At 66.4% G+C, this 55,934-nt stretch carries 53 protein-coding genes, 2 tRNA genes and 1 pseudogene (1 of these 56 running past the window's edge); 35 read left to right on the top strand and 21 right to left on the bottom strand.

Going from position 1 to position 55,934, the window contains the following annotated elements; translation table 11 throughout:
- The 4 genes in view from ACSHSS_RS19375 to ACSHSS_RS19360 are tightly spaced (at most 15 nt apart) and all read right to left on the bottom strand, a layout consistent with a single transcriptional unit that may run on beyond the window.
- Window positions 1-459: the 5' portion of an efflux RND transporter periplasmic adaptor subunit gene (locus ACSHSS_RS19375; RefSeq protein ID WP_445545392.1), read on the bottom strand. It extends 420 nt beyond the left edge of the window; only the first 459 of its 879 coding nucleotides appear in the window; it begins with the start codon at window positions 457-459; its stop codon lies off the left edge, out of view.
- Window positions 460-471: 12 nt separating this feature from the next.
- Entirely contained in the window at window positions 472-675 is a 204-nt protein-coding gene (locus tag ACSHSS_RS19370) for a DUF1656 domain-containing protein (RefSeq protein WP_006402107.1), read from the bottom strand.
- Window positions 672-2,873 carry an FUSC family protein gene (locus ACSHSS_RS19365; protein ID WP_105757047.1) on the bottom strand — a complete coding sequence of 734 codons (2,202 nt, stop codon included), beginning with the start codon at window positions 2,871-2,873 and terminating at the stop codon, window positions 672-674. The genes ACSHSS_RS19370 and ACSHSS_RS19365 overlap by 4 nt, the downstream gene beginning before the upstream one ends.
- A 15-nt stretch (window positions 2,874-2,888) precedes the next feature.
- Entirely contained in the window at window positions 2,889-4,538 is a 1,650-nt protein-coding gene (locus tag ACSHSS_RS19360; protein WP_445545391.1) for an efflux transporter outer membrane subunit, read from the bottom strand.
- 158 nt (window positions 4,539-4,696) lie between these two features.
- On the opposite strand from ACSHSS_RS19360, the gene ACSHSS_RS19355 reads away from it, so the two are divergent.
- On the top strand, window positions 4,697-5,638 hold the full coding sequence (locus tag ACSHSS_RS19355) for a LysR family transcriptional regulator (RefSeq protein WP_012213559.1): 942 nt from the start codon (window positions 4,697-4,699) through the stop codon (window positions 5,636-5,638).
- A gap of 116 nt (window positions 5,639-5,754) precedes the next feature.
- Entirely contained in the window at window positions 5,755-5,916 is a 162-nt protein-coding gene (locus ACSHSS_RS19350) for a hypothetical protein (RefSeq protein WP_445545390.1), read from the top strand.
- 61 nt (window positions 5,917-5,977) lie between these two features.
- Here ACSHSS_RS19350 and ACSHSS_RS19345 read toward each other — a convergent pair whose 3' ends face one another.
- From ACSHSS_RS19345 to wrbA, 4 genes are read right to left on the bottom strand one after another with little or no spacing between them, the layout of a single operon-like run.
- Window positions 5,978-6,808 carry a metallophosphoesterase gene (locus tag ACSHSS_RS19345; RefSeq protein WP_445545389.1) on the bottom strand — a complete coding sequence of 277 codons (831 nt, stop codon included), beginning with the start codon at window positions 6,806-6,808 and terminating at the stop codon, window positions 5,978-5,980.
- 25 nt (window positions 6,809-6,833) lie between these two features.
- Complete coding sequence (locus ACSHSS_RS19340) at window positions 6,834-8,255, bottom strand: FAD-binding oxidoreductase (RefSeq protein ID WP_012467582.1); 1,422 nt, start codon at window positions 8,253-8,255, stop codon at window positions 6,834-6,836.
- A gap of 18 nt (window positions 8,256-8,273) precedes the next feature.
- Window positions 8,274-8,669 carry a DUF2069 domain-containing protein gene (locus tag ACSHSS_RS19335; RefSeq protein WP_006404970.1) on the bottom strand — a complete coding sequence of 132 codons (396 nt, stop codon included), beginning with the start codon at window positions 8,667-8,669 and terminating at the stop codon, window positions 8,274-8,276.
- Entirely contained in the window at window positions 8,666-9,277 is a 612-nt protein-coding gene (wrbA, locus tag ACSHSS_RS19330; RefSeq protein ID WP_445545388.1) for an NAD(P)H:quinone oxidoreductase, read from the bottom strand. The genes ACSHSS_RS19335 and wrbA overlap by 4 nt, the downstream gene beginning before the upstream one ends.
- Window positions 9,278-9,421: 144 nt before the next feature.
- Here wrbA and ACSHSS_RS19325 point away from each other — a divergent pair, with 144 nt between their 5' ends.
- Window positions 9,422-10,750 (top strand): YihY family inner membrane protein, encoded by a 1,329-nt coding sequence (locus ACSHSS_RS19325; RefSeq protein ID WP_217060699.1) that lies wholly within the window; start codon window positions 9,422-9,424, stop codon window positions 10,748-10,750.
- Window positions 10,751-10,916: 166 nt separating this feature from the next.
- On the opposite strand, the gene ACSHSS_RS19320 is transcribed toward ACSHSS_RS19325, so the two are convergent.
- From ACSHSS_RS19320 to ACSHSS_RS19305, 4 genes are all read right to left on the bottom strand, one after another.
- Window positions 10,917-11,132, bottom strand: coding sequence for a hypothetical protein (locus tag ACSHSS_RS19320; RefSeq protein ID WP_249177819.1), 216 nt, complete (start codon window positions 11,130-11,132; stop codon window positions 10,917-10,919).
- A gap of 56 nt (window positions 11,133-11,188) precedes the next feature.
- Window positions 11,189-11,473 carry an addiction module antidote protein gene (locus ACSHSS_RS19315; protein ID WP_006409266.1) on the bottom strand — a complete coding sequence of 95 codons (285 nt, stop codon included), beginning with the start codon at window positions 11,471-11,473 and terminating at the stop codon, window positions 11,189-11,191.
- 3 nt (window positions 11,474-11,476) lie between these two features.
- Window positions 11,477-11,773 (bottom strand): type II toxin-antitoxin system RelE/ParE family toxin, encoded by a 297-nt coding sequence (locus ACSHSS_RS19310; RefSeq protein ID WP_035950265.1) that lies wholly within the window; start codon window positions 11,771-11,773, stop codon window positions 11,477-11,479.
- Window positions 11,774-11,975: 202 nt separating this feature from the next.
- The gene (locus tag ACSHSS_RS19305) at window positions 11,976-12,293 is read right to left on the bottom strand and encodes an Mpo1-like protein (protein ID WP_006402097.1); all 318 of its coding nucleotides are present in this window, start codon (window positions 12,291-12,293) and stop codon (window positions 11,976-11,978) included.
- A gap of 160 nt (window positions 12,294-12,453) precedes the next feature.
- Between ACSHSS_RS19305 and ACSHSS_RS19300 the strand changes: the two genes are divergently transcribed.
- From ACSHSS_RS19300 to aroC, 3 genes are all read left to right on the top strand, one after another.
- Window positions 12,454-12,909: a CBS domain-containing protein gene (locus tag ACSHSS_RS19300; protein ID WP_006402096.1), complete on the top strand. Its 456-nt coding sequence runs from the start codon at window positions 12,454-12,456 to the stop codon at window positions 12,907-12,909.
- A gap of 148 nt (window positions 12,910-13,057) precedes the next feature.
- Window positions 13,058-14,992 carry an MFS transporter gene (locus tag ACSHSS_RS19295; protein ID WP_445545387.1) on the top strand — a complete coding sequence of 645 codons (1,935 nt, stop codon included), beginning with the start codon at window positions 13,058-13,060 and terminating at the stop codon, window positions 14,990-14,992.
- 168 nt (window positions 14,993-15,160) lie between these two features.
- Window positions 15,161-16,261, top strand: a complete 1,101-nt coding sequence (aroC, locus tag ACSHSS_RS19290; RefSeq protein ID WP_105840317.1) for a chorismate synthase — start codon at window positions 15,161-15,163, stop codon at window positions 16,259-16,261.
- Window positions 16,262-16,382: 121 nt separating this feature from the next.
- On the opposite strand, the gene ACSHSS_RS19285 is transcribed toward aroC, so the two are convergent.
- A complete protein-coding gene (locus ACSHSS_RS19285; RefSeq protein ID WP_006402093.1) occupies window positions 16,383-18,056 on the bottom strand; it encodes an electron transfer flavoprotein-ubiquinone oxidoreductase in 1,674 nt (557 codons plus the stop codon).
- A 178-nt stretch (window positions 18,057-18,234) separates the two neighbouring features.
- On the opposite strand from ACSHSS_RS19285, the gene ACSHSS_RS19280 reads away from it, so the two are divergent.
- A complete protein-coding gene (locus ACSHSS_RS19280) occupies window positions 18,235-19,011 on the top strand; it encodes an SDR family oxidoreductase (protein ID WP_445545386.1) in 777 nt (258 codons plus the stop codon).
- A gap of 29 nt (window positions 19,012-19,040) precedes the next feature.
- Window positions 19,041-19,472 (top strand): acyl-CoA thioesterase, encoded by a 432-nt coding sequence (locus ACSHSS_RS19275; RefSeq protein ID WP_006402091.1) that lies wholly within the window; start codon window positions 19,041-19,043, stop codon window positions 19,470-19,472.
- A 111-nt stretch (window positions 19,473-19,583) separates the two neighbouring features.
- Here the strand turns inward: ACSHSS_RS19275 and ACSHSS_RS19270 are convergent, their stop codons facing one another.
- Entirely contained in the window at window positions 19,584-20,129 is a 546-nt protein-coding gene (locus tag ACSHSS_RS19270) for a PAS and helix-turn-helix domain-containing protein (protein WP_006413753.1), read from the bottom strand.
- A gap of 224 nt (window positions 20,130-20,353) precedes the next feature.
- Here ACSHSS_RS19270 and ACSHSS_RS19265 point away from each other — a divergent pair, with 224 nt between their 5' ends.
- The 14 genes from ACSHSS_RS19265 to ACSHSS_RS19200 all read left to right on the top strand — a co-directional run bounded on the left by ACSHSS_RS19265 (window position 20,354) and on the right by ACSHSS_RS19200 (window position 33,967).
- Window positions 20,354-21,058 (top strand): CoA transferase subunit A, encoded by a 705-nt coding sequence (locus ACSHSS_RS19265; protein WP_006402089.1) that lies wholly within the window; start codon window positions 20,354-20,356, stop codon window positions 21,056-21,058.
- A gap of 1 nt (window position 21,059) precedes the next feature.
- Window positions 21,060-21,701, top strand: coding sequence for a CoA transferase subunit B (locus tag ACSHSS_RS19260; RefSeq protein ID WP_006402088.1), 642 nt, complete (start codon window positions 21,060-21,062; stop codon window positions 21,699-21,701).
- Window positions 21,702-21,895: 194 nt separating this feature from the next.
- Window positions 21,896-22,792 (top strand): alpha/beta fold hydrolase, encoded by an 897-nt coding sequence (locus ACSHSS_RS19255; RefSeq protein WP_445545385.1) that lies wholly within the window; start codon window positions 21,896-21,898, stop codon window positions 22,790-22,792.
- 81 nt (window positions 22,793-22,873) lie between these two features.
- Window positions 22,874-23,227 carry a RidA family protein gene (locus tag ACSHSS_RS19250; protein ID WP_012467599.1) on the top strand — a complete coding sequence of 118 codons (354 nt, stop codon included), beginning with the start codon at window positions 22,874-22,876 and terminating at the stop codon, window positions 23,225-23,227.
- Between the two features lie 37 nt (window positions 23,228-23,264).
- Entirely contained in the window at window positions 23,265-25,499 is a 2,235-nt protein-coding gene (locus tag ACSHSS_RS19245) for a RelA/SpoT family protein (RefSeq protein ID WP_217262587.1), read from the top strand.
- 173 nt (window positions 25,500-25,672) lie between these two features.
- Window positions 25,673-25,749 (top strand) — tRNA-Val (locus ACSHSS_RS19240).
- Window positions 25,750-26,020: 271 nt separating this feature from the next.
- Window positions 26,021-27,928, top strand: a complete 1,908-nt coding sequence (gene thrS / locus ACSHSS_RS19235; RefSeq protein WP_369716785.1) for a threonine--tRNA ligase — start codon at window positions 26,021-26,023, stop codon at window positions 27,926-27,928.
- Window positions 27,929-27,977: 49 nt separating this feature from the next.
- Window positions 27,978-28,502 (top strand): translation initiation factor IF-3, encoded by a 525-nt coding sequence (gene infC / locus ACSHSS_RS19230; protein ID WP_080512257.1) that lies wholly within the window; start codon window positions 27,978-27,980, stop codon window positions 28,500-28,502.
- A 188-nt stretch (window positions 28,503-28,690) separates the two neighbouring features.
- Complete coding sequence (gene rpmI, locus ACSHSS_RS19225; protein ID WP_004191477.1) at window positions 28,691-28,888, top strand: 50S ribosomal protein L35; 198 nt, start codon at window positions 28,691-28,693, stop codon at window positions 28,886-28,888.
- 30 nt (window positions 28,889-28,918) lie between these two features.
- Entirely contained in the window at window positions 28,919-29,278 is a 360-nt protein-coding gene (gene rplT / locus ACSHSS_RS19220) for a 50S ribosomal protein L20 (protein ID WP_004192938.1), read from the top strand.
- Between the two features lie 229 nt (window positions 29,279-29,507).
- Window positions 29,508-30,521, top strand: coding sequence for a phenylalanine--tRNA ligase subunit alpha (gene pheS, locus ACSHSS_RS19215; protein ID WP_006408513.1), 1,014 nt, complete (start codon window positions 29,508-29,510; stop codon window positions 30,519-30,521).
- Window positions 30,522-30,605: 84 nt separating this feature from the next.
- Window positions 30,606-33,035, top strand: a complete 2,430-nt coding sequence (gene pheT, locus ACSHSS_RS19210; RefSeq protein ID WP_175686868.1) for a phenylalanine--tRNA ligase subunit beta — start codon at window positions 30,606-30,608, stop codon at window positions 33,033-33,035.
- Window positions 33,036-33,107: 72 nt separating this feature from the next.
- Entirely contained in the window at window positions 33,108-33,509 is a 402-nt protein-coding gene (locus ACSHSS_RS19205; RefSeq protein ID WP_012467600.1) for an integration host factor subunit alpha, read from the top strand.
- A gap of 47 nt (window positions 33,510-33,556) precedes the next feature.
- On the top strand, window positions 33,557-33,967 hold the full coding sequence (locus tag ACSHSS_RS19200) for a MerR family transcriptional regulator (RefSeq protein WP_035950287.1): 411 nt from the start codon (window positions 33,557-33,559) through the stop codon (window positions 33,965-33,967).
- Between the two features lie 73 nt (window positions 33,968-34,040).
- Here the strand turns inward: ACSHSS_RS19200 and ACSHSS_RS19195 are convergent, their stop codons facing one another.
- Window positions 34,041-36,245 carry a hypothetical protein gene (locus ACSHSS_RS19195; RefSeq protein WP_445545384.1) on the bottom strand — a complete coding sequence of 735 codons (2,205 nt, stop codon included), beginning with the start codon at window positions 36,243-36,245 and terminating at the stop codon, window positions 34,041-34,043.
- Between the two features lie 460 nt (window positions 36,246-36,705).
- On the opposite strand from ACSHSS_RS19195, the gene ACSHSS_RS19190 reads away from it, so the two are divergent.
- From ACSHSS_RS19190 to ACSHSS_RS19180, 3 genes are all read left to right on the top strand, one after another.
- Window positions 36,706-36,782 (top strand) — tRNA-Pro (locus ACSHSS_RS19190).
- Between the two features lie 138 nt (window positions 36,783-36,920).
- Window positions 36,921-38,126 (top strand): outer membrane protein assembly factor BamC, encoded by a 1,206-nt coding sequence (bamC, locus tag ACSHSS_RS19185; protein ID WP_105825553.1) that lies wholly within the window; start codon window positions 36,921-36,923, stop codon window positions 38,124-38,126.
- Window positions 38,127-38,648: 522 nt separating this feature from the next.
- Complete coding sequence (locus ACSHSS_RS19180; protein WP_006402075.1) at window positions 38,649-38,939, top strand: putative quinol monooxygenase; 291 nt, start codon at window positions 38,649-38,651, stop codon at window positions 38,937-38,939.
- A 39-nt stretch (window positions 38,940-38,978) separates the two neighbouring features.
- On the opposite strand, the gene ACSHSS_RS19175 is transcribed toward ACSHSS_RS19180, so the two are convergent.
- The 3 genes from ACSHSS_RS19175 to ACSHSS_RS19165 all read right to left on the bottom strand — a co-directional run bounded on the left by ACSHSS_RS19175 (window position 38,979) and on the right by ACSHSS_RS19165 (window position 40,573).
- On the bottom strand, window positions 38,979-39,236 hold the full coding sequence (locus tag ACSHSS_RS19175) for a hypothetical protein (RefSeq protein WP_004191628.1): 258 nt from the start codon (window positions 39,234-39,236) through the stop codon (window positions 38,979-38,981).
- 136 nt (window positions 39,237-39,372) lie between these two features.
- Window positions 39,373-39,645, bottom strand: a complete 273-nt coding sequence (locus ACSHSS_RS19170) for a hypothetical protein (protein ID WP_006402074.1) — start codon at window positions 39,643-39,645, stop codon at window positions 39,373-39,375.
- Between the two features lie 211 nt (window positions 39,646-39,856).
- On the bottom strand, window positions 39,857-40,573 hold the full coding sequence (locus ACSHSS_RS19165) for a YdcF family protein (protein ID WP_105846072.1): 717 nt from the start codon (window positions 40,571-40,573) through the stop codon (window positions 39,857-39,859).
- Between the two features lie 157 nt (window positions 40,574-40,730).
- On the opposite strand from ACSHSS_RS19165, the gene ACSHSS_RS19160 reads away from it, so the two are divergent.
- Window positions 40,731-41,048 (top strand): hypothetical protein, encoded by a 318-nt coding sequence (locus ACSHSS_RS19160; RefSeq protein ID WP_006404957.1) that lies wholly within the window; start codon window positions 40,731-40,733, stop codon window positions 41,046-41,048.
- Window positions 41,049-41,233: 185 nt separating this feature from the next.
- On the opposite strand, the gene ACSHSS_RS19155 is transcribed toward ACSHSS_RS19160, so the two are convergent.
- Both ACSHSS_RS19155 and ACSHSS_RS19150 read right to left on the bottom strand, forming a co-directional pair.
- Window positions 41,234-41,485: a hypothetical protein gene (locus tag ACSHSS_RS19155; protein ID WP_012213476.1), complete on the bottom strand. Its 252-nt coding sequence runs from the start codon at window positions 41,483-41,485 to the stop codon at window positions 41,234-41,236.
- Between the two features lie 200 nt (window positions 41,486-41,685).
- A pseudogene (locus ACSHSS_RS19150) lies at window positions 41,686-42,081 on the bottom strand (transposase); the annotation flags it as partial.
- Between the two features lie 428 nt (window positions 42,082-42,509).
- Here ACSHSS_RS19150 and ACSHSS_RS19145 point away from each other — a divergent pair.
- The 9 genes from ACSHSS_RS19145 (at window position 42,510) to truB (ending at window position 54,498) form a co-directional block, all read left to right on the top strand.
- A complete protein-coding gene (locus ACSHSS_RS19145; protein ID WP_006402069.1) occupies window positions 42,510-43,412 on the top strand; it encodes a LysR family transcriptional regulator in 903 nt (300 codons plus the stop codon).
- Between the two features lie 63 nt (window positions 43,413-43,475).
- Complete coding sequence (locus ACSHSS_RS19140) at window positions 43,476-44,684, top strand: pyridoxal phosphate-dependent aminotransferase (protein WP_445545383.1); 1,209 nt, start codon at window positions 43,476-43,478, stop codon at window positions 44,682-44,684.
- 261 nt (window positions 44,685-44,945) lie between these two features.
- Window positions 44,946-45,986: an SMC-Scp complex subunit ScpB gene (scpB, locus tag ACSHSS_RS19135; protein WP_445545382.1), complete on the top strand. Its 1,041-nt coding sequence runs from the start codon at window positions 44,946-44,948 to the stop codon at window positions 45,984-45,986.
- Window positions 45,987-46,046: 60 nt separating this feature from the next.
- Entirely contained in the window at window positions 46,047-47,711 is a 1,665-nt protein-coding gene (rluB, locus tag ACSHSS_RS19130; RefSeq protein ID WP_445545381.1) for a 23S rRNA pseudouridine(2605) synthase RluB, read from the top strand.
- Window positions 47,712-48,097: 386 nt separating this feature from the next.
- Window positions 48,098-48,556, top strand: a complete 459-nt coding sequence (gene rimP / locus ACSHSS_RS19125; RefSeq protein WP_006402064.1) for a ribosome maturation factor RimP — start codon at window positions 48,098-48,100, stop codon at window positions 48,554-48,556.
- A complete protein-coding gene (gene nusA, locus ACSHSS_RS19120; RefSeq protein ID WP_006404951.1) occupies window positions 48,556-50,031 on the top strand; it encodes a transcription termination factor NusA in 1,476 nt (491 codons plus the stop codon). Before rimP ends, nusA begins: the two co-directional genes overlap by 1 nt.
- A gap of 91 nt (window positions 50,032-50,122) precedes the next feature.
- Window positions 50,123-53,032 carry a translation initiation factor IF-2 gene (gene infB, locus ACSHSS_RS19115; RefSeq protein ID WP_445545380.1) on the top strand — a complete coding sequence of 970 codons (2,910 nt, stop codon included), beginning with the start codon at window positions 50,123-50,125 and terminating at the stop codon, window positions 53,030-53,032.
- Window positions 53,033-53,153: 121 nt separating this feature from the next.
- Window positions 53,154-53,552 carry a 30S ribosome-binding factor RbfA gene (rbfA, locus tag ACSHSS_RS19110; protein ID WP_012213472.1) on the top strand — a complete coding sequence of 133 codons (399 nt, stop codon included), beginning with the start codon at window positions 53,154-53,156 and terminating at the stop codon, window positions 53,550-53,552.
- Window positions 53,553-53,565: 13 nt separating this feature from the next.
- The gene (truB, locus tag ACSHSS_RS19105) at window positions 53,566-54,498 is read left to right on the top strand and encodes a tRNA pseudouridine(55) synthase TruB (protein WP_105808216.1); all 933 of its coding nucleotides are present in this window, start codon (window positions 53,566-53,568) and stop codon (window positions 54,496-54,498) included.
- Between the two features lie 85 nt (window positions 54,499-54,583).
- Here truB and ACSHSS_RS19100 read toward each other — a convergent pair.
- The coding region (locus ACSHSS_RS19100) for a DHA2 family efflux MFS transporter permease subunit (protein WP_445545379.1) at window positions 54,584-55,934 on the bottom strand (1,351 nt) is incomplete at its 5' end.

Raw genomic sequence — 55,934 nt, 5'->3', positions numbered from 1 at the left:
CGTGCGCTCGAGATTCAGCTTCGCGGCGTCGAGCGCGGCGAGTGCCTGCTGGTACTGCGCCTTGGCGCTCGACGCGCTGTGCGCGGCGTTCTCGCGGTTTTCCTTCGACACGACGAGCGCGTCGAGATCGGCGCGGCGGGCCGCATCGTCGCGGCGCATCTGCAGTTCCGCGCGGCGGGCGGCGACGGCCGCCTGCGCCTGTTCGACCGCGATCTGATAGTGCGACGGATCAATCTGCATGATCAGGTCGCCCTTCTTGACGAGCTGGTTGTCATGCACGGGCAGCTCGACGATCGCGCCCGACACGTCCGGCGCGACGTTGACGATTTCCGCGCGTACGCGCCCGTCGCGCGTCCACGGATCTTCCATGTAGTGCACCCACAGCGAGCGCCCGATCAGGATCGCGACGAGAAGGATGACGGCCGTCGCGACGAAGCCGAAGAGTTTTCTGAGCATCATGGTGGTGGTGGATCAACGGTAAACGGCGAGACTGAGTCCGCCGCATATGCAGACGAGCAGGCAGGCCCGGAACAGCGACGGGTGCCAGACGACACGGTAGAGGCCCGTATAGGCGAGCAGGCGGTCGACGGCCCAGGTCGCGAGCGCGCCGACGACGAACATCAGCACGACCGTGGGCATGTACGCATCGAGAATCGCGATTTCGCGCGGGATCATGACGAGGCTCCTGGTTGGGGGCGTGCGGGGCGGTTGCGGTTGAGCGGCGCAAGCGGCGACTCCGGATCGAGCAGCGCGCTGCGCACGAAATGCAGATGGCTCAGGATGCGCTGCAGGCGGTGCCGCTCTTCGCGCGACGCATGCAGCGTGTCGAGTAGCGGGCGCGTCGTCTCGATCGCGTCGTTGGCCGCGGCGAGCGCGGCATCGAAGCGCGCGGCATCCGGCTTCGCGAACAGCGCGGAGAGCGCGTTGCGCATCGTCTCGATCGCACGTCGCCACGGCATCGTCGGCGCGTAGCGCGGATCGGCCGGCAGCGTCGCGAGTTCCGCACGCAGGTCGATCGCCGCGTTGCCCGTTTCGAGCACCGCGAACATCCAGCGCAGCGCGTCGCGCTGTACGGTCGGCTGATCGGCCGACAGCGTGTGCGCCTGATACATCAGATCGCGCGCGCCGCTCTCGAACCGCGTACGCAGCCCGGCGAGCCGCGCGTGGCAGGCGGCGACGACCTGATGACGCAGATCGGCGAGCAGCCGCTTCTTGAGCCACGGCGCGGTCGGCGGGAACAGCACCGCGAACGCGATCGCCGACACGAGCATCGACAGCACGAGCGCGAGCGCGTCGTTCATGAAGCCGGTCGGATCGTAGTGCGTGATGTTGTCGGGGCCGGCGAGGAAGCTGAAGAAGATCAGATAGCCCATCCCGTAGCCCGCGAGCTTCGGCTTCAGCGTCAGGAAGATGCCGATCGCGAGCATCGGCGCGAGTCCGACGCAGAGCAGCACGAAGCCGTCGATGCGCGGATAGATGCCGAACATCGTGATCATGCCGGTGCACACCGCGAGTGCGGTGCCCATCCCCATCTGCGCGGCCATCGCGGTCGGACGCGGCGTCGACGACGCGAGCGCGCAGGTCGCGGCCGCCGTGAGCGTCAGCGTGACGCCGCTCGGCCATGCGGTTTCGATCCAGAACCAGCCGAGCACGAGAATCACGGCCGCCGTGCGGATGCCCGCGATGACGGCCGCGGTCAGGTTCGTGCGCGGCTCGTAGCGCTCGATCCAGCGTTCGCGCTCGTGCGTCGCGCTCGACAGCGACGCGTAGGTCGCCGCATATTCGCGCAGGTCGGTGATGAAGCGGTACAGCAGCTCGGCGGCCGTATCGAAGTCGAGCAGCGGAAAGTCGGGCTGCGTTTCGAGTTCGGCGCGCGTCGCGCGGATGCGGCGCGGCAGCGCGTCGCGCCACGCGAGCAGCTGCTCGGCCGCGTGCGCGGCGTCGGCCGACGTGCGCACCGGCTCGCCGTTGCGCGTGAGCAGCGGCGCGATCTCGCGGAAATACGGTTCGAGCGCGTCGATCGCGGCCTGCGCGCCGGCCGCGCGCAGCCGGTTCATCAGCTGATGCAGCGCGTGGAAGCGGCTCGATGCGCTCATGAATTCGCTGTTGAGCCGCGCGAGACGGCCGCTGCGCATCCGCGTGTCCGGGTTCTCGAACACGGCCATGCTGCGCGCGGCCTCGAAGCCGACGACATCGGCGACGAAGCGCGTGTGCACGCTTTCGATGTGCGCGCGTTCGAGCTGGCCGGATAGCGCGGCCGCGACGTAATCGACGAAGCTGCCGAAGCGCTTGCGCACCGTCGTGCGCATCTGCTCGCCCGTGTACTGCGGGAACACGAGCGCGCTGACGACGCCGGCCGACACGATGCCGACGACGATTTCGGCGACGCGCGTCATCGCGCTCATGAACGCGCCGTCCGGGTGCTGCGACGCGGGCAGGCCGATCAGCGCGGCCGTGTAGCCGGCCAGCAGGAAGCCGTAGCTGCGGAAGTTGCGGTTGCGCGCGGCGCCGGCCGTGCAGAGCGCGACCCACAGCGCGACCGCGAGCAGGAACAGTTGCGGCTGCTGCGGAAACAGCCCGACGAAGGTGAGCGTCGCGATGAGCCCGAAGATCGTGCCCGCGACGCGATAGAAGCTTTTCGCGAGCACGGCGCCGCTTTGCGGCTGCATCACGATGAATACCGTCGTCATCGCGGTCTTCGGCGCCGGCAGGTCCAGCCGCATCGACACGGCGAGCGAGAGGAAGGCCGCGAGCAGCGCCTTCGCGAGATAGAGCCAGGCGACGCCGTCGGTGCGGGCCCAGTCGCCGAATGCGGCGAAGCGGGCCGACAGCGCGCTGCCGGCGTGCGGGGAGGCGGGGGAGGAGGCTGACATGGCGTGCGCTCCGCGTTACCGGGCGGCCGTTGCGGGCGCGGCGCCCGCGTTGGCATTGGCGTTCGCCGCGAGCGCGCCTCGCGTGCCGGCGGCGGCCGATGCTGCGGCCGGTGCCGGGACACCCGATGCCGGGACACCCGATGCCGCCGGCGCATGCCCGGCCGTATGCGGCGCGCTCGCCGCCACCGCGCCGGCTGCCGCCGCGCGCTCGTCACGCACATCGGCGCCCGTCTCGACACCGCCGCCGAGCGCCGCCATCAGCGCCGCGTGCGCGGCGAGACGTTCGGCATCGATGCGCGCTGCCGTTTCCTGCGCGCGCAGCAGCTGCTGCTGCGCGACCAGCACGTTCACGTAGTCGGTCAGCCCGCGGCGGAAGCCTTCGCGCGACAGCCGGTAGCTGCGCTCGTTCGCGGCGACCGAGCGCGCGGCGTCCTTCTTCTGCGTATCGAGCGAGCGGATGCGCACGACCTGGTCGGCGATGTCCTTCAGCGCGCCGACGATCGTCTGGTTGTAATGCTCGACCGCGCGATCGTAGCCGGCATTCGCGGCGCCGAGCTGCGCACGCAGGCGGCCGCCTTCGAAGATCGGCAGCGACAGCGCGGGGCCGGCCGTCCAGCCGCCGTTCATCGCGCGCAGGAAGTCGGTAAACGGCGCCGTCACGCCGAACCCGCCGACGGTCGCGAGCAGATCGATGTTCGGATAGAACGCGGCCTTCGCGACGTCGATCCCGCGCGCCTGCGCGTCGACCATCCAGCGCGCCGCGACGACGTCGGGCCGGCGGCCGAGCAGGTCGGCAGGCATCGCGGACGGCAGGCCGGCCGGCGCGTCGAGCGACAGCTTCGGCCGCCGGATCGCGTCGCCGGCGCCCGGCCCCTTGCCGGCGAGCGCGGCAAGCTGGTGGCGCGCGAGCTGGATCGCTTCTTCATAGGTGTCGATCTGGCGCTCGTAGTCGGGCAGCGTCGATTCCGCCTGGCTCACTTCGAGCTGCGTGCCGATGCCGGCCTGCAACCGCTTGTGCGCGAGATCGGCGAGCGCGCGCTGGCGCTCGAAGGTTTCGCGCGCGAGATCGAGCAGCGCGTAGTTCATCGACATGCCGACGTACGCGCGCACGACGTTCGCTTCGAGTTCGAGCTTCGCGGCGCGTGCGTCGGCGGCCGTCGCATGCGCGGTGTCGAGCGCGCGCTCGGTCGCGTTCTTGTCCTTGCCCCACAGGTCGAGGTGATACGACAGCCCGAGCGTGCCGGTGTTGTTCCAGGTGTCGGTGTCCGCGAGCGGGCCCGGGCCGTAGTACACGTTGTCGGGCCAGTGCTGGCGCATCAGCGACAGGTTGCCGTTGATCTGCGGCAATTCGGCCGAGCGAGCGACGCGCGCCATCGCCTGCGCTTCGCGCACGCGGGCTTGCGCTGCCGCGAGCGTCGGGTTGCCGGCCTGCGCGGCGGCGATCCACGCGTCGAGCTGCGGGTCGCCGTACGCGCGCCACCAGTCCGACGCGGGCCAGCCCGCATCGCGGTCGGCCGCGCGGATCGCGGCGCCGGCGTCGAGCGCGTTTGCGTCGATTTGCGTCGACTGAGGCTTGTTGTCGCCCATGCTCGCGCAGCCGGCCATTATTAATGAGACTGCAAGAACCGCCAGTGCCAGCGTCCCTTTTGTTGCCGGAGACTGCACGATTTTCTCCCTTTTCGGATATAGATGAGTCGGAGGCGATTATATTTTTCAGTGATTCCTGAATAAATGGACAACGGTGCAAGGGATTTTTACGAATATTGAGACAATATTGGTTGGTCTCTGTGCAACAATCCGTCCGGATTCAAACGGGAAACGGGATGGATACGTTACAAAACATGCGGGTATTCGTTCGCGTGGTCGACGCCGGTAGCTTCACCGCCGCCGCCCAGCAGATGAATTCGACGACCGCCTACGCGTCGCGCGCGGTGTCCGATCTGGAGGCGCATCTGCGCACGCGGCTGCTGAACCGCACGACGCGCCGGATCGCGCTGACCGAAGCCGGCGAGCGCTATCTGCAGCGTTGCGAGCAGATCCTCGCGTATGTCGACCAGGCGGAAGCGGAGGCGGGCGACGCGCATGCGCGCCCGTCCGGCAAGCTGAAGGTTCACTGCTTCACGAGCCTCGGTCAGCACTACCTGGTGCCGGCCGTCGCGCGCTATCGCGAGCGCTATCCCGACGTGCACGTCGAGCTGACGCTCGCGCAGCGGATGCCCGATCTGCTCGACGAGGGATACGACGTCGCAATCGTCGTCGGCCGCGATCTGCCCGATTCGGGGCTCGTGTCGCAGCGGCTCGGCGAGAGCTACAGCGTCGTGTGCGCGTCGACCGCCTACGTCGCCGCGCATGGCGCGCCGCAGTGTCCGGCCGACCTCGCGCAGCACGTATGCCTCGGGATGGTCGCGCCCGGTTTCCACTACGACGAATGGACGCTGACCGGCCCCGACGGCGACGAGTCGGTGCCCGTCACCGCGCCGCCGTTTCGCGTGAACGTCGCCGAGGCGCTGGCCGTCGCCGTGCGGGAAGGGATGGGGATCGGCGGGCTGCCGCTGTATTCGGCGATCGGCGGGTTGCGCAGCGGGCAGATCGTGCGCGTGATGCCCGAATACCGGTCGCACGTGATGAACATCTACGCGTTGTATGCGTCGCGCCAATATCTCGACGCAAAAATCCGCACCTGGGTCGATTTCCTGCGCGATGCATTGCCGACGACACTCGCCGCCGACGAAGCGGCCCTCGAACAGTGCATGCGCGCGACATGACGACGCAGGGACGCGCGATCTGACCGGATTTGTCGTTCGCGCAACATTTTTTTACGATCGATCGCCGGACAGTTTGATACTGTTTCAGTCATCGAGGTCTGTTACCCGGAGCTGCAATGGATACGTCGCTGATGATCGGATATGGCCTGCTGTTCGGTGCGCTCGCCGCTGTCGCTGCTCGCGACGTGCTGCGCGCGATGGCGACGAACGCGCGGATGCAGCCGGTGCCGGTCCGCGTGCGCGCGCGCGACGACGCCGCGCGCCGCGCCGGCCGCTGAGCGCCCGCCGTCCGACCCCCGTAGCACCATCGCCGGCCGCCTGTGGCCGGTTTCCGCACGCTCAGTCGAGCGTGATTACCTTGTCCCACGCGAACGCAGCGTTTTCCCGTTCGCCGGTGCGTCGATGAATGTAGCCGCGCGGATTGCAGACGACGCGCGTGCCGCCCTCCACGACATAGTCGAATGACGTGTGCGTATGGCCGTGCACCCACAGCGAGACGGGCGGCCGCACGAGTTCCGTCATCTGCGTGACGAATCCCGCCGAAGCCGGATCTTGCGCATAGCGTTGCGCCAGCGACAGCCGGTGCGGCGCATGGTGCGTGACGACGACCGTGCGGCCCGCGAACGGCTGCGCGAGCTGCGCCGCGAGCCACGCGCGACTGCGCCGATGCAGCGCGATCGCATCGGCCGGCGCGAAGTCGCGCTCCGGCGCAGGCGCGTCGCCGTGCAGCGCCGCATCGTGCGGCCACGTCACCTGGATCAATCCCTTGAAGTCGAGCATCACGCGCTGCGCGGCGTCGATCGCGCGCGCGACGCTGTCGTCGTCCGCGCCGAACAGCGAGAAATCGGCCCACAGCGTCGTGCCGAGCACGCGAAAGCGCCGTTGCGGATCGACGTAGACGTCGTTGTTCAGGTAATGCACGTTGTCGAGCGCGCGCGCGGCGTCGCGCATCGCCGTTTCGAGCGCGCCGAATTCCCCGTCGTAGTACTCGTGATTGCCCGGCACATAGACGACCGGCACGTGCGGGTCGAACGTTTCCGCGGCCCAGCGCAGGCCTTCCGCGTGATTGTGGATGTCGCCGGCCAGCACGACGAGATCGGCGTCCGCATGCGCGATCGTATCGGGCTGGTGGCTTTCGAGATGCAGGTCGGACAGCACACGGATTTTCACGAACGTCGCTCCCGAATGGACGGCTTCAGCGCAGGACCTTGCCCGGATTCATGAGCCCGCGCGGATCGAGCGCGGTCTTCAGCGTGCGCATCAGCGCCGTTTCGACCGGCGACTTGTAGCGCTGCGCGTCGTCGATCTTCAGTTGCCCGATGCCGTGCTCCGCGCTGATCGTGCCGTGATGGCGATGCACGTTGTCGTACACGATGCGGTTGATCGGCGCCTGGAACTGCGCGAGGAACGCCTTCGGATCGCCGCCTTCGGGCGTCTGCACGTTGTAGTGCAGGTTGCCGTCGCCGAGATGGCCGAACGTGACCATCCGCGCGCCGGGCGCGGCCTGCTGGATCGCCGCGTCCGTTTCGTCGATGAAGCGCGCGATCGACGAGATCGGCACCGCGATGTCGTGCTTGATGTTGAGCCCTTCGTCGGCCTGCGCGAGCGGGATGTGCTCGCGCAAGTCCCAGAACGCGCGCGACTGCGCGAGGTTTTCCGCGACCACCGCATCGACCACGAGCCCCGCGTCGAATGCTTCTTCCATCAGCTTTTCGAACAGCGCGCGCGCATGCGTTTCGCTTTCGTTGTCGGACAGTTCGAGCAGCACCGTCTGCGCGTGCGTCTGTGCGAACGGATAGCGCAATTGCGGATAGTGCTTGCCGACGAGCTGCATGCAGAAATCGGACATCAGCTCGAAGCCCGTCAGCAGCGGGCCGGCCGCGCGCTGCGCGAGCGACAGGAAGTCGAGCGCCGCGTGCGGCGATTCGAGCGCGGCCAGCGCCGTGACCTGCGCGGCCGGCAGCGGATGCAGCTTCATCACGGCGGCTGTGATGATGCCGAGCGTGCCTTCCGCGCCGATGAACAGATCGCGCAGGTCGTAGCCGGTGTTGTCCTTGCGCAGTCCGCGCAGGCCGTCCCAGATCTCGCCCTGCGGCGTCACGACCTCGAGGCCGAGACAGAGCTCGCGCGCGTTGCCGTAGCGCAGCACCGCGGTGCCGCCCGCGTTCGTCGACAGATTGCCGCCGATCGTGCAGCTGCCTTCCGCCGCGAGGCTGAGCGCGAACAGGCGGCCGCCTTCGCGCGCACGTGCCTGCACGTCGGCGAGGATCACGCCCGCTTCGACGGTGATCGTGTTGTTGTGCGGATCGAGCGCGCGCACGCGATTGAGCCGCGCCAGGCTCAGCACGGCCTGCGTGCCGGACGTGTCCGGCGTCGCGCCGCCGGCGAGGCCCGTGTTGCCGCCTTGCGGCACGAGCGCGACGCCGTGCTGGTTCGCGATGCGCACGAGCGCCGCGACTTCGGCCGTGCTGCCGGGCCGCAGCACGGCGCAGGCGGCACCCTTGTAGCGGCGGCGCCAGTCGGTCAGGAACGGTTCGGTATCGTGCGCGTCGGTCAGCACGTGCGCGGCGCCGATCGCGTCGCGGCATGCGGAAACGAAAGTGTCGATGGACATCATCATCCTGTCGCGTAAGGGTCAGGACGCGGCGCGCTGCTTTTTCGCCGCGCGTTTGAACGGCGCGACGTAGGCGAGTGCAGCCGCGAAGAAGCCGAGGGCGAGCGCGGTCTCGCACCAGCCGAGCGTCGCGGACAGCCCGCGATCGGACATGCCGCGCACGATGCCTTCGGCGAAATAGACGAGGACCAGCATGCTCGCCCACTGCATCGTATAGATGTTACGCCGCCAGACGCCCGGCAGCGCGAGCGCGAGCGGCACGGCCTTCAGCATCAGCGCGGAGCCGCCGGGGCGCAGCGGCGCGAGCCACACTTCCCAGGCGATGCACAGCGCGATCAGCGCGACGAGGCACGCGGCCGCGGCCAGCGCGTAACGCGGCCGCGCGGCGACGGCGGCGGGAGCGGGGCGCGTGCTCATGCGGCTTCGGCCGCGCAGAGCGCGGCGGCGGCGCGCGCGAGCCGCACGCCGAGCGCGGCGGCCAGCGTCTTCTCGTCGGCCGAGAGGCCGGCCGGTGCCGCGCGATCGTGCTGCGCGACGTGCGAGGCGCCGTACGGCGTGCCGCCGGTGCGCGTCGTGGTCAGCGCGGATTCGGTGTACGGAATGCCGACGATCATCATCCCGTGATGCAGCAGCGGCAGCATCATCGACAGCAGCGTCGACTCCTGGCCGCCGTGCAGGCTGCCGGTCGACGTGAACACGCTCGCGGGCTTGCTGCTCAGCGCGCCGGACAGCCATTGCGGCGTCGTGCCGTCGAGGAAATACTTGAGCGGCGCGGCCATGTTGCCGAAGCGCGTCGGCGAGCCGAGCGCGAGGCCCGCGCACTCCTCGAGGTCGCGCAGTTCCGCGTAGGGCGGGCCGTCGGCGGGAATGTCGGGGGCGGTGGCTTCGCAGACCGTCGAGACGGGCGGCACCGTGCGGATGCGCGCCTGCATGCCCGGCACGCTGTCGATGCCGTTGGCGATCGCCAGCGCGAGATCGCGCGTCGCGCCGTGGCGGCTGTAGTAGAGGACGAGAATGTCTTTCATGGACGACGGAGCCGCCCGCGGCCGCGCGCGTGCCCGGTGCAGTCGGCCCCTGCTGGATCGAGCGGCTATTATAGGGGCTGAAGCCGTCGCGCAGCGCGGCGGCGGCGCGCCGTCGGGCGCGCGGCATCGACAAGGAGAAGCCGTTTGCCGAAGTTGAGCGTCGATCTCGACACCATCAAGCGTCTCGCGCAGTTCGCCGCGCGGCGCAGCGCCGAAGACCGCATCCCGCAGGTGGCGGGCAGCCTCACGTTCACGACGATGCTGGCGCTCGTGCCGCTCGTGACGGTGGCGTTCGCGCTGTTCACCGCGTTTCCGATGTTCGCATCGTTCCAGATCTCGCTGCAGGGCTTCCTCGCCGATCACCTGATGCCCGCGCAGTTCAACATCCAGATCTTCAAGTATCTGAACCAGTTCGCGGCGAAGGCGAAGGGACTGACGACGGCCGGCCTGATCGTGCTCGTCGTCACGTCGGTGATGACGATGATGACGATCGAGTCCGCCTTCAACCTGATCTGGCGCGTGCGCAAGCCGCGCCCGTTCGCGCAGCGCGTGCTCGCGTACTGGGCGCTGATCACGCTCGGGCCGCTGCTGTTCGGCGTGAGTCTGTCGCTGTCGTCGTACTTGTTTACGCAGTCGCTCGCGTTTACGGGCGCGGCGCCGTCGACGTCGATCGTCGAATGGCTGCTCACGCTCGCGTCGCTGCCGCTGACGGTGCTCGCGTTCACGCTGCTGTACGTCTATCTCCCGAACTGCACGGTCGCGTGGCGCGACGCGGTGATCGGCGGGCTGTTCGCGGCCGTCGCGTTCGAGCTGGCAAAGCGCGGCTTCGGCTACTACGTGCGGCGCATTCCGACGTATACGGCCGTCTACGGCGCGTTCGCCGCGCTGCCCGTGTTCCTGTTGTGGATGTATCTGAGCTGGTTCATCGCGCTGCTTGGCGCGATGGTCACGTCCGCGCTGCCGGCGATCCGGATCGGCCAGTTCCACCGCGTCGACTATCCGGGCAGCGACCTGCTCGACGCGCTCGAACTGCTCGCGCGGCTCGCCGAAGCGCGCGCGGCCGGCAAGCCGGGCCGCAGCGCGATCCGGCTTGCGACGATGCTGCGCTGCGACATGCAGACGGCGCAGCGCCTCCTGACCTTGCTCGAAGAACGGGAATGGGTCGCGCGCCTCGAAGGCGGCGAGGACTCGCCGCGCTACATCCTGCTTGCGAATCCCGAGCGCCTGACGCTCGCGCAGCTGTTCGACGTGCTCGTGATCGACCGCGCGGAGCTCACGTATCAGCTGCAGCGGCGGCGCAGCCATATCGACGGCGGCGCCTTGCTCGCGGTGCTGTCGAGCGAGCGCTTCGACGTGACGCTCGCGTCGCTGATCGCCACGCACCGGCTGTCCGGCACGCAGCCGGCCGCGGCATCCGAGCCGGCGCCCGACGACGCGCCGGAGCCGCACGCGCATCCGCCGCGCACCGCGTGAGCGCGGTGGTGGCGATGGCGCTGCTCCCCGATCTGCCGCCGCTCGCGGGGACAGGTATCGGGGCTTTTTTCGGGATTCTCGGGCAGCAGCGCTCGAACTGTTCGAGATGCGGGCGGTGAACCGGCGGCGCTCGCCCGCTCGCACCGATGACGGTGCGTGACGGACGTTATGCCGTGCGTGCTCGCCAGTGCGTCGGTTCGATAATTTGCGCAACGATAGGAGCGTCGGCGTTCATGTTGAGCAGGTCGATCTTGCGACCGAGCATCACGAAGCACGACGCATCGCACGTGTTGTAGCCGGATTTGATCGCAGCATCGCGCACCGGATCGGCGCGGACGAGGCGCTCGTGTTCCAGAGCGATCTCGTGCAGATGCAACGACAACCGCTGTACTTCGTCCCAAGGGACAGCGTCATTAGAGCGCATCATTTCTACCGCAGTTAGTGCGCGACCGTGAAGCTCATGCGCAGGCCGAGCGACCGGATGATTTTCTGCACGGTTTCGTAGCGCGGGTGCGCGCCGGGCGTCAGTGCCTTGTGAAGCGCGACGCGGCCGACGCCGGCTGCTGCTGCAACCTTCGTCATACCGCGCGCCCGCGCGACCGCAGCGACGGCCGCGAGGAACACGTCGGGATTCGGGTCCTCTGCCGCGACGGCGAGGAATTCCGCGACCGCCTCATCGTTGTCGAGGTAATCGGCCGCATCGAACTCGGTGTAGTTGGTCATCGGTTACTCCTTCAGTTCGCGCGCCATCTGCGCGGCGCGCTTGATGTCCTTCCGTTGCGTTGACTTGTCGCCGCCGCACAGAAGGAGGTAGACCACTTCGCCGCGTCGAACGTAATACACGCGGTAACCCGGCCCGAAATCGATCTTCAGTTCGCAGACCCCTTCGTCGAGCACACGGTACTCGCCGAAGTTGCCGAGCTGCGCGCTGATCAGGCGGGCTGCGATTCGGGCCTTGCCGCGCTGATCGCGCAGGTTGGCAAGCCAATCGTTGAACTCCGTGGATCGCAGCAAAGTAACCATGCCAGAACTGTACCCAATTGGGTACATTTCAGCAAGGTGAAACATAAGGTCTTTTGACGGAGGCGCCGAGCACCGAAGATCAGGCGGGCGTTTCCTGCCTGCTCAAAACCACGCCGTACGTGCTTAATTGTTCGTGAGCCCGAAGGTCTGTTTTCGCCTTTTTTGCGTGGGCGAAGACCGCCGGAAACCTTTGTCAGACGGACTAGAGCGGGATCTTTCCGGTACAGATGTCCCTGAACATCACCCAGTCGCCCATCAGGCTGTAGACGGGGTGGCGGAACGTCGCGGGGCGGTTCTTTTCGAAGAAGAAATGGCCGACCCACGCGAATCCGTAGCCGCAGACGACGGCGGCCGGCAGCCACGCCCAGTCACCGGTCGCGATCGCCATCGCGACGCAGCCGATCACGCCGAGCGAGCCGATGAAATGCAGCCGCCGCGACGTGCGGTTCTGGTGTTCGTTCAGATAGTACGGATAGAAATCAGCGAAGCTGGCGAATTGCTCCGTATGCGTATGCGCCATGGCCGTCTCCTCGGGCCGCCGTCCACCCGGACATTGTGCGGCGGCCGGCGAACCTCCGCAAGCGGGCGCCGGTGCGCCCGGCGGGGCCGCGCGCTTTCCTTTTGACAGGCTTTCCGATAGGATCGAAAACGGTTTTGCATTCAAGCATGAGGGGACTACGATGCGCGTCAGCGATATTCTGAAAGTGAAGGGCAACACGCTGTTTACGGTGACGCCCGATAAGCCGCTGCGCGAAGCGGTCGACACGATGGCCGAACACGATATCGGTTCGCTCGTCGTGATGGAGTACGGCGATCTCGTCGGGATTCTGACGTTCCGCGAAATCATTCTGCGGCTGCGCGAAAACGGCGGCGCGATCGGCGACGTGCAGGTCCGCAAGGTAATGGACGAGCCGCTCACGTGCACGCCGGAAACCGACGTCAACGAAGTGCGCCGGATGATGCTCGAGCGCCATGCGCGCTACATGCCGGTGCTCGACAAGAAGGTGCTGATGGGCGTGATTTCGTTCTACGACGTCGCGAAGACGGTCGTCGAGGCGCAGAGCTTCGAGAACCGCATGCTGAAGGCCTACATCCGCGACTGGCCGGAACCGGAAGCCGAAGCGCACAAGCCCTGAACCGAAGGCAGCCCGCCGTCGCGATGACGACGTGCGGGCGCAGCCGGCCCGCATGCGGCGGCACAGGCAGCGCCTGCGCCGCCGCTTTTTCGACAACCACACGACAAGGCCCGCGCAGCTTCGCCGAGACGACGCGCGCGTATTCCGAATGAGCGATCAATCGCATGTTTCGTCGGGGCGGCGCAGCGAGCGGCGCGCCCATGCGTCCCAGTTCGACCTGTTGCGCGAACACCGTTTCGCGCCGTTCTTCACGACCCAATTCCTCGGTGCGCTGAACGACAACGTTTTCAAGATCGGTTTCACGTCGCTCGTCACCTATCACACCGCGCGGTTCTCGGGCGTCGACGCGAAAACCGCCGCATTCCTGATTTCCGCGATCTTCATCCTGCCGTTCGTGCTGTTCTCGGCCACGTCCGGCCAGATCGCCGACAAATACGACAAGGCGACGCTCACGCGCTTCGTGAAGACGTTCGAGATCGTGCTGATGCTGATCGGCGCGGCCGGCTTCGTCACGCACAGCGCGGCACTGCTGTATCTGTGCACGTTCATGATGGGGATGCACTCGACGCTGTTCGGCCCCGTCAAGTATTCGTACCTGCCGCAGCATCTCGGCGAGCACGAGCTCGTCGGCGGCAACGGGCTCGTCGAGATGGGCACCTTCATCGCGATCCTGATCGGGACGATCGTCGGCGGCGCCGCGGCCGGCATCGAAGGCAGCGGCGAGCGCGTGCTCGCGGTCAGCGTCGTCGCGATCGCGCTCGCCGGGCGGCTCGCCGCGCAGCGCGTGCCGCCGACGCCCGCGCCGCAGCCCGATCTCGTGATCAACTGGAATCCGGTCAGCGAAACGTGGCGCAATCTCGCGCTCGCGCGGCAGAACCGCACGGTGTTCCTGAGCCTGCTCGGCATCTCGTGGCTCTGGTTCGTCGGCGCGACCTTCCTCACGTCGTTCTTCAATTTCGCGAAGGACGTGCTGTCCGCGAGCCCCGACGTCGTCACGGTGCTGCTCGCGACGTTCTCGGTCGGCATCGGCCTCGGCTCGCTGCTGTGCGAGCGGCTGTCGCAGCGGCGCGTCGAGATCGGCCTCGTGCCGCTCGGCTCGATCGGCATCAGCGTGTTCGCGATCGATCTGTATTTCGCGAGCCATGCGCTGCCGGCGCCCACGCATCTGCTGTCGGTCGGCGAATTCCTCGCCGGCCTGCGTCACTGGCGCATTCTCGCCGACCTGTTCCTGCTCGCGATGTTCGGCGGCTTCTACAGCGTGCCGCTGTATGCGCTGATCCAGAGCCGCAGTGCGCCGACGCACCGCGCGCGCATCATCGCCGCGAACAATATCCTCAACGCGTTCTTCATGATCGTGTCGGCCGTGATGGCGATGGCGCTGACGAAGGCCGGCGTCGACATTCCGGGGCTGTTTCTCGTCACCGCGCTGCTGAACGTCGCGGTGGCCGCGTATATCTATCTGCTGGTGCCGGAGTTCCTGCTGCGCTTCGTCGCGTGGGTGCTCGTGCATACGTTCTACCGGATCCGGATCGTGCATGCGGAGCGGATTCCGGAAGACGGCGCGGCCGTGCTCGTCTGCAATCACGTGAGCTATGTCGACGCACTCGTGCTGGCGGCCGCGAGCCCGCGCCCGATCCGCTTCGTGATGGATCACCGGATCTTCAAGACGCGTTTCGCGAGCTGGGTGTTCCGCCATGCGAAGGCGATCCCGATTGCGCCGCGCCACGAGGATCCCGGCATGCTCGCGCGCGCGTACGACGCATGCGAGGCCGCGCTGAAGGACGGCGAGATCGTCTGCATCTTCCCCGAAGGCAAGCTGACCAAGACGGGCGACATCAACACGTTCCACCACGGCATTACCGAGATTCTGACGCGCGTGCCGGTGCCGGTCGTGCCGATGGCGCTGCGCGGGCTGTGGGGCAGCGTGTTCTCGCGGCATACGGATGCACGGCTGCCGCGGCCCGTGAAGCGCGGCGTGATGAGCCGGCTGACCCTGGCGGTCGGCGAGCCGATGCCGGCGGCGCTCGCGACGCCGGCCGCGCTGCAGGCCGCCGTGGCCGAACTGCGCGGCGCGCGCAAATAACGGTGCGTCGGCGCTGCGCGCCGGCGCACGATCGCATCGCGCGGCCCGGACGGCCGGCACGGCTGGCATAATGTCGGTTTACCTATTTTTCGATCGGCGAACCGGCGGCGTGCCTGTTGGACGACAGGCCGCGTTCGGGTTTGCGCATTTTCTTTGGGCGGTTCCACCATGTCCGGCAATACCCTCGGCACGCTTTTCACTGTCACGACCTTCGGCGAGTCGCACGGCCCCGCGATCGGCTGCGTGATCGACGGCTGCCCGCCGGGCATGGCGCTCACCGAGGCGGACATCCAGGCCGAGCTCGACCGCCGCAAGCCGGGCACGTCGCGGCACGTCACGCAGCGGCAGGAGGCCGACGAGGTCGAGATCCTGTCCGGCGTGTTCGAAGGCGTGACGACCGGCACGCCGATCGCGCTGCTGATCCGCAACACCGACCAGCGCAGCAAGGACTACGGCAACATCGTCGAGACGTTCCGGCCCGGCCATGCGGACTACACGTACTGGCAGAAATACGGCGTGCGCGACTATCGCGGCGGCGGCCGCTCGTCCGCGCGCCTGACCGCGCCGATCGTCGGCGCGGGCGCGGTCGCGAAAAAGTGGCTGCGCGAGCGCTTCGGCGTCGAGGTGCGCGGCTACATGAGCGCGCTGGGCGAGATCGACGTGCCGTTCGTCGACTGGTCGCACGTGCGCGAGAATCCGTTTTTCGCGCCGAATGCGGCGATCGTCCCGGAACTCGAGGCGTACATGGACGCGCTGCGCAAGGACGGCGATTCGATCGGCGCGCGCATCGACGTCGTCGCGTCCGGCGTGCCGGTCGGGTGGGGCGAGCCGGTGTTCGACCGGCTCGATGCCGACATCGCGAAGGCGATGATGAGCATCAACGCGGTGAAGGGCGTCGAGATCGGCGCGGGCTTCGACAGCGTCGCGCAGCGCGGTTCGGTGCACGGCGACGAGCTGACGCCGGCCGGTTTCGTCGGCAATCACGCGGGCGGCGTGCTCGGCGGGATTTCGACGGGGCAGGACATCACGGTGTCGATCGCGATCAAGCCGACGTCGAGCATCCGTACGCCGCGCCGCTCGATCACGAAGGACGGCCAGCCGGCGACGGTCGAAACGTTCGGCCGCCACGATCCGTGCGTCGGCATCCGTGCGACGCCGATCGCCGAATCGATGCTCGCGCTGGTGCTGATCGACCATGCGCTGCGCCACCGCGCGCAGTGCGGCGACGTCGACACGCAGACGCCGAAGATCGCCGGCAGCGCGACGTGATGCGGTACGCGCGCCGTCGCTGAGCGCTTCGACGCAGAAGGAAACGGGGCACGGCAATGAGCCGCGCCCCGTTTCTTTTTGCACGAAAAAAACGCCGCGTCGCGCGGCGTTGATGGGTGCGTCACATGTTCGGATAATTCGGCCCGCCGCCGCCTTCGGGCGTGACCCACACGATGTTCTGCGTCGGGTCCTTGATGTCGCACGTCTTGCAGTGCACGCAGTTCTGCGCGTTGATCACCAGACGATCGCTGCCGTCGTCGTTCTTCACGAACTCGTACACGGCCGCCGGACAGAAGCGGCCCTCCGGCCCCGCGTACGTGCGCAGGTTCACGTTCACCGGCACGCTCGGATCCTTCAGCGTCAGATGCGCCGGCTGGTTCTCTTCGTGGTTCGTGTTCGAAATGAACACCGACGAGAGGCGGTCGAACGTCAGCTTGCCGTCCGGCTTCGGGTAGACGATCGGCTCGCACTGCGACGCCGGCTTCAGCATCTCGTGATCCGCATGCTTGTGGTGCAGCGTCCACGGCACGTTGCCGCCCATCAGCTTCTGCTCGATGCCGACCATCAGCGTGCCGAGATACAGCCCCTTGGCCATCCACTGCTTGAAGTTGCGCGCGCGGTACAACTCCGTGTACAGCCACGACTGCCGGAACGCATCCGGATACGCATTGAGCTCGTCGCTCTGACGGCCGGCCTGCACCGCGTCGAACGCCGCGTCGGCCGCGAGCATGCCGGTCTTGATCGCCGCATGGCTGCCCTTGATTCGCGAGGCGTTCAGGAAGCCCGCATCGTCCCCGATCAGCGCGCCGCCCGGAAACACTGTCTTGGGCAGCGACATCAGCCCGCCGGCAGTAATCGCGCGCGCGCCGTACGACACGCGCTTGCCGCCTTCGAGGAACGCGCGGATCGACGGATGCGTCTTGTAGCGCTGGAACTCCTCGAACGGCGACAGGTACGGGTTCGTATAGCCGAGGCCGACCACGAAGCCGACCACGACCTGGTTGTTGTCCATGTGATACAGGAACGAGCCGCCGTAGGTGTCCGGCTTCAGCGGCCAGCCCGCCGTGTGGATGACGAGGCCCGGCTTGTGTTTGGCCGGATCGATTTCCCACAGCTCCTTGATGCCGATGCCGTACGCTTGCGGATCGGCGTTCGCGTCGAGCTTGAACTTCGCGATCAGCTGGCGCCCGAGATGGCCGCGACAGCCTTCGGCGAACAGTGTGTACTTCGCATGCAGCTCCATGCCGAGCTGGAAGTTCTCGGTCGGCTCGCCGTCCTTGCCCACGCCCATGTTGCCGGTGGCGACGCCTTTGACCGAGCCGTCGTCGTTGTAGAGAATCTCCGCGGCCGGAAAGCCGGGAAAAATTTCGACGCCGAGCGCTTCGGCCTGCTGGCCCAGCCAGCGCGTGACGTTGCCGAGCGAGATCACGTAGTTGCCGTGATTCTTGAAGTTGTCGGGCAGCGCCCAGTTCGGCGTTTGCACCGCGCTCTTCTCGGACAGGAACAGAAAGCGGTCTTCCGTCACCTCGACGTTCAAGGGCGCGCCGCGTTCCTTCCAGTCCGGGAACAGCTCGGTGAGCGCGCGCGGGTCCATCACCGCGCCCGACAGGATGTGCGCGCCGATCTCGGAACCCTTCTCGAGCACGCACACGCCGATCTCGGTGCCTTTCTCGGCAGCCAGCTGCTTGAGCCGGATCGCGGCCGACAGCCCGGCCGGGCCGCCGCCGACGATCACGACGTCGTATTCCATCGATTCGCGCGGGCCGTATTGCTCGATGAGGCTTGCGGGGGTCATTGGCGTTCCTCTAACCGTTAGAATGCTTTTATTCGGGAGCGTATTGTCTGCGAAACAAAACGCTTGCCGCAACAGCATCCGGCTAGATTAGCACGACCGTTCTATTTATGTGCTAGCGTTATGCCGTCCGTGCCGCGCCGTTCGAGGCGGCGAAACGAGACATCGAAAGGGGTGGGCAATGGGTCGATCGATCAATCTGGAAGGCAAGGTTGCGCTGGTGACGGGCGCGTCGAGCGGCCTCGGGCAACGCTTCGCGCAAGTGCTGTCGCAGGCCGGCGCGAAGGTCGTGCTCGCGAGCCGGCGCGTCGAGCGCCTGAAGGAGCTGCGCGCGGAAATCGAAGCGGAGGGCGCCGCCGCGCACGTCGTGTCGCTCGACGTCACCGACGTGCAGAGCATCAAGGCGGCCGTCGCGCACGCGGAAACCGAAGCCGGTACGATCGACATCCTCGTGAACAATTCGGGCGTGTCGACGATGCAGAAGCTCGTCGACGTGACGCCGGCCGATTTCGAGTTCGTGTTCGACACGAACACGCGCGGCGCGTTTTTCGTCGCGCAGGAAGTCGCGAAGCGGATGATCATGCGCGCGAACGGCAACGGCAAGCCACCGTACCGGATCATCAACATCGCGTCGGTGGCCGGGCTGCGCGCGTTTCCGCAGATCGGCCTGTACGCGATGAGCAAGGCCGCGGTCGTGCAGATGACGCGCGCGATGGCGCTCGAATGGGGCCGTCACGGGATCAACGTGAACGCGATCTGCCCGGGCTACATCGATACCGAAATCAACCATTACCTGTGGGAAACCGAGCAGGGCCAGAAGCTGCAGTCGATGCTGCCGCGCCGGCGCGTCGGCAAGCCGCAGGATCTAGACGGGCTGTTGTTGCTGCTCGCGGCCGACGAGTCGCAGTTCATCAACGGCTCGATCATTTCCGCGGACGACGGCTTCGGCGTCGCCTGAGCGGAGCCTCCGCAACGAAGAAGACTGCAATGAGCGATTACTTTCCCGTATTTGAAATGTCGATGCCGATCCGCTGGGGCGACATGGACGCATTCGGCCATGTGAACAACACGGTCTATTTCCGTTACATGGAGCAGGCGCGGATCTCGTGGTTCGAGCAGCTCGGCATCGCGGGCGGCAACGGCGAAGGGCATGGGCCCGTGATCGTCACCGCGTCGATGGAATTCCTGAAGCAGCTGCACTATCCGGGCGACGTGATCGCGAAGATGACGGCCGCGCGGCCGGGCCGCAGCAGCTTCGACACCGGTTTCGAACTCACGCGCGCCGACGATCCGCATCACGTCTATGCGCGCGGCAACGCGCGCTGCGTGTGGGTCGACTATGCGCTCGGCAAATCGGTGCCGCTGCCGCAAGTGCTGCGCGACGCGATCGAATCCGCGCTCGGCGCGAAGGTCGACTGAGCGCCGGCACGGCGGCTGGTCGCCGCTGCGCGCCGCCGGCGCCTTTGCTTTTTCGTTCCCGATCTTGCGCGCATCGACGGTGTCGGCCGCGCCGGCCGCGACGCCGGCCCGTCACTGCCCGAGCAGGCGCTGCAGCAGCTCCGCCGTATTGCTCGTGCCGTATTTGCGCATCAGCCGCGCGCGATAGATGTCGACCGTGCGCGAGCTGATGTCGAGCACGCGTCCGATCTGCTTGCTGGTCTTGCCGGTCGCGAGCTGCGCGGCGATCTCGCGCTCGCGCGGCGTCAGTTCGACCGCGACGCGGCGCGTCGCACTCAGATCCTCGAACGTCCACACGCCGGCCGCGAGCGGCGCGGTGCGATCGAGCGCGCGGCCCGTGACGTGGCACCAGAACAGTTCGCCGTCCGCCCGTTTCATGATCCGGTCGTCCGCGTAAATGCCGTTCGCGGCCATCACGCGCGAGATGCGCTCGCCGATCCGCTGGAATTCGTCCGGCGACGGGTACAGCACTTCGTACGATTGGCCGAGCAGGTCGGCGCGCGTGCAGCGGAAGATCGCGGCGACCGCGTCGTTGCAGTCCTCGATCACGCGGTCGCGCGACATGACGAGGCCGAGCGGTGCGAGATGGAAGGCGGTCTGGTAATCGAGAGCGGGCATGGACGCGGGCAGCCGGTGGCAAACGCTTATGTATTTTTGCGTATTGTGCCGTATCCGCGGCGCATCGTACCCTTTCGGACATCTCGCGGCGCATGCCGCGGTATAAAAACGGCGCGCTTCGACCCATACGGCGTCGAGCATGCATAGAATGATGCGGCGGGCTTGCGGGCCACGTCGGCGCGTAAACCGGTTTCGCTGGTTTCCATAGAGGAAGGGACATACAGATGAACAAAGTCTATCCAAGCGCGGCTGCGGCGCTGGAAGGGATCGTCCGCGACGGACAGACCTTCGCGGTCGGCGGCTTCGGCCTGTGCGGGATTCCGGAAGCCCTGATCGCCGCCTTGCGCGATTCGGGCGTCAAGGGCATCACCTGCATCAGCAACAACGCGGGCGTCGACGGTTTCGGCCTGGGCCTGCTGCTGGAAACGCGCCAGATCAAGAAGATGATCTCGTCGTACGTCGGCGAGAACAAGGAGTTCGAGCGCCAGTACCTCGCCGGCGAACTCGAGCTCGAATTCACGCCGCAGGGCACGCTGGCCGAGAAGCTGCGCGCCGGCGGCGCGGGCATCCCCGCATTCTTCACGAACACCGGCTACGGCACCGTGATCGCCGAAGGCAAGGAAACGCGCCAGTTCGGCGATCGCCATTACGTGCTCGAACCGTCGCTGACGGCCGACGTCGCGCTCGTGAAGGCCTGGAAGGCCGACAAATCGGGCAACCTGATCTATCGCCGCACGGCGCGCAACTTCAACCCGATGTGCGCGATGGCCGGCAAGATCACGGTCGCCGAGGTCGAGGAGATCGTCGAGAACGGCGAACTCGATCCGGACCACATCCACACGCCGGGGATTTTCGTGCAGCGCCTCGTGCTGAACGCGACGCCGGAAAAACGTATCGAACAACGCGTCGTGCGCGCGAAAGGAGACTGACATGGCCTGGAATCGTGACCAGATGGCCGCGCGCGCGGCGAAGGAACTGCAGGACGGCTTCTACGTGAACCTCGGCATCGGCCTGCCGACGCTCGTCGCGAATCACGTGCCGGAAGGCGTCGAAGTGTGGCTGCAGTCGGAGAACGGGTTGCTCGGCATCGGCCCGTCGCCGACCGAGGAGGAAGTCGACGCGGACCTGATCAATGCCGGCAAGCAGACCGTCACGACGCTGCCGGGCTCGTCGATCTTCTCGTCGGCCGATTCGTTCGCGATGATCCGCGGCGGTCACATCAATCTCGCGATCCTCGGCGCGATGCAGGTCAGCAAGAACGGCGACCTCGCGAACTGGATGATCCCCGGCAAGATGATCAAGGGGATGGGCGGCGCGATGGATCTTGTCGCGGGCGTGAAGCGTGTCGTCGTGCTGATGGAGCATGTCGCGAAGGGCGACCAGCACAAGATTCTCGACGAATGCACGTTGCCGCTGACGGGCGTCGGCGTGGTCGATCTGATCATCACCGATCTCGGCGTGATCGAAGTCACGCCGAACGGCCTGAAAGTTCTCGAACTCGCGGACGGCGTGAGCGTCGACGAGATCCAGGCGAAGACGGGCGCGCCGCTCGACGTGAGCGCGGTCGCCTGACGCCCGACGCGCGCCCGCGCGGCGCGCCGTGTTTCCGACGCCCCGCATGCCTGGCCGGCATGCGGGGCGTTCGTCTTGATGGGCCGGCGCGCCGCGCGAGCCGACCTGCGCAACGGAAGCGGTTTACAATCGATCGCATCGGACCCCGCGCCTGCGAGGCCCGCTGCGCCGCTCCCGTTCGACAGGATGCCACGATGCCCACGACTTCAGCGAATCCTCCGGTTCCCCGCCAGCGACGCGTGCAGTGCGCGAGCGCCGCGGGCCTTCATCACGTCGCGTATACCGAGTGGGGCGATCCCGCGAACCCGCGCGTGCTCGTGTGCGTGCACGGGCTCACGCGCTCGGGGCGCGATTTCGACCGGCTCGCGGCGGCGCTGTCCGACGTGTATCGCGTCGTCTGTCCCGACGTCGTCGGACGCGGGCGGTCCGACTGGCTCGCCGATCCGCGACACTATGCGATCCCGCAATACGTGGCCGACATGGTGACGCTGATCGCGCGCGCCGACGTCGAAACGGTCGACTGGTTCGGCACGTCGATGGGCGGGCTGATCGGCATCGCGCTGGCCGGGCTGCCCGGCTCGCCGATCCGCCGGATGATCGTCAACGACGTCGGTCCGCACATCGAGCCCGAATCGCTGACGCGCATCGGCGAATATCTCGGCGTGCAGCCGCGCTTTGCGACCGAGCAGGAGGGGATCGACTACCTGACGTCGCTGTCGCTGCCGTTCGGCGCGCTGACCGACGACGAATGGCGCGCGCTGAACGCGCCGCTGCTGCGCGAGCTGCCCGAAGGCGGCTGGACGATTCGCTACGATCCGCGCATCGCCGAGCCGTTCAAGGCGACGACGCCCGAGCTGGCCGCGCTCGGCGAAGCCGCGTTGTGGCGCGCGATCGAGACCACCGACGCGACGCTGCTCGTCGTGCGCGGCGCCGCATCGGACCTGCTGTCGCGCGAGACCGTCGCCGACATGGTGCGGCGCGGCCGGCATGTGATGCACGCGGAAATCCCCGGCGTCGGGCATGCGCCCGCGTTCGTCGACGCCGAGCAGATCGCGCTTGCGCGACGGTTTTTCGTCGAAACGGGCGCATAAACGCGTCATAATATGCGGTTCGGCGGCACGCGCAGCGTGGCCGCGACAACCTTCACCCATCATTTACGACCGGAACATTTCATGGCAGTCATTCGTCACCACGTCGGGCCGCGCCTGTCCGAAACCGCGATCCACAACGGTACCGTGTACCTGTCCGGCCAGATCGCCGAAGACACCACGCAGGACATCCGCGGCCAGACGCGCGAAGTGCTCGGCCATATCGATCGCCTGCTCGCCGAAGCGAACAGCGACAAGGCTCATCTGCTGTCCGTGCAGATCTACCTGTCCGATCTCGCGAACTTCGAGGGCATGAACGCCGAATGGGACGCATGGGTCGCGCCGGGCAACACGCCGCCGCGTGCAACGGTCGAGGCGAAGCTCGCCGATCCGGCGCTGCTCGTCGAGATCGTCGTCGTCGCCGCGCAGCGGAGCTGATCCGCGTCGAGATGACCGTATTCCGTCAGGCCGTGCGATGACCGAGTCCGTATCCGCTTCCTCCGTCGCGGCGCCGTCGTTCGACGACGTGCTTGCGTTCGTGCGCGAGCGGGCCGGCGACGCGTGTCTGGCGTCGGGCGAGCGGCTCGCCGATCACGCGGCCGGCACCGCGGCGATCATGCGCACGCTGAATGTCGATCCGCCCGCGATGCAGGCGGCCGCGCTGTTCGCGCTGACGCCGCATCTGAGCGACCCCGAACGCGAACTAACGGAGCGTTTCGGCGACGAAGTCGCGCGGCTCGTGGCCGACGTGCGCAAGCTGTTGCGGCTCGGCACGGTCAGCCTGCGCGCGGCGCAGCACACGGCGCCCGAGGCGGGCCGCGATGCGGCCCAGCAGCGGCGCGCGCAGATCGAGGCGCTGCGCAAGATGCTGCTCGCGTTCGCGCAGGACATCCGCGTCGTGCTGATCCGGCTCGCGTCGCGGCTGCAGTCGCTGCGCTACTACGCGGCGGCGAAGCTCGAGCCGCCGCCGGAAGTCGCGCGCGAGACGCTCGAGATCTATGCGCCGCTCGCGAACCGCCTCGGCATCTGGCAACTGAAGTGGGAGCTCGAGGATCTCGCGTTCCGCTTCGAGGATCCGATCACCTACAAGCGCATCGCCAAGCTGCTCGACGAGAAGCGTGCGGAGCGCGAGGCCTATGTCGCGCAGGCGATCGAGCGGCTGCAGCAGGAACTCGCCGCCGCGAACGTGCAGGCCGACGTCAGCGGCCGGCCGAAGCACATCTACAGCATCTGGCGCAAGATGCGCGGCAAGGAGCTCGATTTTTCCGAGCTGTACGACGTGCGCGCGTTCCGCGTGATCGTGCCGGACATCAAGGATTGCTACGCGGTGCTCGGCATCGTGCACCATCTGTGGCAGCCGGTGCCGAAGGAATTCGACGACTACATTTCGCGACCGAAGCCGAACGGTTACAAGTCGCTGCATACGGTCGTGATCGGCGACGACGGCCGCGCCTTCGAGGTGCAGATCCGCACGCAGGAAATGCATCGCTTCGCCGAATACGGCGTGGCCGCGCACTGGCGCTACAAGGAGGCCGGCACGCGCGGCTACGGCGGCCAGTTCTCGGCGAGCGACAAGTACGACGAGAAGATCGCATGGCTGCGTCAGCTGCTCGCGTGGAAGGACGACGTCGAGGACGGCGCCGAACATGCGGGCGACAAGGCGTGGGCGCAACTGCGCGAGACCTCGCTCGACGACGACCACATCTACGTCCTGACGCCGCAGGCGCGCGTGATCGCGTTGCCGCAGGGTGCGACGCCGGTCGACTTCGCGTATCACTTGCACAGCGAACTCGGGCATCGCTGCCGCGGCGCGCGCGTCGACGGCGCGATGGTGCCGTTGAATACGCCGCTTGCGAACGGTCAGACGGTCGAGATCGTCGCGGTGAAGGAGGGCGGCCCGTCGCGCGACTGGCTGAACCCGCAGCTCGGCTATCTGAAGAGCCCGCGTGCACGCCAGAAGGTGCGCGCGTGGTTCAACGCGATCGAGCAGGAAGAGAACATCGCGCACGGCCGTGCGCTCGTCGAAAAGACGCTGCAGCGCGAAGGCAAGACGTCGGTGAGTCTCGACAGCCTTGCCGCGAAGCTCGGCTTCAAGTCGCCCGAAGAGCTGTTCTCGGTCGTCGGCAAGGAAGAGTTCAGCCTGCGCAACATCGAGCAGGCGTTGTCCGACGCACCGCCCGCCGAGCCGGCGCCCGAGGCGCCCGCCGATTTCGAGAAGCGCAGCAGCGGCGCAAGCGTCGCGCACGGTGCCTCGACGGGCGTGCTGGTGGTCGGCGTCGATGCGCTGCTCACGCAGCTCGCGCGCTGTTGCCGGCCCGCGCCGCCGGATCCGATCAGCGGTTTCGTCACGCGCGGCAAGGGCATGTCGATTCACCGCAGCGACTGTGCGACGTTCCGCCGGATGGCCGAGCGCGCGCCCGAACGCGTGCTGCATACCACCTGGTCGGCCGACGTGCTCGGCGGCCGCGGCGCGTCCGTCTATCCGGTCGACCTGATGATCGAGGCGACCGATCGGCAGGGCCTGTTGCGCGACATTTCCGAAGTCTTCGCGCGCGAGAAGATGAACGTGGTCGGCGTGAAGACGCAGAGCCGCCGCAATACGGCCTTCATGCAGTTCACGGTCGAGGTGTCGAATTCGGCGCAGGTGCAGCGCGCCTGCACGCTGCTCGGCGAAGTGCAGGGCGTCGTGCGGGCGGGGCGCAAGGCGTAAGGCAGCGGTCTCGCAAAACGGGGCGCGATCGCTTGCTGTTTCGGTTTACCGCTACGGCTTGCCGCTACGGTTCACTGCTACGGCTTGCCGCTCCGGGCGCCGCCGCGGTTTTCCTGCGGTTACATAAAACGCTTGCCAAACCGATAGCGGCTCTCTATAATCTCAGCTTCTCTAGGCTCGTAGCTCAGCTGGTTAGAGCACCACCTTGACATGGTGGGGGTCGTTGGTTCGAGTCCAATCGAGCCTACCAACGAATTGAGAGCGCCCGGTTTCCGGGTGTTCGATGCAGTAAGTAACTCAACGCATACAAGGCGAATACGGTTATGACACCGCGAACGTTGACCGAAACCTTTTCGGAGCGACGCTAGTCGAGGAACGTTTTCGCCCTTGCGGTTTGAGTAAAGTATCGAATGCGGCCCCTCGAAAGCGGGGCCGCATTTTTTTTGTCGCGAAATTTTCGCGTACGACGTGCGTCGTGCGCCTTTGGTCTGCCGCCCACGGTCGGCATCACGGAGAGTGCTATGGTTTCGATACGCTTGCCTGACGGGTCAGTTCGACAATACGAGCATCCGGTGACGGTCGCCGAAGTGGCGGCGTCGATCGGTCCCGGCCTTGCGAAGGCTGCGCTCGGCGGCAAGCTGGACGGCGAACTCGTGGATACGTCCGCCGTCATCGATCACGACGCCTCGCTCGCGATCGTTACCGACAAGGATCCGGACGGTCTCGACATCATCCGTCACTCGACCGCGCACTTGCTGGCCTATGCGGTGAAGGAGCTCTATCCGGACGCGCAGGTCACGATCGGCCCGGTCATCGACAACGGCTTCTACTACGATTTCGCGTACCACCGCCCGTTCACGCCCGAAGATCTGGAAAAGATCGAGAAGCGGATGCAGGAGCTCGCGAAGAAGGACGAGCCCGTCACGCGCCGTGTCGTGTCGCGCGACGAGGCGGCCGGCTACTTCCGCAGCATCGGCGAAAAGTACAAGGCCGAGATCATCGAGTCGATTCCCGAGAGCGACGAAATCAAGCTGTACTCGCACGGCGGTTTTACCGACCTGTGCCGCGGCCCGCACGTGCCGTCGACGGGCAAGCTGAAGGTCTTCAAGCTGATGAAGGTGGCCGGCGCGTACTGGCGCGGCGACTCGAAGAACGAGCAGCTGCAGCGCATTTACGGCACCGCCTGGACCAAGAGGGAAGATCAGGACCAGTACCTGCATATGCTCGAGGAAGCCGAGAAGCGCGATCACCGCAAGCTCGGCAAGCAGCTCGACCTGTTCCACATGCAGGAAGAGTCGCCGGGCATGGTGTTCTGGCACCCGAAGGGCTGGGCGCTGTGGCAGCAGGTCGAGCAGTACATGCGCCGCCGCGTGAACGAGGCCGGCTATCTCGAGATCAAGACGCCGATGATCATGGACCGCTCGCTCTGGGAAGCGTCCGGTCACTGGCAGAACTATCGCGAGAACATGTTCACGACCGAGTCGGAGAAGCGCGACTACGCGATCAAGCCGATGAACTGCCCCGGTCACGTGCAGGTGTTCAAGCACGGCCTGCGCTCGTATCGCGACCTGCCGCTGCGCTACGCGGAATTCGGCTCCTGCCACCGCAACGAGGCATCGGGCGCGCTGCACGGGCTGATGCGCGTGCGCGGCTTCGTGCAGGACGATGCGCACATCTTCTGTACGGAAGAGCAGTTCATCGCCGAGTCGATCGCGTTCAACACGCTGGCGATGAGCGTGTACAAGGATTTCGGGTTCGAGCATATCGACATCAAGCTGTCGCTGCGCCCCGAACAGCGCGCCGGCACGGACGAGACCTGGGACCGCGCGGAGCAGGGCCTGCGCGACGCGCTGACGGCGTGCGGCCTGTCGTGGGAGGAGCTGCCGGGCGAGGGCGCGTTCTACGGCCCGAAGATCGAGTACCACATCAAGGATGCGCTCGGCCGTTCGTGGCAGTGCGGCACGCTGCAGCTCGACATGGTGCTGCCGGAGCGCCTCGGCGCCGAGTACGTCGCGGAAGACAACAGCCGTCGCCGGCCCGTGATGCTGCACCGTGCGATCGTCGGCTCGATGGAGCGATTCCTCGGCATTCTGATCGAGCACCATGCGGGCGCGATGCCGGTCTGGCTCGCGCCGGTGCAGGCGGTTGTGCTCAATATCGCCGAAAGTCAGGTCGAATATGCGCAGTCTCTGGCCCAAACGTTGCAAAAACAAGGGGTTAGAGTGACGGCCGATTTGCGCAACGAGAAGATTAGCTATAAAATACGCGAGCACACGCTGGAAAAGGTGCCTTATCTGCTCGTCGTGGGCGACAAGGAGCGTGATGCACAAACGGTAGCCGTGCGTGCCCGTGGCGGCGTCGATCTTGGCGTTATGCCGGTCGAAGCCTTCGTTGAGCGTCTGCAGGAAGACCTGCGCTCGTTCAAGTAACCACCCTGGCAGCGCGGCTCGTTTTTTTAATTTTTAGAGGAAACGTAACATCGCTACTGATAAGTCGTCGCATCGCATCAACGGTGAAATCACTGCGCCGGAAGTGCGTCTGGTCGGAATCGAGAACGAACCGCTCGGTATCGTAAAGCTCGCTGATGCTTTCCGTAAATCGGAAGAACTGGATGTTGACCTGGTGGAAATCGCGCCGCAGGCGTCTCCGCCGGTTTGCCGTCTGATGGATTACGGCAAGTTCAAGTACCAGGAAGCCAAGAAGCAGCATGAAGCGAAGCTGAAGCAGAAGGTCATCCAGGTCAAGGAAGTCAAGTTCCGGCCGGGTACCGATGACGGGGATTACAACGTCAAGCTTCGCAATCTCGTGCGCTTCCTTGAGGAAGGCGACAAGACGAAGATCACGTTGCGTTTCCGCGGCCGCGAAATGGCTCACCAGGAAATCGGCATGCGGATGCTCGAGCGTCTGCGCACCGATCTCGAGGAAGTCGGCCAGGTCGAGCAGATGCCGAAGATGGAAGGGCGCCAGATGATCATGGTGCTCTCGCCGAAAAAGAAGAAGTAACGGGCCGGCGCGCAGTGGCGCGCGGGTTTCGCAGTGGTTCGGCGCGTCGCCCTGTCGGGCGGCGCGCCAGAAACGACGGCGGCTGCATGCAGCGCGCCGTACACAAGTGGACTGGGTTTCGAAGGGCGGGTCAGGGGCGCAAGCCAACCGCACACCCATCGCCATCTAATAAACTGGAGTTGTTCGTCATGCCTAAGATGAAGACCAAGAAGAGCGCCGCAAAGCGCTTCGTGGTGCGTCCGGGCGGTACCGTCAAGCGCGGTCAAGCCTTCAAGCGCCACATCCTCACCAAGAAAACCACGAAGAACAAGCGTCACCTGCGCGGCGCCACGGCAGTTCATGATTCCGATCTGAACTCCGTCCGCGCGATGCTCCCGTTCGCGTAACCCCTCAACCGATACTCTAAGGAGAGAAACATGCCTCGAGTCAAACGTGGGGTAACCGCACGGGCCCGTCACAAGAAGATCATCAACCTGGCCAAGGGTTATCGCGGCCGCCGCAATAACGTCTACCGCATCGCCAAGCAGGCGGTGATGCGCGCTGGTCAGTACGCGTACCGCGATCGCCGCAACAAGAAGCGTGTGTTCCGCGCACTGTGGATCACGCGTATCAACGCGGCAGTTCGCCAGCACGACATGACCTACAGCGTGTTCATCAACGGCCTGAAGAAGGCGTCGATCGAACTCGACCGTAAGGTGCTGGCCGACATGGCGGTGTTCGACAAGGCTGCTTTTGCTGCGATCGTCAAGCAGGTGAAAGCCGCCGTTGCAGCCTAATTGCAAAATTAGCACTGCGTGGTGAGTTGCAGCGATGTTCCGGTAGTCTCGGCCGCTGCAGCGAAAACGGGGGCTCTTCCGAGCCCCTTTTTTTATCGGCCCTCGCTGGGCCGCCCGAAGCGGGCCGCGCGCCCGGCGGGCAGCGAACGAAGCGTGCGTGAGGGCCGTTTTCTGTTGGCCGGACGAATTCGCCGGTCAAGACCGAATGACGTTGGAAATGATGGGATCTATGGATCTGGACCAGATTGTCGCCGACGCGCAGCAGTCCTTCGAACGGGCTGCCGACATCACCACGCTCGAAAACGAGAAAGCACGATTTCTCGGCAAGTCGGGCGCGCTGACCGAGTTGCTGAAGGGCCTCGGCAAGCTCGATCCCGAAGCACGCAAGACCGAAGGCGCACGCATCAACGTCGCGAAGCAGCAGGTTGAAGCCGCGCTGACCGCACGCCGTCAGGCGCTTGCCGACGCGCTGCTGAACCAGCGCCTCGCCGCCGAAGCGATCGACGTCACGCTGCCCGGCCGCGGCGCGGGCACCGGCACGCTGCACCCCGTGATGCGCACGTGGGAGCGCGTCGAACAGATTTTCCGCTCGATCGGTTTCGACGTGGCCGACGGGCCCGAGATCGAGACCGACTGGTACAACTTCACGTCGCTGAACAGCCCGGAGAACCATCCGGCGCGCTCGATGCAGGACACCTTCTACGTCGAAGGCAAGGACGCCGACGGCCGCCCGCTGCTGCTGCGCACGCACACGAGCCCGATGCAGGTGCGCTACGCGCGGATGAACCGTCCGCCGATCAAGGTGATCGCGCCGGGCCGCACGTATCGCGTCGACAGCGACGCGACGCATTCGCCGATGTTCAACCAGGTCGAAGGGCTGTGGATCGACGAGAACATCAGCTTTGCCGACCTCAAGGGCGTCTATACCGACTTCCTGAAAAAATTCTTCGAGCGCGACGACATCCTCGTGCGCTTCCGTCCGTCGTACTTCCCGTTCACGGAACCGTCGGCCGAGATCGACATGATGTTCGAGCACGGCAAGAACGCCGGCAAGTGGCTCGAGATCTCCGGCTCGGGGCAGGTGCATCCGACCGTGATCCGCAACATGGGCCTCGATCCCGAGCGCTACATCGGCTTCGCGTTCGGCAGCGGCCTCGAGCGTCTGACGATGCTGCGCTACGGCGTGCAGGATCTGCGCCTGTTCTTCGAGAACGATCTGCGCTTCCTGCGCCAGTTCGCGTAACGCGCGCCGCGCCGACATGTGCCCGCGCCGCTCCGACGACGGAGCGCCGGGCGTCGATCTAACCCGTTTCGAACGTAGACATCCATGCAATTCCCTGAATCCTGGTTGAGAACCTTCGTCGACCCGCAGATGACGACGGACGAGCTGTCGCACGCGCTGACGATGGCGGGGCTCGAAGTCGAGTCGCTGAGCAAGGCCGCGCCGCCGACGTCGAAAATCGTCGTCGGCCGCGTGCTCGAAGTCGTCAAGCATCCGGATGCCGACAAGCTCAATGTCTGCCAGGTCGACGCCGGCACGGGCGCGACGCTGAACATCGTCTGCGGCGCGCCGAACGTGGCGCCCGGCATCAAGGTGCCGGTCGCGCTGGTCGGCGCGGAGCTGCCGCCGGCCGAAGAGGGCGGCAAGCCGTTCGCGATCAAGCTGTCGAAGCTGCGCGGCGTCGAAAGCCAGGGGATGCTCTGCTCGGCGCGCGAACTGAAGCTGTCGGAAGACCACAGCGGCCTGCTGATCCTGCCGGAAGACACGCCGGTCGGTCAGGACATCCGCGATGCGCTGAACCTCGACGACACGATCTTCGAGATCAAGCTGACGCCGAACAAGGCCGACTGCCTGTCGGTGTTCGGCATCGCGCGCGAAACCGCCGCGATCACCGGCGCGCCGCTGACGCCCGTCGAGATTCGCCCGGCGCCCGTCGAACTCGACGAGACGCTGCCGGTGCGCATTTCGGCGCCCGATCTGTGCGGCCGCTTCTCGGGCCGCGTGATTCGCGGCGTGAACGCGCGTGCGAAGACGCCGCAGTGGATGGTCGAGCGCCTCGAGCGCGCGGGCCAGCGCAGCGTGTCGGCGCTCGTCGACATCTCGAACTACGTGATGTTCGAACTCGGCCGGCCGTCGCACGTGTTCGATCTGGACAAGATCCACGGCGGCATCGAAGTGCGCTGGGGCAAGCGCGGCGAGTCGCTGAAGCTGCTGAACGGCAACACGGTCGAGCTCGACGAGACGGTCGGCGTGATCGCCGACGATCGTCAGGTCGAAAGCCTCGCGGGCATCATGGGCGGCGACAGCACGGCCGTCACGCTCGACACGACGAACATTTATCTGGAAGCCGCGTTCTGGTGGCCGGACAGCATCCGCGGCCGCGCACGCAAGTACAACTTCTCGACCGATGCCGCACATCGTTTCGAGCGCGGCGTCGACTATGCGACGACCGTCGAGCACGTCGAACGCATCACGCAGCTGATCCTGGAAATCTGCGGCGGCAAGGCGGGCCCGGTCGACGATCAGGCCGTGAATCTGCCGCAGCGCACGCCGGTGAAGATGCGCGTGTCGCGCGCGAACCGCATCATCGGCGTGCAGATCGACGCGGATGAAATCGCGAACATCTTCACGCGCCTCGGTCTGCCGTTCGAGCGCGACGGCGACGTGTTCTCCGTCACGCCGCCGTCGCACCGCTTCGATATCGAGATCGAGGAAGATCTGATCGAGGAAGTCGCGCGCATCTACGGTTTCGAGAAGATTCCCGCGCGTCCGCCGGTCGCGACGAGCGAGATGCGCGCGACGAACGAAACGCGCCGCTCGATCCACGACATTCGTCATGCGCTGGCCGCGCGCGACTACGCGGAAACGGTCAACTTCAGCTTCGTCGATGCGGAATGGGAACGCGATTTCGCGGGCAACGACAACCCGATTCGCCTGCTGAATCCGATCGCGAGCCAGCTGTCGGTCATGCGCACGACGCTGTTCGGCAGCCTGATCGCGGTGCTGCGCCATAACCTGAACCGCCGCGCGGACCGCGTGCGCGTGTTCGAGACCGGCCGCGTGTTCATCGCCGATCCGTCGGTGAAGGCGGGCGAGCTGACGGTCGAAGGCTATGCGCAGCCGAAGCGCGTCGGCGCGCTGGCCTACGGCCCGGCGTTCGACGAGCAATGGGGCATCGCGACGCGCGCGGTCGATTTCTTCGACGTGAAGGGCGATCTCGAGGCGCTGCTCGCGCCGGCATCCGCGCGCTTCGTCAAGGCCGAGCATCCGGCACTCCATCCGGGCCGCAGCGCGCGCATCGAGGTGGACGGCCGCGCGGTCGGCTGGATCGGCGAACTGCACCCGCGCCTGATGCAAAAGTACGAGCTGCCGCACGCGCCGGTGATGTTCGAAATCGACGCGGATGCGCTGATCGCGCGCGCGCTGCCGGCGCCGACCGACGTGTCGAAGTTCCCGCCGGTGCGCCGCGATATCGCGGTCGTCGTCGATCAGGCGGTCGAAGTACAGACGCTTTTCGACGAAATGAAGCAGGCGCTTGCGGACGACGCGTGCCGATTCGTTCAGAAGGTTGTACTCTTCGACGAATTTCGTGCAAAATCAAATACTTCCGGTGGTCTTGCCGCACACGAGAAGAGCCTTGCGTTCCGCGTGACGCTGCAGGACCCGGCGGGCACGCTACAGGACGAGGTCGTCGATCAGGCGATCCAGGCGCTGGTCGAGCGCATGGCTCGTGCCGGTGCGCGCCTGCGCGGCTAAGGAGAGGGGCCGCCCGTTCGCGGGCGGATTGTCCCGATCGTGAGTTTGGGTTTAACGCGCTGTATGGCAGATATGAACGACATGACCTCGAGTGAATTCGAAGCCCTCCTGACGGCGCAACGCAGCGCCATGAACCGCGACGCGGCGGCGTCGGCGTCCACCGAGACGCCTACGCTGACGAAAGCGGAGCTGGCGGAGTTGCTGTTCGACAGCGTCGGGCTGAACAAGCGTGAAGCGAAGGACATGGTCGAGGCGTTTTTCGAAGTGATCCGCGACGCGCTCGAAAACGGCGAAAGCGTCAAGCTGTCGGGGTTCGGCAACTTCCAGCTTCGCGACAAGCCGCAGCGCCCGGGGCGCAATCCGAAGACGGGCGAGGCGATTCCGATCGCGGCCCGCCGAGTGGTAACCTTCCACGCAAGCCAGAAGCTCAAGGCGCTGGTCGAAAACGGCGCGGAGCCGACCGCCGCGCGCTGACGCCCCGCGCGGCCGCCGCGCGTCCCTTTACCGACGGTTAACCGACGATGACCAACACGGTTGAGAAAGTCGTCTTGCCTCCGATTCCCGCGAAGCGCTACTTCACGATCGGCGAAGTCAGCGAACTATGCGGGGTCAAGCCGCATGTGCTGCGTTATTGGGAACAGGAATTCACGCAGCTGCGGCCGGTGAAGCGGCGCGGCAACCGCCGGTATTACCAGCATCACGAAGTGCTGCTGATTCGCCGGATCCGCGAGCTGCTGTACGAACAGGGCTTCACGATCAACGGCGCGCGCAACCGGCTCGACTCGCCGGGCAGCGAGCGCGCCGCGGCCGGCCCCGAGGAGCTGGCCGCCGACGAAACGCGCGCGGCCGGCAGCAAGCCCGGCGCGACGGTCGACGTGGCCGCGCTGCGGCAGGCTTTGCTCGACGTGATCGACGGCCTGAAGCACGACTGATCCGTTCGACGGACCGCATACGAAAGCCCGGTTGGCGCGCGACGCCACCGGGCTTTTTTATCGGGCGCGCGTGTCAGCGCGACGCGAGCGGATTCGGCCGGCCCGTGTCGACGACGAGCGTGCCGTCCGGCAGCATGCGCACCGAACCCTGCGCGACCTGGCGACGATAATCGTACAGGTCGAAACGCATCGGGCCGGTTTCGGCCGAATTGCGGATCAATGCACGCACGTTCAGTTCGAGCACGTTGAACATCTTCATGTCGCCGCCTTCCATCCACATATAGCTCGGCGCATCGATCGACGGCCGTTTCGGCAGCGATGCGTCGGCGACGCGGCGGAAGGTCAGGCGCAGTCCATCCGGCTCGACGGTCGCGTGCGCGAGCCTGCCGTTCAGCATCGGCGGCGGAAACACCGTGTACTGGTCGAGCACGAGCGTGTCGCCGCGCAGCTCGGCGCCGCGCCGCTGCAGCGGTGTCAGCGACGACAGCTCGATGCCGAGCGAGCGCAGCAGTTTCGCCTGAGGAATGCCGAGCACCGAGACCTGCGACGGCTTGAACGCGAGGTGCCGATCGTCGAGCACGGACAGCGAGCCCTTCATGTCGGTCGGCAGCCATACGCCGGGCACGTGGTTCCACAGCTTGATGCCGCCCGTCACGCGCAGGTCCTGCCCGTCCGCCGCGAGCCGCAGATCGTTGAGCGAACGCGGCGAGTAATCGAGCAGATAGTCGTTGAACAGGGCCGACATCGCCTTCCACGATTCGACGACGGTGCCGCCCAGAATGCGGATGTCGTACTGGTTCGGATCGTCGAGATCGACCGGTTCGCCGGGCCGCTTCGCGACGAGCTGCACGTCGAGATCCTCGACGTGAAAGCCGATATCGCCGGACAGGTTGAAGTCGACATTGTGCAGATGAATCGTCGGATGGCGGTTCGAGACGTGGCGCTCGTCGAACGGCGCGTTCGGCGTGCGCCGGATCGCCACCTTCTGCATGCCGGGCTGCGCGGTGTCGGCGGCGAGCGCCTGCGCTTCCCAATGCCCGCGCAGCTCGCGCAGCGCGCTCTGCTGCGCGGCGATGAACCCGTCGTTCAGGCGCGCGGCCGCGTTGCCGAGCGGCACACCGGTCGCGCCCGCATACGAGGGCATGCGGATCGTCATCGCGCCGCTTTCGTCGAAATTGAAATACCCGGCCGATACCTGGTCGCGATAGTGATACAGGTCGAATACGAAATTCTGCGGGCTCGCCGGATCGACGGGACCGATCAGGATGTCGGCGTTCATCGGCATCGAGCGCATGAACTTCACGTCGCCGCCGCGGATGAGCATTGCCTGCTGCGGCGCGTTCGCGGGCATGGCGAAGCCGGCCTGCGTGCCGTCGTCGAGCGTCAGGTCGAGGCCCGCCGGCGTGACGCGCAGCGCCGTAATCGAGATCTTGAGTCGCGGCGGCGGCATCAGCTTGTCGACCGACATCACGAGATCGTCGCCGGCGAGCCGCGCGATCGGCGTGTCGACCTTCAGCAGATCCGACATCCTGACGTTGGCGGCGCGCATCACCGGCTGCGCGTCGAGCCCGGACACGCGTACGGCCGTCGGATGGAACACGAGCTGGCCGCCGTCGCGCAGCGCGAGCGTGCCTGTCAGCGAGAACGGTACCCAGCCGTTGCGCTGCATTTCGCCCTGCAGGTGGATCACGCCGTCGCCGGCCGACACGGCAAGCTTGCGCAGCGGTGCGTTGCGGTACCCGAAGATGTAGGTGTTGAATAGCGCGGTCAGCTTCGCGTCGTCGAGCGTGACGGTGCCGCGATGGACGTCGATCTCGAAGCTCGTCGGATCGTCGAACACGATCGGCGCGCCGGGCTGCGTCGGCACGAGCGTCGCCGAGAGCTGATGAATGAAGAAACCGAGGTTGCCGACGATGCGGAAATCGACATCGCGCAGGAACGTCATCGCGCCGTTTTGCCCCGAGTCGCGCAGCGTGAATGGCCGCGGCTGCGCGAGACGGATCGAGCCGAGCGACGGAACCGTGCGCGCGATCTGCTGCTCGCGCGCGAGACGCTCGGCTTTCGCGCGCTCGAGCTTCGTCGACGCGGCCGCGGCGCTGCCGTCGCGCTGCGCCGCCGATTCCGCGCAGCCGCTGCAGATCAACGCAACGGCGAGCGCGCCACAGCCGATCATGGTCGCTCCACGCGGCGCTCGCGGCGCATCTCCGCGTGGAAAGCGCGACATCCAGTCGAAAATTGCCAAAGGCGTGCGATGGCCGCGCCGGACCGCATTCCGCATCGTCTGTCTCCCTGTCTTGTCATGATCGACGGCGGCACGCGTCGGTGCGCGGCGCGGGCGTCGATGCCGTGCAGTCTGACATAGCCGGCTAGAGCGGCGTTACCAAACAACGCGCGCGGGCACGGCTTTCGCCGAGGGACGGCCGCACAACGGGTTCGCGGCGGCAGTGCGCGAAAGTCAAACTGGCGTTTGGATTTCGATGCGGTGCCGTTGCGCGCCGCACGGGATAGAGCGAGTGGAACGCGTTCGGTGCAGGCGTCAGAGAAGGGCGCGGCGGTGTGACGCTGCCAAGCGTTCGGCGAAAACCGCGTAACGCGACCCGAGCCGGCGCGGCTGCGCAACGCCGACGACACGCGTGTTTCGATTAACGGCGCCGACGCAGGAAATTTTGCGGGGACATTCACAAAATGCATGCGACCCGTTCTAATCGGCCAAACTGTCTGTTATAATTTTGTGCTTTCGGGGCGTAGCGCAGCCTGGTAGCGTACCTGCATGGGGTGCAGGTGGTCGGAGGTTCAAATCCTCTCGCCCCGACCAGACAAGAACCCGCGTCAGTTCAAGCTGACGCGGGTTTTTTCTTGCCGGTCGCTTTTTTGCACAGTGCCGCGCAGCCCCGGTAAAATGCACGGTTGATCCACGGAAAGCGCCGTGATTTAGGAAGAGGATTCCCCGAACATGACTGATCGTCGTCTTACCATGCGGTTCGCTGCAGTGCTCGCCACCGGCGCGCTCGTCGCCGGTTGCGGTACGTCGTCGCCCACGAAAGTGGACTACAAGAGCGACTCGAAATCGAAGGAAGCGTCGCTTGCAGTGCCGCCCAACATGCTCGACGAGACGGCCGATCAGCGTTCGCTGCCTCCGCAGGGCGGCGCGACTTCCCTGTCTGCGCTGCAGCAGGTCCAGCAGGCTGCGCCGGCCACGGACACCGTCGCGCCGGCCGTCGCCGACATGCGCATCCAGCGCGACGGCACCGAGAGCTGGCTCGTGATCGACGGCAAGAAGCCGGCCGACGTCTGGCCGCAGGTGCGTCGCTTCTGGCAGGAGCAGGGTTTCCTGCTCGTCGTCGACCAGCGCGACAAGGGCGTGATGGAAACGGACTGGAACGAGACGCGCCCGCAAATCAACGACGGCCTGATCCGCAGCGTGATCTCGAAGGCGATGGGCAACTCGTACGTGACGGCCGAGCGCAACAAGTACCGCACGCGTCTCGACGCGGCGCCGAACGGCGGCACCTACGTGTTCATCAGCCAGAAGGGGATGCGCGAAGCGCTCACCGGCGCGAACAACGATTCGAGCAAGTGGGAGCCGAAGCCGAACGATCCGGGCCTCGAAACCGAATACCTGAAGCGCCTGATGGCCGTGCTCGCGCAAAACGAGCAGCGTGCGAAGAACGGCGAGCCGCCGATCGCCAACATCAAGGATGAGGCGGTGCCGAAGGACAAGAAGGACGCCGATGCGTCGTCGAAGGCGGCCGCCGCCATCGCCGCGCAGAACGTGTCGCGCACGTCGTCGCAGGGCGGCGATGCGGGCGCCGCGACGGTGCCGTCCGAGGTGACGCTCGGCGAGCCGTACGATCGCTCGTGGCTGCATGTCGGCCTGGCGCTCGATCGCGCGAACTTCACGGTCGACGATCGCGATCGCACGCAGGGGCTGTATTTCGTGCGCTACGTCGATCCGAAGGATCTCAGCGCGGCCCAGCAAGGCTTCTGGAGCCAGCTGTTCCACGGCAAGAAGGAGAAGCAGGCGAAGCAGTATCGCGTCAACGTGAAGGCGTTGACGCCGGACGAGACGCGCGTCGCGGTCGTCGACGAGTCGGGCGCGATCGACACCTCGTCGCCTGCGCGCCAGATCATGTCGCTGCTCGTGAATCAGCTGCGCTGACCGCACGACACCCCCGCGCAAAACCCGCCATCCGGCGGGTTTTTTTTATGCGCGCGCGCCGCGCGCAGACGTGCGGGACAGCGCACGGACACCTCGCGTGACGTTACGTAACGTTCCGGGCGTTACGGTGGCAGAACGCGTGTTACATCGTCATGACCGAAAAATTTCCGCTTATAAATCAACGCAATAGTGGCTGATCCTCATCTGGCACGGAAGCTGCTTTATATGTAGGGATTGTCAGAAAGGGGAGGACGGCGTCAGATGCCGGGCGCGCGTCGCGAACGCCCAATCAACGGTATCGACGCATTGCCGATTCCGGTGCAATGCGCCGGCGACAACGATGACGATCCGCGCCCGCGCGCGGATCCCGATGGCCCCGTCGCCTATCCTCGTAGGGCGACGGTTTTGCCCGCGCTTCTCTGAAGCGCGGGCTATTTTTTTGGTCCGTCGCGATGTACGGCTCCCATACGGTCAACGTGCGATTCGCGTATTCTCGTCGTTTTCGGATTCGACGGAGTCGGTATGGCTGAAATTGCAGTGGTCGCGTTGATTGTCGCGAAGCCCGGTGCGGAAGAGAAGCTGCGCGCGGTGCTCGAGCGTATCGTCGAGCCGACGCGCAACGAAGTCGGCGCGTTGCAATACGATCTGCATCGGGACCTGAAGGAGCCGGCCCGATTCGTCTTCATCGAACGATGGGAGAGCGAGGAGGCGCTGGCCGCCCATGCGCGTTCCGCGCATATCCTCGCGTATCGCGAGGCGGCCGCGGACTGGATCGAGCGTTCGGAAGTCCGCGTATTGTCGAAGCTCGCGTGAGCGAGCGGGGCGGCCGGCTGGCGCGGCCGCCGCGATACGTCAGTGCGACGCGTTCGGCACGTCGAGGATCAGGATGATCGTCCAGTCGGCGTCGCCGTCGTGATGGTACTGGCGTTCCGCGACGATGAACGGCTGCTGCTTGCCTTGCGGGCCGAGGAACAGCACGTCGCCTTCCATCGGCAGGCACTCGATCGGCGGCAGTGCGAGGAACGCGTCGTCCGAGCCGCGCGGCATCAGTTGCTTGATCTTGCGAGTGGCGGCTTCGGTCCACTCGATGTCGAGTTGAATGTTGCTCATGCTGTCCTCCGCACCGGGGTGCGCACGGTTGGAAAAATTCGGTGCGCGACTTTAGCACAGCGCGCGGGCGCCGCAAGTAAAAAAGCCGAACCCGGTTGCCCGGATTCGGCTTTTCGCTTGTGCGGAGCCGCCGAACTTACTGGCTCGCAGCGTCTGCCGGCGCGGCCTTCTTGCCGGCCTTCTTCGCTGCCTTGTGGTGAGCAGCCTTCTTGCCGTGGTGATGCTCTTCGTGCATCGCCGGCTGCGCCGCTTCGGACGCTTGCTGCTGTTGCAGCGCCTGTGCGCGCTGCTCGATCTCGGCGATCTTGGCCGGATCGGTGATGGTCTTGATTTCCGTGCTCTCTTGCGCATACGCTGCGCCAGTCAGCGCCGACATCGCAACCAGGATAGCCAGGGACGTCTTCTTCATTGCTTTACCTCCGCTAAGTGGTGATGAACCCGAGTGTTGCCGTTTTGTCTGGCGACTGCAATCGAGTGCGTGTCGAGTGTAACAAAAGTGACGGATCAATGTGCACCGGATCGCGCCGGCGCGCAAGCGTACGTTGAAGCCGCGCAACACTTCATGAGGCCCGTCACGCGCGTGCCATCGTTGATTGCGATCGTTGCGGCGCGATGCGCGATCAGAACCGGCCGATCAACCGATAGACGTGAAACTGCGCGATGCCGATCAGTTCGTGCAGCGCGAGTTCGGCTGAGACGACGTTCGACCAGCGCGGCAGCCACCCCGTATGCGCCTCGCGGCGATTCGCAAAGACAGGCTGCGGATCGATGCCGAAACGGCGGAAGTCGAGCAGTGCGCGGCGCATCTGATACGACGACGTGATGAGAATACGCGCGTCGTCACGCCGTGAGCGTAGTATAGACGTCGTGAATTGCGCATTTTCGTAGGTCGTGCGGCTCTTCGGCTCGAGCACGAGATCGCCGGGATCGACACCGGCGGCGACGAGCCCGCGCCCGTACACGGCCGCTTCGGTGTCGCCGTGATGCTGCGGATCGCCGCCCGACATCACGACGGTGCACCGCTCGGCCTGCCGGCGGCAGGTTCGGTACAGTTCCGCGGCCTTGCGAATGCGGGCCGCGCCGTCCCGCGGCGGCCGCAGGCCGTCATCGGCGCGCTGCGTGCCGGCACCGAGGACGATGAGTACCGTCTGGCCATGCATGTCCGGGTGCTCGACCGGTTCGACGCCGGCTTCGGCCCACGCGATGAACGGCGCCGCGAGCCAGCCGCTCGCGATGAGCCAGAACAGCGCGACCGCGGCGAGCGCGATACGCCGCCGTTGCTTGCGGCACAGCAGGAATCCGATGAAGAGAAGTACAAATGAATCGAACAGAATCAATTTGATTGGGGTATGGTGTCTTTTTATGGATGGCTGACCATTCGCCCCTGACGCGACGCCGAATGTCGGCCCCAAGAACCGGTGGCGGTATCGGCGGGCGGAGACCCCGTCCGGCGCGCCGCTTCGCATTGTCGCTGCACTTTAAGAAAGAATCGAGATGGCCACGTATTCCAATGAAGCGGTGCTCGACGCATTGAGACGAGTGCAGTACCGCCAGGTTCCGTGGGCGCGCCGCCCGGGCGTGTTCGAGTATCTTCGATCGCTCGGGCTGATGGATACGGTCAGGCAGAAGACCGTGGCGCCCGCACCCGGCTTTCACGCCCCGGTGGACATCGCGGTGCTGACCGACAGCGGTCGCGCCGAGTTCGCGCGCCTCGAGCGCGAAGAGAAAGCGGCGACCTGGCTCGATCGACGGATGGACGACTACGCGCTCAGCGAAGCGGGCGCCGTATCGGTTCTCGAAAGCCGCCTCTAGCGCAGGCGCGCATCGGCCGCACAGCATGCTCGAAAAAAAGCCCGTATCACGAGGATACGGGCGTACCGGATACTTTTGCTGCTGCCACGCTGTGCTCATGGCAACCGTGTGACCCGGTGCATGCCGCTCAGTTCCCGGGCGCCGGCATTTTCTTCGGTGAATCGGTGAAGTGCGACTACCTGCGACTACGGATGTCGCGGCAGGTCGTTCGGCTGCGAGCCGATGCGCGCGCGCGCGTTGCTTGCGATGTCGCCGCGCAGGTCGCCGCGCGGCACGGTCTGCCGGTCGGGCGGTGCGGCGGGCGGCGGCTGATGCGCCAGCGCATTTCGATGATCCTGGCGGCGCGGCGCCTTCGTGCGATCGTCGGCGTGGACGGGAGTCGCCAGCACCACGGAAACGACAATGCCGCATGCGACGAGCAGTGACATTGGTTTCATGGAGGGCTCCCTTCAAGCCGTCGGCGCGGCCCGTTGATATGTCGCTAAGGTAAGCGTGGGAGTGCAGGCTTGCTGTAAATAATAGTAAATAGATGTATCGCCGAGCGACGTCCGTAACGCGGCGTCACGCGTGCGCCGCGCGCAAGGCGGCAAGCAGAATGAAAACGGGCGGCCGAAGCCGCCCGTATCGCTATCCGTTACGCCATTTTGACCGGCGCGCGCCACGATTCCGGATTGGTCCAGAACGCGCCGCGCAGTCGATCGCGGCTCGGCGGTGCAGGCGGCTTCGCCGCGCTTGCGCCGATCCGTCCGCGCAGCGAAATCTGACGGCCGCTCGTGCCGAGTCGCTTGACGATTTCGGCGAGTGTGCCGTCGGCCTGCCATTCATCGAAGCGACGACGGCAGGTCGGCGGAGACGGATAGCGGCCCGGCAGTTTGGACCAGCCTTCGCCCGTCGACAGAACCCAAAGCACGGCGTTTACCACCGAACGGGCCTCCACGCGCGGGCGGCCGCGCCGCTCACTGCGTGCAGGCTCCGAGCAAAACAGTCCTTCGACCAGCGCCCATTCGTTATCTCTCAAATCGTCGAACAGCATCATGTCCTCACCTCAGCGAAGCTAACTCCGGTGCGCTGCCATGCGCCGCGCACTCTTCAGGCACTCGTCGTCGAGTGCCGGGTGGGGGCGTTCGGTTGGCCGGTAGCGGTGTTCCTGCCCGTTGTCCGACATCACCTGCGCCCTGTGCGCCATGCAATGCACGAAGCGTGCCATGTCGGAGGCGAATCCCTCGAGAGCCGCTTGGCAGCGAGCCGACGGCTAAGTCAGCTAGGGGCGTATAAGACGCCAAAATAACCCGCCAGCAAATCAGGACAATCACCAATCTTGTGCAATTCGCCCGTACGGCGTGCGTATGCGCGCTTATTGCACCGCAGCGAAACACGGCGTGCCGAGCTCGACTCGTACCTCGGGCGATCCGTCGCGCATTAAAATCGCGCATCGATATCGACGATTGATGAGGTCCGGGGATGAACGTCACGCTGCGCCAGCTTCGCGTATTCATCGAGGTCGCGCGGCTCAGGAGCTTCAGCCGCGCCGGCGACGAGATCGGACTCACGCAGTCCGCGGTCAGCCGCTGCGTGCGCGAACTGGAGACCGAGCTCGGGCTGAAGCTGATCGATCGCACGACGCGCGACGTGCAATTGACCGACGTCGGCGCGAACCTGATCGCGAGCGTGTCGCGGCAGCTCGACGATCTCGACGACACGCTGCGCGAAATTCGCGAGATCGGCGAGCAGCGCCGCGGGCGCGTGATCGTCGCGGCGAGCCCGACGATCGCGTGCCGGCTGATGCCGCGCGTCGTCGCGTCGTGCGAGCGGCAGTTTCCGTTCGTCACGCTCGGGCTGCGCGACGACGTGCAAAGCGACGTGCTGCGCAAGGTGAAGTCGAGCGAAGTCGACTTCGGCGTCGTGATCGGGCCGCTGGCCGTCGCGGATCTCGTCTGCGAGCCGCTGATGACCGACTCGTTCTGCCTCGTCGCGCGCGCCGATCATCCGCTGGCCGCGCGCACCGAGGTGCCGTGGACCGCGCTGAACGGCGAGCGCCTCGTGTTGCTCGATCACGCCTCGGGCAGCCGTCCGCTGATCGATGCGGCGCTGGCCGCTCACCGCGTCAGCGCGACGGTGATGCAGGAGCTCGGCCATTCCGCGACCGTGTTCGGGCTCGTCGAGGCCGGCATCGGCGTGAGCGTGCAGCCGTGGCTGTCGCTGCCGTTGCCGGCCGGCTCGACGCTCGTCGCGCGGCCGCTGACGCCTCGCACCGAGCGGACGGTCGAACTCGTGCGGCGCCGCGACCGGTCGCTGTCGCCTGCCGCGCAGGCGATCTGGGAGCTGGTGCGCCAGATGCCGTCGCGCGCGGAGGACCTCGACTGACGCGCGTGCGGCCCGGCGTCGTGGGTACACTACGCGAATCGTGTTCCCCGACGGCGATCGACGATGGTGCATTCCGCAGATTCCGCAGAATTCGAGCCGGCGCACGAGCCGGCAGCCCTCGACGCGGTGCACGCGTTGCGCCCGTCGCTGATCCGCGAAGTCGCGAATGCGGGTTTCGGCGTGCACGACGTCTTGCCGTTCTGGTTCGGCGAATCCGATCGCGTGACGCCGGACTTCATCCGCGATGCGGCGGCCGCCGCGTTGCGCGACGGCGCGACGTTCTACACGCCGAATCTCGGTACTGCGTCGCTGCGTCGCGCGATCGCCGGCTACGTGAGCGCGCGCCACGGTGCCACGGCGCTCGACTCGATCGCGGTCACGAGCTCGGGCGTGAGCGCGCTGATGCTCGCCGCGCAGCTGCTGGTCGGGCCGGGCGACCGCGTCGTCGCGGTCACGCCGCTGTGGCCGAATCTCGTCGAGATTCCGAAGATTCTCGGTGCGCGCGTCGAGTGCGTGCCGCTCGCGTATGGGCGTGCGGGCTGGCGGCTCGACGTCGACCGGCTGCTCGCGGCGCTGACGCCCGCCACGCGGATGCTGATGATCAACTCGCCGAACAATCCGACCGGCTGGACGATGTCGCGCGACGATCAGCTTGCCGTGCTCGCGCATTGCCGCCGACACGGGATCTGGCTCGTGGCCGACGAGGTGTACGAGCGGCTCGCGTTCGATGCGGACGGCGCGCCGTCGTTGCTCGATATTGCGTCGCGCGACGAACGCGTCGTCGTCGTCAATTCGTTTTCCAAAGCATGGGCGATGACGGGCTGGCGGCTCGGCTGGCTCGTCGCGCCCGTTGCCTTGACCGGCGATCTGGCGAAGCTGATCGAGTACAACACGTCGTGCGCGCCGGCGTTCGTGCAGGCGGCCGGCGAAGTCGCGCTGCGCGACGGCGAGCCGTTCGTCCGCACGTTCGTGGCCGCGCTGCGCGACGCACGCGATCGTCTGATCGGCGCGTTGCGCACGCTGCCGGGCGCCGACGTGGCTGCGCCGCCAGGCGCGATGTACGTGTTCCTGAAGCTGCCGGGCGCCGACGACAGCCTCGCGTTCTGCAAGGCGCTCGTGCGCGAGGCGGCGCTCGGCCTTGCGCCCGGTCGCGCGTTCGGGCCGGAAGGCGAGGGCTTCGTGCGCTGGTGCTACGCCTGCGACACGGCTCGACTGGATGCCGGTGTCGAACGTCTGCGGCGCTTTCTGGCGCGCGGCGCGCGTGCCGACTGAAGCGGGGCCGGAGTGCCGGCCGCGCCGCGCGACTCATCTTTACGCACCGGGCAATTTTGCGTAATATGGCGCTCAGTCACGCGGCTCCGTCGTTGAGTCGTGCTGTTCCGTCCGGTTCGGGCCCGGCTTGAAGTCGATGCTGCCGCCCCCGGTTCGTGCTCCCATCAATATGACCGATCAGAATCGGGCGAGCGCGTCTTCCGTTCCTTTCGTCTGTTTTGTTGATCCGGTTCGTTTGACCACAGGGTCTGGCCTAGCTGCATGAATACCCAAGAGGCGAAGATCGTCCTCGAGACTGCTTTGATCTGTGCGCAGGAGCCGCTCAAGCTCGGCGATTTGCGCAAGCTCTTTGCCGACGGCGTGTCGGCTGACACGGTCCGCACGTTGCTCGAAGATCTGAAACAGGATTGGTCCGGCCGCGGTGTCGAATTGGTGGCGCTCGCGAGCGGATGGCGCTTTCAGAGCAAGCCGGCGATGCGTCATTTTCTCGATCGCCTGCATCCGGAAAAGCCGCCGAAATATTCGCGTGCGGTGCTCGAAACGCTGGCGATCATCGCGTACCGGCAGCCGGTCACGCGCGGCGACATCGAGGAAATCCGCGGCGTCACGGTCAACACGCAGGTGGTCAAGCAGCTCGAGGATCGCAACTGGATCGAAGTGATCGGGCATCGCGACGTGCCGGGGCGTCCGGCGCTGTATGCGACGACGAAGCAGTTTCTCGACGACCTCGGACTGAAGGCGCTCGACGATCTGCCCGCGCTCGAAGAGCCGGCCGCGAACATCGAGGCCGCGCTGCTCGCGCAGCAGGCGATGGATTTCGACGGCGACGCGCCGGAAGCCGCGGCCGATGCGTCGTCGGCCGAAGCAGGCGAAGCAACCGAAGGAGCCGAAGCAGCCGAAGCGCAGTCCGACGCCGTGCCGAACATGGCGACGACGGACGAACACGCGTCGACGCAGGAATTGCCAAACCGCGATACGCTCGGGGCTGATCGCGGGAAAACGGAACAGGCCGGTGCCGAAGCAGCGCCGGCCGGCGTGCAGCCGGTGCCGCTGCATGCGGAATCGAACGAGGAAGATCGCAAGCCGGCCGCCGAAGCGGCTGCCGGAGACGGTGCGGAAGCGACCGGCGACAGGCCGGACGAGGCCGAAGAGGCCGATGCGCACCGTACCCGTCCCGCGGACGGCGAGATACCGGACGACACGTCCGACAGTCTTGCCGGCGCCGTGCGCAGCGCCAGCGCGTCGATCGACGCGGACGCGCTGCAGGACGACGAAGCAGAACCCGAACAGCGTCGCGCCTGATCGCGGCTGACTTCTTGCCGCGCCCGTTCCGGGCGCGAGACCTGACATTTTGAGGTTGTTTTGACAGATATCCACGATATTGAATCGTCCGCGCCCGCCGTGCAGGCTGCGCGCGCCGACGATGCGCCGGAGCAGGACGCTCCGGCCGCGGGTGGCGACGAACGTCCCCGCCGCGGCCTGCGGCGCGGTCCGCGCAGCCTGATCGCGCGCCGTCGCGCAGCGGCCAAGTCGAAGGGCGCCGACGCGGCGCCGCAAGACGGCGAAGCCGCCGATGCGCCGCCGGCCGATGCCGCGCAGGCGCAGCCGGCGCGTGCGCCGCGCAAGGAAGGCGCGGCCAAGGGCGGGCGCGGCAAGTCCGGCGGCAAGCGCGAAGGCGCGGGCGGCAAGGGCGCGCAGGGTCAAGCACAAGGCCAGGCCAAGCGCGGCGGCGCGTCGAAGGGCGAGGGCGAAGCGGCGCAGGACGACCTGTTCGCCTACGTGACGTCGCCGGCGTTCGACGCGGACAACGCGGCACCGGGCAGCGGCGTGCGTGCGCCGATGCTGCGCCGCGGCCGCGGTCAGCCGGCAAACAAGCGCGTGCTGTCGCCGGACGACGACGCGCCGAAGCTGCACAAGGTGCTCGCGGAGGCGGGCATGGGCTCGCGCCGCGAAATGGAAGAGCTGATCATCGCCGGCCGCGTGTCGGTGAACGGCGAGCCTGCGCATATCGGCCAGCGCATCATGCCGACCGACCAGGTGCGGATCAACGGCAAACCGGTCAAGCGCAAGCTGCCGAACAAGCCGCCGCGCGTGCTGCTCTACCACAAGCCGACCGGCGAGATCGTCAGTCACGCGGATCCGGAAGGCCGTCCGTCGGTGTTCGATCGCCTGCCGCCGATGAAGACGGCGAAATGGCTCGCGGTCGGCCGCCTCGACTTCAACACCGAAGGTCTGCTGATGCTGACGACCTCCGGCGACCTCGCGAACCGCTTCATGCATCCGCGCTACAGCGTCGAGCGCGAGTACGCGGTGCGCGTGGTTGGCGAGCTGTCGGAAAGCGCGCGCCAGAAACTGCTGCACGGCATCGAGCTCGACGACGGTCCCGCGAACTTCCTGCGCATCCGCGACGGCGGCGGCGAGGGCACGAATCACTGGTATCACGTCGCGCTGGCCGAAGGCCGTAACCGCGAAGTGCGCCGGATGTTCGAGGCGGTCGGCCTGATGGTGAGCCGCCTGATCCGCACGCGTCACGGCCCGATTCCGCTGCCGCGCGGCCTGAAACGCGGCCGCTGGGAGGAGCTCGACGAGGCGCAGGTGCGCAAGCTGATGGCGACGGTCGGCCTGAAGGCGCCGTCGGAAGAGAAGGGCAAGCGCGGCGGCGGCCAGGCCGAGCGCCGGCAGCCCGATCCGATGCAGACCTCGATGGGCTTCATCAGCCGCGAGCCGGTGCTGACGACCCACGGCCAGCTCGACCAGCCGCGCCGCGGCGGTCGGCGCGGCGGCCCCGGCATGCCGGGCCTGAGCGGCTACGGCAGCCTGCCGGTCGCGTCGGGGTACGGCAATCGCGCGGGCGGCCGTGACGTCGACGGCAATCGCGCGTCGCATGGCGGCGCCGGCGGCAAGCGCGGCGGCGGCAAGGGCGGCAATCGCAACCCGAACGGCAATCGCGCGGATGGCGGCGCCGGCAACGGCGGCCCGCGCGGCGGCCAGCGTCCGCAGCGCGGCGGGCGTTCGCGCGGCCGCTGAGGGGCGCGTTGCGCGAGGCGCGACAGCGCCGGCAAGACCGGGGCGATCCGGTTTTGTCGGCGCATTGCATTTTGCGTAATCGACGCTATATGAATAGTCGGCGGCGCGCAGACCGTTTCGCAGGAATTCGCGTTTAACGGTATATCGCGCGCCGTTCCGACGGCCGACGCTTGGCGTTTGCGCCAAAAATCGCTATAATCGCGGAGTCGCTGGGCGTACGGATTCGATGTGCGGCTCAGGTGCGACCACCGGTAAGAAGATGGGCGTTCCGCCCATTTTTTTTTGCTGAAACGGTTAGGCATCTCGGGTAGCGCTTCCTGCGCCGGCTAAGGCGCGCGCCCGCGGGTGAATCGCGAGCGGCGGGCGCGAACACCTGAGAGGACACTGTGCAACTGACGGAACTGATAGAAACCACGGTCACCGGGCTCGGCTACGAGCTGGTGGATCTCGAGCGCACCGGGCGCGGCATGCTTTGCGTCTATATCGATCAGCCTGCCGGCATCTCGCTCGAAGATTGCGAAAAGGTCACGCGTCAGCTCCAGCACGTCTTGACGGTCGAAAACATCGATTACGAACGGCTCGAAGTCTCGTCTCCGGGGCTCGACCGCCCGTTGAAGAAGCTGGCCGACTTCGAGCGCTTCGCCGGCAGTGAAGTCTCCGTGACCTTGAAAAAGCCGCTGGACGGGCGCAAGACGTACCGGGGCATTCTGCACGCGCCGAACGGCGAAACGATCGGTTTGGAATTTGAGAGGAAGAAGGGCGAGGCGGCCATGCTGGATTTCACGCTGGCCGACATCGACAAAGCCCGCCTGATTCCGCAAGTTGACTTTAGGAGCCGCAAATAATGAGTCGCGAAGTTTTGATGCTGGTGGATGCGCTGGCGCGCGAGAAAAACGTCGACAAGGATGTGGTGCTGGGCGCGCTCGAGGCTGCGCTCGCGTCCGCTTCCAAGAAGCTGTTCGACGAAGGCGCCGAAATCCGCGTCCATATCGATCGCGAAAGCGGCGAGCACGAAACCTTCCGTCGCTGGCTCGTCGTGCCCGACGAAGCGGGCCTGCAGGAGCCGGATCGCGAGATCCTGCTGTTCGAAGCGCGCGAGCAGAAGCCCGACGTCGAAGTCGGCGAATACATCGAGGAACCCGTTCCGTCGATCGAATTCGGCCGGATCGGCGCGCAGGCCGCGAAGCAGGTGATCCTGCAGAAGGTGCGCGATGCCGAACGCGAGCAGATCCTGAACGACTACCTCGAGCGCGGCGAAAAGATCATGACCGGCACGGTGAAGCGCCTCGACAAGGGCAACTTCATCGTCGAATCGGGTCGCGTCGAGGCGCTGCTGCGCCGCGATCAGCTGATCCCGAAGGAAAACCTGCGCGTGGGCGACCGCGTGCGCGCGTACATCGCGAAGGTCGACCGCACCGCGCGCGGCCCGCAGATCGAACTGTCGCGCACCGCGCCCGAGTTCCTGATGAAGCTGTTCGAGATGGAAGTGCCGGAGATCGAGCAGGGCCTGCTCGAGATCAAGGCCGCCGCTCGCGATCCGGGCGTGCGTGCGAAGATCGGCGTCGTCGCGTACGACAAGCGGATCGATCCGATCGGCACCTGCGTCGGCATTCGCGGCTCGCGCGTGCAGGCCGTGCGCAACGAGCTCGGTGGCGAAAACATCGACATCGTGCTATGGTCGGAGGATCCCGCCCAGTTCGTGATCGGCGCGCTCGCGCCGGCCGCTGTCCAGTCGATCGTCGTCGATGAAGAAAAGCATTCGATGGATGTCGTCGTCGACGAGAACGAGCTGGCCGTCGCGATCGGCCGTAGCGGTCAGAACGTTCGCCTTGCCAGCGAACTGACCGGCTGGCAGATCAACATCATGACCCCGGACGAGTCCGCCCAGAAGCAGGGCGAGGAGCGCGACCGGCTGCGTGCACTGTTCATGACGCGTCTCGACGTCGACGAAGAAGTCGCCGACATCCTGATCGACGAAGGCTTCACGAGCCTCGAAGAGATTGCTTACGTGCCGCTCAACGAAATGCTCGAGATCGAAGCGTTCGACGAGGACACCGTGCACGAACTGCGCAACCGCGCGCGCGATGCGCTGCTGACGATGGCGATCGCGAACGAGGAAAAGGTCGAAAACGCGGCGCTGGATCTGAAGAGCCTCGACGGCGTGACGCCGGAGCTGCTCGCGAAGCTGGCCGAACACGGCGTGGCGACGCGCGACGATCTCGCCGAGCTGGCGGTGGACGAACTGGTCGACATGACCGGAATGGAAGAGGATGCCGCTAAGGCGTTGATCATGAAAGCACGTGAACACTGGTTCCAGTGAGAAATGACCATGGCGCACTGATTTGATGGCGGCCGTATGGCCTGACCCGATGCTAACCGCAAGGAATCGGTCCTTGCACTAAGAGGAATGAATGGCGAGTAACAACGTAGCCCAATTTGCCGCGGAACTGAAAATGCCTGCTGGTGTGCTGCTCGAACAGCTGCAGGCAGCGGGCGTCCAGAAAGCGAGTGAAGACGATGCGCTGTCCGAGGCGGACAAGGCGCGTCTGCTCGATCATTTGCGCAAGTCGCACGGCGCAACCGATGGCGACAAGCGCAAGATCACGCTGACCCGCAAGCATACGTCGGAGATCAAGCAGTCTGACGCGACGGGCAAGGCTCGCACCATTCAGGTCGAGGTGCGCAAGAAGCGCACGTTCGTCAAGCGCGACGACGTGAGCGATGTCGCGGAACAGGGTCAGGCGCAGGTCGCCGAAGCGGACGACGATGCGGAACTGAAGCGTCGCGAGGAAGAGGCGCGCCGCGAGGCCGCGCTGCTCGAGAAGCAGGCGCAGGAACTGCGCGAGCGTCAGGAACGCCTTGAGCGCGAGGAAGCAGAACGCCGTGCCCGCGAGGAAGCGGCCGAAGCCGAACGCCGTCGCGCGGAGGAAGAAGCCGCTGCGAAGCGTGCGGCAGCCGAAGCGGCCGCCGCGCAACAGGCGGCGCAGCAGGCGGCTGCGGCCCAGCAGGCGGCGGCACCGGCCGATTCCGCGCAGGACGAAGCACGTGCGGCTGCGGAACGCGCAGCGCAGCGCGAAGCGGCGAAGAAGGCCGAGGACGCCGCGCGCGAGGCTGCCGAAAAGGCGCGCGCCGAGCAGGAAGAAATTCGCAAGCGCCGCGAGGCGGCGGAAGCCGAAGCGCGTGCGATCCGCGAGATGATGAACACGCCGCGCAAGGCCGTGGTCAAGGCGGTCGAACCGCCGAAGCCGGCCGAACCGGCGAAGCCCGCCGAGGCAAAGGGCACGCTGCACAAGCCGGCGAAGCCGGAAGGTGCGCAGGCGCGCCCGGCCGCGAAGAAGCCGGCCGCTGCGCCGGCTGCCACGCCGGCGCCGGCAGGCGCGGGCGACCGCAACAAGAAGCCGGGCGGCGGCAAGGGCGGCTGGCAGGACGACGCGGCGAAGCGGCGCGGCATCAAGACGCGCGGCGATTCGAGCGGCGGCGTCGACCGCGGCTGGCGCGGCGGCCCGAAGGGGCGCGGCCGTCACCAGGACAACGCCTCGTCGTTCCAGGCGCCGACCGAGCCGATCGTGCGTGAAGTGCACGTGCCGGAAACCATCTCGGTGGCCGATCTCGCGCACAAGATGGCGATCAAGGCCTCCGAAGTCATCAAGGTGATGATGAAGATGGGCCAGATGGTCACGATCAACCAGGTGCTCGACCAGGAAACGGCGATGATCGTCGTCGAGGAACTGGGTCACCGCGCGCTCGCAGCGAAGCTGGACGATCCGGAAGCGCTGCTCGTCGAAGGCGAAACGGGCTCCGACGCAGAGCAACTGCCGCGTCCGCCGGTCGTCACGGTGATGGGTCACGTCGACCACGGCAAGACCTCGCTGCTCGACTACATCCGTCGCGCGAAGGTGGCGGCGGGCGAAGCGGGCGGCATTACGCAGCACATCGGCGCGTATCACGTCGAGACGCCGCGCGGCGTCGTCACGTTCCTCGATACGCCGGGTCACGAGGCGTTCACGGCGATGCGTGCACGCGGCGCGAAGGCGACCGACATCGTGATTCTGGTCGTCGCGGCCGACGACGGCGTGATGCCGCAGACGAAGGAAGCGATCTCGCACGCGAAGGCGGGCGGGGTGCCGATCGTCGTCGCGATCAACAAGATCGACAAGCCGGAAGCGAACCCGGACCGCGTGAAGCAGGAACTGGTCGCCGAAGGCGTCGTGCCGGAAGAATACGGTGGCGATTCGCCGTTCGTGCCGGTGTCGGCAAAGACGGGCGCGGGCATCGACGATCTGCTCGAGAACGTGCTGCTGCAGGCCGAAGTGCTGGAACTGAAGGCACCGGTCGAGGTGCCGGCGAAGGGCATCGTGATCGAGGCGAAGCTCGACAAGGGTAAGGGTCCGGTCGCGACGATGCTCGTGCAGTCCGGTACGCTGAGCCGCGGCGACATCGTGCTGGCCGGTAGCGCATACGGCCGCGTGCGTGCGATGCTCGACGAGAACGGCAAGCCGACGAAGGAAGCCGGCCCGTCGATCCCGGTCGAAATCCAGGGTCTGTCGGAAGTGCCGGCCGCCGGCGAGGAAGTCATCGTGCTGCCGGACGAGCGCAAGGCGCGCGAAATCGCGCTGTTCCGTCAGGGCAAGTTCCGCGACGTGAAGCTGGCGAAGCAGCAGGCGGCGAAGCTGGAAAGCATGCTCGAGCAGATGGGCGAAGGCGAAGTGCAGAACCTGCCGCTCATCATCAAGGCCGACGTGCAAGGCTCGCAGGAAGCGCTGGTGCAGTCGCTGCTCAAGCTGTCGACCGACGAAGTGCGCGTGCAGATCGTGCACAGCGCGGTGGGCGGCATCAGCGAAAGCGACGTCAACCTCGCGACCGCGTCGAAGGCCGTCATCATCGGCTTCAACACGCGTGCGGACGCACAGGCGCGCAAGCTGGCCGAAGCGAACGGCATCGACATCCGCTACTACAACATCATCTACGACGCAGTGGATGAGGTGAAGGCGGCGATGTCCGGCATGCTGGCGCCGGAGAAGCGCGAAGTCGTGACGGGCATGGTCGAGGTGCGCCAGGTGTTCAAGGTGCCGAAGGTCGGCACGGTCGCCGGCTGTATGGTCACCGACGGTATCGTCAAGCGTTCGTCGTCGGTGCGCGTGCTGCGCAACAACGTCGTGATCTTCACGGGCGAACTCGAATCGCTGAAGCGCTTCAAGGACGACGTGAAGGAAGTCAAGCAAGGCTTCGAATGCGGTATGTCGGTGAAGAACTTCAACGACATCCTCGAAGGCGACCAGTTCGAAGTCTTCGAAGTGACCGAAGTCGCGCGTACGCTGTAACGCAATCGCGCATCGGCTCATGGGCGGGGCAGGCTTGGGCCTGTCCCGCCCATTTTTTCATGGCCGCGCGCCGTTCGGCGCGCCGCCGTTTTATCCTGATAAACGGATCAGGGATTCGATCATGTCCAGGAAACGTACTTCTCCCAATCGCAACGTGCAGATCGCCGATCAGATTCAGCGCGATCTGTCCGAACTCATCATGCGCGAGGTCAAGGATCCGCGCATCGGCATCGTGACCATCCAGAGCGTCGAACTGACGCCGGACTACGCGCACGCGAAGGTCTATTTCACGACGCTGACCGGCGATCCGGCCGCGACGCAGCAGGCGCTGAACCACGCGTCGGGCCATCTCCACAACCTGCTGTTCAAGCGGCTGCACATCCATACGGTGCCCACGCTGCACTTCCATTACGACCAGACGATCGAGAAGGCCGTCGCGATGTCGCGTCTGATCGACGAGGCGAACGCGACGCGCGCGAAGGACGACGACGAGGCCGACGCGCCGGCGAAGGACGACTGAGCGTATCCCGCCTATGACGACTGCAGCATCCCAACGTCCGCGCGTACCGCGCCGCGCGCTGGACGGCGTCCTGCTGCTCGACAAGCCGGTCGGCCTGTCGAGCAACGATGCGCTGATTCGCGCGAAGCGCCTGTACCTCGCGAAGAAGGCCGGGCATACCGGCACGCTCGATCCGCTTGCATCGGGCCTGCTGCCGCTGTGCTTCGGCGAAGCGACGAAGTTCTCGCAGGATCTGCTCGAGGCGGACAAGACCTATGAAGCGACGATGCGGCTCGGCGTGCGTACCGCGACCGGCGACGCCGAAGGCGAGGTGCTCGACACGCGGCCCGTCGCATGCGATCGCGCGGCCGTCGAAGCGGCGCTCGTGCGTTTCACGGGCGACATCGTGCAGGTGCCGCCGATGTATTCGGCGCTCAAGCGCGACGGCAAGCCGCTGTACGAATACGCGCGTGCCGGTCAGACGGTCGAGCGCGAAGGTCGCGGCGTGACGATCCACGCGCTCGACCTGCTCGCATGCGAACTGCCCGACGTGACGTTTCGCGTCACGTGCAGCAAGGGCACGTATGTGCGCACGCTCGCGGAAGACATCGGCGAAGCGCTCGGCTGCGGCGCGCATCTGACGATGCTGCGCCGCACGGGCGTCGGCGCGCTGACGCTCGAACATGCGGTGACGCTCGATGCGTTGTCCGATGCCGACGAAGCGGCGCGCGACGCCTGGCTTCAGCCCGTCGATGCGCTGCTGTCGACGTTCCCGCTGGTGCGTCTCGACGACACCTGCGCGAAGCGCTTCCTGCACGGGCAGCGTCTGCCGCTGTCGGCGCTGGCGGCGATCGACGCCGCCGAAGGCGAACGCGTGCGCGTGTACGACGCGACGCGGCTGCTCGGCGTCGCGCGCAAGACGAACGGCGTGCTTGCGCCGGAACGGCTCGTCGTCACCGCGCAATGACGCACGCGCACGCACGTGCGCCGTCGGAACGAAAAAAAGCCCGGTCGAGACCGGGCTTTTCGTTTGCTGCGGATGCGCGCGACGTCTAGTGCGCGGCCGATGCCGCCGCGCCCGCATCGCCGCCGCCCGCGCGTTCGGGCTTCGTGATCCAGATCAGCGCAATCAGCAGCACGAAGATCGCCGCCGAGATGTAGAACAGATCGTTCACGCCGAGCTGCGCGGCCTGCTGCGTGGCCATGTTGTTGATGAGCCCGTGCGCCTGGTCGCGCGTCAGCCCGAGGTTGTTCATCTGCGTGACGGCCTGATTGAACGTCGGGTTGTAGGGATTCGTCTGCTCGACCAGCTGCGCGTGGTGGAAGTTGTTGCGGTGATCCCACGCGGTCTGGAAGATCGACGTGCCGATGCCGCCGCACATGATCCGCACGAAGTTCGACAGGCCCGATGCCGCCGGAATGCGGTGGCCGGGCAGGCCGGACAGCGTGATCGAGACGAGCGGGATGAAGAAGCCCGCCATCGCGATCCCCTGCACGAACGTCGGCAGCATCAGCGACCATTCGTCGACGCCCGTCGTGTAGCGCGAGCGCATCCAGAAACAGAGCGCGAAGATCAGGAACGCGGCCGTCGCGATGTAGCGCGGATCGGTGCGCGGCAGGAACTTGCCCGTCAGCGGCGACAGCAGGATCGCGAACAGCCCGACCGGCGCCATCACGAGGCCGGCATCCGTCGCCGTATAGCCGATCTGCGTCTGCAGCCAGAGCGGCAACAGCACGAGGTTGCCGAAGTAGAGCCCGTAGCCGACCGACAGCGCGATCGTGCCGCCCGAGAAGTTGCGCATCCGGAACAGCGACAGGTCGACGACCGGATGCTCGGCGGTCAGCTCCCAGATCACGAAGAACGCGAACGAGATGATCGCGATCAGCGCGAGCGCGATGATCGTCGTCGAGGCGAACCAGTCGAGGTCCTTGCCCTTGTCGAGCATGATCTGCAGCGAGCCGACCCAGAGGACGAGCAGGGCGAGACCGACGCCGTCGATCGGCGCGCGCCGCACCGTCGATTCGCGCGTGCGATAGATCGACCACGTCGCGATCGCGGCCGCGATGCCGACCGGAATGTTCACGTAGAAGATCCACGGCCACGAGTAGTTGTCCGAGATCCACCCGCCGAGAATCGGGCCCGCGACCGGCGCGATCAGCGTCGTCATCGACCATAGCGCGAGCGCCATCGGCGCCTTTGCGCGCGGGTAGCTCGCGAGCAGCAGCGACTGCGACAGCGGAATCATCGGGCCGGCCACCGCGCCCTGCAGCACGCGCGACGCGAGCAGGAACGGCAGCGTCGGCGACAGCCCGCACATCCACGACGAGATGACGAACAGGATGATCGACGCGAGGAACAGGCGTACCTGCCCGATGCGGTCGGTCAGCCAGCCGGTCAGCGGC

It is taken from the genome of Burkholderia sp. BC1, assembly GCF_052683555.1.
Note: the sequence above shows the minus strand (reverse complement) of the source record. Positions and strands in the feature narration are given on the sequence as shown.

What these genes read in the sequence shown, in the direction of transcription:
- ACSHSS_RS19370 (WP_006402107.1), bottom strand. Translation starts at nt 675, where the DNA reads ATGATCCCGCGCGAAATCGCGATTCTCGATGCGTACATGCCCACGGTC.
- ACSHSS_RS19365 (WP_105757047.1), bottom strand. Translation starts at nt 2,873, where the DNA reads ATGTCAGCCTCCTCCCCCGCCTCCCCGCACGCCGGCAGCGCGCTGTCG.
- ACSHSS_RS19355 (WP_012213559.1), top strand. Translation starts at nt 4,697, where the DNA reads ATGGATACGTTACAAAACATGCGGGTATTCGTTCGCGTGGTCGACGCC.
- ACSHSS_RS19350 (WP_445545390.1), top strand. Translation starts at nt 5,755, where the DNA reads ATGGATACGTCGCTGATGATCGGATATGGCCTGCTGTTCGGTGCGCTC.
- ACSHSS_RS19340 (WP_012467582.1), bottom strand. Translation starts at nt 8,255, where the DNA reads ATGATGTCCATCGACACTTTCGTTTCCGCATGCCGCGACGCGATCGGC.
- ACSHSS_RS19335 (WP_006404970.1), bottom strand. Translation starts at nt 8,669, where the DNA reads ATGAGCACGCGCCCCGCTCCCGCCGCCGTCGCCGCGCGGCCGCGTTAC.
- wrbA (WP_445545388.1), bottom strand. Translation starts at nt 9,277, where the DNA reads ATGAAAGACATTCTCGTCCTCTACTACAGCCGCCACGGCGCGACGCGC.
- ACSHSS_RS19315 (WP_006409266.1), bottom strand. Translation starts at nt 11,473, where the DNA reads ATGACCAACTACACCGAGTTCGATGCGGCCGATTACCTCGACAACGAT.
- ACSHSS_RS19310 (WP_035950265.1), bottom strand. Translation starts at nt 11,773, where the DNA reads ATGGTTACTTTGCTGCGATCCACGGAGTTCAACGATTGGCTTGCCAAC.
- ACSHSS_RS19305 (WP_006402097.1), bottom strand. Translation starts at nt 12,293, where the DNA reads ATGGCGCATACGCATACGGAGCAATTCGCCAGCTTCGCTGATTTCTAT.
- ACSHSS_RS19300 (WP_006402096.1), top strand. Translation starts at nt 12,454, where the DNA reads ATGCGCGTCAGCGATATTCTGAAAGTGAAGGGCAACACGCTGTTTACG.
- ACSHSS_RS19295 (WP_445545387.1), top strand. Translation starts at nt 13,058, where the DNA reads ATGAGCGATCAATCGCATGTTTCGTCGGGGCGGCGCAGCGAGCGGCGC.
- aroC (WP_105840317.1), top strand. Translation starts at nt 15,161, where the DNA reads ATGTCCGGCAATACCCTCGGCACGCTTTTCACTGTCACGACCTTCGGC.
- ACSHSS_RS19285 (WP_006402093.1), bottom strand. Translation starts at nt 18,056, where the DNA reads ATGACCCCCGCAAGCCTCATCGAGCAATACGGCCCGCGCGAATCGATG.
- ACSHSS_RS19280 (WP_445545386.1), top strand. Translation starts at nt 18,235, where the DNA reads ATGGGTCGATCGATCAATCTGGAAGGCAAGGTTGCGCTGGTGACGGGC.
- ACSHSS_RS19275 (WP_006402091.1), top strand. Translation starts at nt 19,041, where the DNA reads ATGAGCGATTACTTTCCCGTATTTGAAATGTCGATGCCGATCCGCTGG.
- ACSHSS_RS19270 (WP_006413753.1), bottom strand. Translation starts at nt 20,129, where the DNA reads ATGCCCGCTCTCGATTACCAGACCGCCTTCCATCTCGCACCGCTCGGC.
- ACSHSS_RS19265 (WP_006402089.1), top strand. Translation starts at nt 20,354, where the DNA reads ATGAACAAAGTCTATCCAAGCGCGGCTGCGGCGCTGGAAGGGATCGTC.
- ACSHSS_RS19260 (WP_006402088.1), top strand. Translation starts at nt 21,060, where the DNA reads ATGGCCTGGAATCGTGACCAGATGGCCGCGCGCGCGGCGAAGGAACTG.
- ACSHSS_RS19255 (WP_445545385.1), top strand. Translation starts at nt 21,896, where the DNA reads ATGCCCACGACTTCAGCGAATCCTCCGGTTCCCCGCCAGCGACGCGTG.
- ACSHSS_RS19250 (WP_012467599.1), top strand. Translation starts at nt 22,874, where the DNA reads ATGGCAGTCATTCGTCACCACGTCGGGCCGCGCCTGTCCGAAACCGCG.
- ACSHSS_RS19245 (WP_217262587.1), top strand. Translation starts at nt 23,265, where the DNA reads ATGACCGAGTCCGTATCCGCTTCCTCCGTCGCGGCGCCGTCGTTCGAC.
- thrS (WP_369716785.1), top strand. Translation starts at nt 26,021, where the DNA reads ATGGTTTCGATACGCTTGCCTGACGGGTCAGTTCGACAATACGAGCAT.
- rpmI (WP_004191477.1), top strand. Translation starts at nt 28,691, where the DNA reads ATGCCTAAGATGAAGACCAAGAAGAGCGCCGCAAAGCGCTTCGTGGTG.
- rplT (WP_004192938.1), top strand. Translation starts at nt 28,919, where the DNA reads ATGCCTCGAGTCAAACGTGGGGTAACCGCACGGGCCCGTCACAAGAAG.
- pheS (WP_006408513.1), top strand. Translation starts at nt 29,508, where the DNA reads ATGGATCTGGACCAGATTGTCGCCGACGCGCAGCAGTCCTTCGAACGG.
- pheT (WP_175686868.1), top strand. Translation starts at nt 30,606, where the DNA reads ATGCAATTCCCTGAATCCTGGTTGAGAACCTTCGTCGACCCGCAGATG.
- ACSHSS_RS19205 (WP_012467600.1), top strand. Translation starts at nt 33,108, where the DNA reads ATGAACGACATGACCTCGAGTGAATTCGAAGCCCTCCTGACGGCGCAA.
- ACSHSS_RS19200 (WP_035950287.1), top strand. Translation starts at nt 33,557, where the DNA reads ATGACCAACACGGTTGAGAAAGTCGTCTTGCCTCCGATTCCCGCGAAG.
- ACSHSS_RS19195 (WP_445545384.1), bottom strand. Translation starts at nt 36,245, where the DNA reads ATGCGGAATGCGGTCCGGCGCGGCCATCGCACGCCTTTGGCAATTTTC.
- bamC (WP_105825553.1), top strand. Translation starts at nt 36,921, where the DNA reads ATGACTGATCGTCGTCTTACCATGCGGTTCGCTGCAGTGCTCGCCACC.
- ACSHSS_RS19180 (WP_006402075.1), top strand. Translation starts at nt 38,649, where the DNA reads ATGGCTGAAATTGCAGTGGTCGCGTTGATTGTCGCGAAGCCCGGTGCG.
- ACSHSS_RS19175 (WP_004191628.1), bottom strand. Translation starts at nt 39,236, where the DNA reads ATGAGCAACATTCAACTCGACATCGAGTGGACCGAAGCCGCCACTCGC.
- ACSHSS_RS19170 (WP_006402074.1), bottom strand. Translation starts at nt 39,645, where the DNA reads ATGAAGAAGACGTCCCTGGCTATCCTGGTTGCGATGTCGGCGCTGACT.
- ACSHSS_RS19160 (WP_006404957.1), top strand. Translation starts at nt 40,731, where the DNA reads ATGGCCACGTATTCCAATGAAGCGGTGCTCGACGCATTGAGACGAGTG.
- ACSHSS_RS19155 (WP_012213476.1), bottom strand. Translation starts at nt 41,485, where the DNA reads ATGAAACCAATGTCACTGCTCGTCGCATGCGGCATTGTCGTTTCCGTG.
- ACSHSS_RS19145 (WP_006402069.1), top strand. Translation starts at nt 42,510, where the DNA reads ATGAACGTCACGCTGCGCCAGCTTCGCGTATTCATCGAGGTCGCGCGG.
- ACSHSS_RS19140 (WP_445545383.1), top strand. Translation starts at nt 43,476, where the DNA reads ATGGTGCATTCCGCAGATTCCGCAGAATTCGAGCCGGCGCACGAGCCG.
- scpB (WP_445545382.1), top strand. Translation starts at nt 44,946, where the DNA reads ATGAATACCCAAGAGGCGAAGATCGTCCTCGAGACTGCTTTGATCTGT.
- nusA (WP_006404951.1), top strand. Translation starts at nt 48,556, where the DNA reads ATGAGTCGCGAAGTTTTGATGCTGGTGGATGCGCTGGCGCGCGAGAAA.
- infB (WP_445545380.1), top strand. Translation starts at nt 50,123, where the DNA reads ATGGCGAGTAACAACGTAGCCCAATTTGCCGCGGAACTGAAAATGCCT.
- rbfA (WP_012213472.1), top strand. Translation starts at nt 53,154, where the DNA reads ATGTCCAGGAAACGTACTTCTCCCAATCGCAACGTGCAGATCGCCGAT.
- truB (WP_105808216.1), top strand. Translation starts at nt 53,566, where the DNA reads ATGACGACTGCAGCATCCCAACGTCCGCGCGTACCGCGCCGCGCGCTG.